47 protein-coding genes, 3 tRNA genes and 3 pseudogenes (2 of these 53 only partly in view) are annotated in these 56,597 nt (G+C 72.0%); 24 read left to right on the top strand and 29 right to left on the bottom strand.

What is annotated here, in order from left to right; genetic code table 11:
- Window positions 1-725: the 5' end (the start) of an MFS transporter gene (locus tag ACZ51I_RS03375; protein ID WP_468871196.1), read on the bottom strand. It extends 760 nt beyond the left edge of the window; the window shows 725 of its 1,485 coding nt (coding positions 1-725); its start codon is at window positions 723-725; its stop codon lies beyond the left edge, outside the window.
- 52 nt (window positions 726-777) lie between these two features.
- Between ACZ51I_RS03375 and dusB the strand changes: the two genes are divergently transcribed.
- The 3 genes from dusB (at window position 778) to ACZ51I_RS03360 (ending at window position 6,538) form a co-directional block, all read left to right on the top strand.
- Window positions 778-1,914 (top strand): tRNA dihydrouridine synthase DusB, encoded by a 1,137-nt coding sequence (dusB, locus tag ACZ51I_RS03370; RefSeq protein ID WP_468871195.1) that lies wholly within the window; start codon window positions 778-780, stop codon window positions 1,912-1,914.
- A 357-nt stretch (window positions 1,915-2,271) separates the two neighbouring features.
- Window positions 2,272-4,983 carry a pyruvate, phosphate dikinase gene (ppdK, locus tag ACZ51I_RS03365; RefSeq protein ID WP_468871194.1) on the top strand — a complete coding sequence of 904 codons (2,712 nt, stop codon included), beginning with the start codon at window positions 2,272-2,274 and terminating at the stop codon, window positions 4,981-4,983.
- Window positions 4,984-5,503: 520 nt separating this feature from the next.
- Window positions 5,504-6,538 (top strand): ArsR/SmtB family transcription factor, encoded by a 1,035-nt coding sequence (locus tag ACZ51I_RS03360; RefSeq protein ID WP_468871192.1) that lies wholly within the window; start codon window positions 5,504-5,506, stop codon window positions 6,536-6,538.
- A gap of 59 nt (window positions 6,539-6,597) precedes the next feature.
- On the opposite strand, the gene ACZ51I_RS03355 is transcribed toward ACZ51I_RS03360, so the two are convergent.
- Window positions 6,598-7,755, bottom strand: a complete 1,158-nt coding sequence (locus ACZ51I_RS03355) for an alkaline phosphatase PhoX (RefSeq protein ID WP_468871191.1) — start codon at window positions 7,753-7,755, stop codon at window positions 6,598-6,600.
- Window positions 7,756-7,937: 182 nt separating this feature from the next.
- Between ACZ51I_RS03355 and ACZ51I_RS03350 the strand changes: the two genes are divergently transcribed.
- Together ACZ51I_RS03350 and ACZ51I_RS03345 are read left to right on the top strand one after the other, a co-directional pair.
- Entirely contained in the window at window positions 7,938-8,387 is a 450-nt protein-coding gene (locus ACZ51I_RS03350; RefSeq protein WP_468871190.1) for a group III truncated hemoglobin, read from the top strand.
- Between the two features lie 90 nt (window positions 8,388-8,477).
- The gene (locus ACZ51I_RS03345) at window positions 8,478-8,891 is read left to right on the top strand and encodes a VOC family protein (RefSeq protein WP_468871189.1); all 414 of its coding nucleotides are present in this window, start codon (window positions 8,478-8,480) and stop codon (window positions 8,889-8,891) included.
- Window positions 8,892-8,958: 67 nt separating this feature from the next.
- Here the strand turns inward: ACZ51I_RS03345 and ACZ51I_RS03340 are convergent, their stop codons facing one another.
- The 6 genes from ACZ51I_RS03340 to ACZ51I_RS03315 all read right to left on the bottom strand — a co-directional run bounded on the left by ACZ51I_RS03340 (window position 8,959) and on the right by ACZ51I_RS03315 (window position 14,752).
- On the bottom strand, window positions 8,959-9,720 hold the full coding sequence (locus ACZ51I_RS03340) for an SDR family NAD(P)-dependent oxidoreductase (protein ID WP_468871188.1): 762 nt from the start codon (window positions 9,718-9,720) through the stop codon (window positions 8,959-8,961).
- Between the two features lie 5 nt (window positions 9,721-9,725).
- Window positions 9,726-9,869, bottom strand: coding sequence for a hypothetical protein (locus ACZ51I_RS03335; protein ID WP_468871187.1), 144 nt, complete (start codon window positions 9,867-9,869; stop codon window positions 9,726-9,728).
- A 123-nt stretch (window positions 9,870-9,992) separates the two neighbouring features.
- Complete coding sequence (locus ACZ51I_RS03330; protein ID WP_468871185.1) at window positions 9,993-10,577, bottom strand: TetR/AcrR family transcriptional regulator; 585 nt, start codon at window positions 10,575-10,577, stop codon at window positions 9,993-9,995.
- A 37-nt stretch (window positions 10,578-10,614) separates the two neighbouring features.
- A complete protein-coding gene (gene nirD / locus ACZ51I_RS03325; protein WP_468871184.1) occupies window positions 10,615-10,965 on the bottom strand; it encodes a nitrite reductase small subunit NirD in 351 nt (116 codons plus the stop codon).
- The gene (gene nirB, locus ACZ51I_RS03320) at window positions 10,962-13,481 is read right to left on the bottom strand and encodes a nitrite reductase large subunit NirB (protein WP_468871183.1); all 2,520 of its coding nucleotides are present in this window, start codon (window positions 13,479-13,481) and stop codon (window positions 10,962-10,964) included. The genes nirD and nirB overlap by 4 nt, the downstream gene beginning before the upstream one ends.
- Window positions 13,478-14,752 carry an NAD(P)/FAD-dependent oxidoreductase gene (locus ACZ51I_RS03315; protein WP_468871182.1) on the bottom strand — a complete coding sequence of 425 codons (1,275 nt, stop codon included), beginning with the start codon at window positions 14,750-14,752 and terminating at the stop codon, window positions 13,478-13,480. Before ACZ51I_RS03315 ends, nirB begins: the two co-directional genes overlap by 4 nt.
- Before the next feature lie 169 nt (window positions 14,753-14,921).
- Here ACZ51I_RS03315 and ACZ51I_RS03310 point away from each other — a divergent pair, with 169 nt between their 5' ends.
- Entirely contained in the window at window positions 14,922-15,707 is a 786-nt protein-coding gene (locus tag ACZ51I_RS03310; RefSeq protein ID WP_468871180.1) for a sulfite exporter TauE/SafE family protein, read from the top strand.
- A gap of 6 nt (window positions 15,708-15,713) precedes the next feature.
- On the opposite strand, the gene ACZ51I_RS03305 is transcribed toward ACZ51I_RS03310, so the two are convergent.
- The 3 genes from ACZ51I_RS03305 to ACZ51I_RS03295 all read right to left on the bottom strand — a co-directional run bounded on the left by ACZ51I_RS03305 (window position 15,714) and on the right by ACZ51I_RS03295 (window position 18,025).
- Window positions 15,714-16,331, bottom strand: coding sequence for a class F sortase (locus ACZ51I_RS03305; protein ID WP_468871179.1), 618 nt, complete (start codon window positions 16,329-16,331; stop codon window positions 15,714-15,716).
- 128 nt (window positions 16,332-16,459) lie between these two features.
- Window positions 16,460-17,008: a hypothetical protein gene (locus ACZ51I_RS03300; RefSeq protein ID WP_468871177.1), complete on the bottom strand. Its 549-nt coding sequence runs from the start codon at window positions 17,006-17,008 to the stop codon at window positions 16,460-16,462.
- Between the two features lie 255 nt (window positions 17,009-17,263).
- Window positions 17,264-18,025, bottom strand: coding sequence for an aminotransferase class IV (locus tag ACZ51I_RS03295; RefSeq protein ID WP_468871176.1), 762 nt, complete (start codon window positions 18,023-18,025; stop codon window positions 17,264-17,266).
- A gap of 53 nt (window positions 18,026-18,078) precedes the next feature.
- Between ACZ51I_RS03295 and ACZ51I_RS03290 the strand changes: the two are divergent.
- Together ACZ51I_RS03290 and cutA are read left to right on the top strand one after the other, a co-directional pair.
- Window positions 18,079-18,291: pseudogene (locus tag ACZ51I_RS03290) on the top strand (ABC transporter ATP-binding protein); the annotation flags it as partial.
- Window positions 18,288-19,040, top strand: coding sequence for a divalent cation tolerance protein CutA (cutA, locus tag ACZ51I_RS03285; protein WP_468871175.1), 753 nt, complete (start codon window positions 18,288-18,290; stop codon window positions 19,038-19,040). The pseudogene ACZ51I_RS03290 and the gene cutA, both read left to right, overlap by 4 nt.
- On the opposite strand, the gene ACZ51I_RS03280 is transcribed toward cutA, so the two are convergent.
- Genes ACZ51I_RS03280 through ACZ51I_RS03270 form a run of 3 tightly spaced genes read right to left on the bottom strand, consistent with a single transcriptional unit; the run spans window position 18,994 to window position 22,611 of the window.
- Window positions 18,994-21,087 carry a molybdopterin oxidoreductase family protein gene (locus tag ACZ51I_RS03280; RefSeq protein ID WP_468871173.1) on the bottom strand — a complete coding sequence of 698 codons (2,094 nt, stop codon included), beginning with the start codon at window positions 21,085-21,087 and terminating at the stop codon, window positions 18,994-18,996. The two genes, cutA and ACZ51I_RS03280, sit on opposite strands and share 47 nt — an antisense overlap.
- Window positions 21,088-21,132: 45 nt before the next feature.
- Window positions 21,133-21,849, bottom strand: coding sequence for a SanA/YdcF family protein (locus ACZ51I_RS03275; protein ID WP_468871172.1), 717 nt, complete (start codon window positions 21,847-21,849; stop codon window positions 21,133-21,135).
- A gap of 39 nt (window positions 21,850-21,888) precedes the next feature.
- The gene (locus ACZ51I_RS03270; RefSeq protein WP_468871170.1) at window positions 21,889-22,611 is read right to left on the bottom strand and encodes an aquaporin; all 723 of its coding nucleotides are present in this window, start codon (window positions 22,609-22,611) and stop codon (window positions 21,889-21,891) included.
- A gap of 75 nt (window positions 22,612-22,686) precedes the next feature.
- Between ACZ51I_RS03270 and ACZ51I_RS03265 the strand changes: the two genes are divergently transcribed.
- Entirely contained in the window at window positions 22,687-23,145 is a 459-nt protein-coding gene (locus ACZ51I_RS03265) for a GNAT family N-acetyltransferase (protein ID WP_468871168.1), read from the top strand.
- A 13-nt stretch (window positions 23,146-23,158) separates the two neighbouring features.
- Here ACZ51I_RS03265 and ACZ51I_RS03260 read toward each other — a convergent pair whose 3' ends face one another.
- Window positions 23,159-23,992 (bottom strand): class II glutamine amidotransferase, encoded by an 834-nt coding sequence (locus ACZ51I_RS03260; protein ID WP_468871167.1) that lies wholly within the window; start codon window positions 23,990-23,992, stop codon window positions 23,159-23,161.
- A 187-nt stretch (window positions 23,993-24,179) separates the two neighbouring features.
- Between ACZ51I_RS03260 and ACZ51I_RS03255 the strand changes: the two genes are divergently transcribed.
- The 5 genes from ACZ51I_RS03255 to ACZ51I_RS03235 all read left to right on the top strand — a co-directional run bounded on the left by ACZ51I_RS03255 (window position 24,180) and on the right by ACZ51I_RS03235 (window position 31,023).
- Window positions 24,180-25,187 (top strand): sirohydrochlorin chelatase, encoded by a 1,008-nt coding sequence (locus ACZ51I_RS03255; RefSeq protein ID WP_468871165.1) that lies wholly within the window; start codon window positions 24,180-24,182, stop codon window positions 25,185-25,187.
- Between the two features lie 35 nt (window positions 25,188-25,222).
- Complete coding sequence (locus ACZ51I_RS03250; protein WP_468871164.1) at window positions 25,223-26,581, top strand: deoxyguanosinetriphosphate triphosphohydrolase; 1,359 nt, start codon at window positions 25,223-25,225, stop codon at window positions 26,579-26,581.
- 118 nt (window positions 26,582-26,699) lie between these two features.
- Window positions 26,700-27,959: an NAD(P)/FAD-dependent oxidoreductase gene (locus ACZ51I_RS03245; protein ID WP_468871163.1), complete on the top strand. Its 1,260-nt coding sequence runs from the start codon at window positions 26,700-26,702 to the stop codon at window positions 27,957-27,959.
- Window positions 27,960-27,988: 29 nt separating this feature from the next.
- Window positions 27,989-29,878, top strand: a complete 1,890-nt coding sequence (gene dnaG, locus ACZ51I_RS03240; protein WP_468871162.1) for a DNA primase — start codon at window positions 27,989-27,991, stop codon at window positions 29,876-29,878.
- A 65-nt stretch (window positions 29,879-29,943) separates the two neighbouring features.
- On the top strand, window positions 29,944-31,023 hold the full coding sequence (locus tag ACZ51I_RS03235) for an RNA polymerase sigma factor (RefSeq protein ID WP_468871161.1): 1,080 nt from the start codon (window positions 29,944-29,946) through the stop codon (window positions 31,021-31,023).
- Window positions 31,024-31,081: 58 nt separating this feature from the next.
- On the opposite strand, the gene ACZ51I_RS03230 is transcribed toward ACZ51I_RS03235, so the two are convergent.
- The 4 genes from ACZ51I_RS03230 to ACZ51I_RS03215 form a co-directional block, all read right to left on the bottom strand.
- A complete protein-coding gene (locus ACZ51I_RS03230) occupies window positions 31,082-33,007 on the bottom strand; it encodes an ABC transporter ATP-binding protein (RefSeq protein WP_468871160.1) in 1,926 nt (641 codons plus the stop codon).
- Window positions 33,007-34,740 (bottom strand): ABC transporter ATP-binding protein, encoded by a 1,734-nt coding sequence (locus ACZ51I_RS03225; RefSeq protein WP_468871159.1) that lies wholly within the window; start codon window positions 34,738-34,740, stop codon window positions 33,007-33,009. Before ACZ51I_RS03225 ends, ACZ51I_RS03230 begins: the two co-directional genes overlap by 1 nt.
- Window positions 34,741-34,911: 171 nt before the next feature.
- Window positions 34,912-36,351: an FGGY family carbohydrate kinase gene (locus ACZ51I_RS03220; RefSeq protein ID WP_468871158.1), complete on the bottom strand. Its 1,440-nt coding sequence runs from the start codon at window positions 36,349-36,351 to the stop codon at window positions 34,912-34,914.
- A gap of 29 nt (window positions 36,352-36,380) precedes the next feature.
- Window positions 36,381-36,692: a YtxH domain-containing protein gene (locus ACZ51I_RS03215; protein WP_468871157.1), complete on the bottom strand. Its 312-nt coding sequence runs from the start codon at window positions 36,690-36,692 to the stop codon at window positions 36,381-36,383.
- Window positions 36,693-36,829: 137 nt separating this feature from the next.
- Here ACZ51I_RS03215 and ACZ51I_RS03210 point away from each other — a divergent pair.
- The 3 genes from ACZ51I_RS03210 (at window position 36,830) to ACZ51I_RS03200 (ending at window position 37,223) form a co-directional block, all read left to right on the top strand.
- Window positions 36,830-36,902: transfer RNA gene (locus tag ACZ51I_RS03210), tRNA-Asn, on the top strand.
- 5 nt (window positions 36,903-36,907) lie between these two features.
- A tRNA-Asn gene (locus tag ACZ51I_RS03205) sits at window positions 36,908-36,983 on the top strand.
- Window positions 36,984-37,146: 163 nt separating this feature from the next.
- Window positions 37,147-37,223, top strand: a tRNA-Ile gene (locus ACZ51I_RS03200).
- A 299-nt stretch (window positions 37,224-37,522) separates the two neighbouring features.
- Here the strand turns inward: ACZ51I_RS03200 and ACZ51I_RS03195 are convergent.
- The 5 genes and pseudogenes from ACZ51I_RS03195 to ACZ51I_RS03175 form a co-directional block, all read right to left on the bottom strand.
- On the bottom strand, window positions 37,523-38,356 hold the full coding sequence (locus tag ACZ51I_RS03195) for a class II glutamine amidotransferase (protein WP_468871155.1): 834 nt from the start codon (window positions 38,354-38,356) through the stop codon (window positions 37,523-37,525).
- 344 nt (window positions 38,357-38,700) lie between these two features.
- A complete protein-coding gene (locus tag ACZ51I_RS03190; RefSeq protein WP_468871154.1) occupies window positions 38,701-38,886 on the bottom strand; it encodes a CsbD family protein in 186 nt (61 codons plus the stop codon).
- A 271-nt stretch (window positions 38,887-39,157) separates the two neighbouring features.
- Window positions 39,158-39,952, bottom strand: a complete 795-nt coding sequence (locus ACZ51I_RS03185; RefSeq protein ID WP_468871153.1) for an MFS transporter — start codon at window positions 39,950-39,952, stop codon at window positions 39,158-39,160.
- A gap of 241 nt (window positions 39,953-40,193) precedes the next feature.
- Window positions 40,194-40,460: pseudogene (locus ACZ51I_RS03180) on the bottom strand (MFS transporter); the annotation flags it as partial.
- 150 nt (window positions 40,461-40,610) lie between these two features.
- Window positions 40,611-42,461: a glycoside hydrolase family 15 protein gene (locus ACZ51I_RS03175; RefSeq protein WP_468871152.1), complete on the bottom strand. Its 1,851-nt coding sequence runs from the start codon at window positions 42,459-42,461 to the stop codon at window positions 40,611-40,613.
- An 853-nt stretch (window positions 42,462-43,314) separates the two neighbouring features.
- Between ACZ51I_RS03175 and ACZ51I_RS03170 the strand changes: the two genes are divergently transcribed.
- A complete protein-coding gene (locus tag ACZ51I_RS03170) occupies window positions 43,315-43,974 on the top strand; it encodes an HdeD family acid-resistance protein (protein WP_468871151.1) in 660 nt (219 codons plus the stop codon).
- Window positions 43,975-44,011: 37 nt separating this feature from the next.
- A pseudogene (locus ACZ51I_RS03165) lies at window positions 44,012-44,250 on the top strand (SHOCT domain-containing protein); the annotation flags it as partial.
- Between the two features lie 324 nt (window positions 44,251-44,574).
- On the opposite strand, the gene ACZ51I_RS03160 reads toward ACZ51I_RS03165, so the two are convergent.
- Entirely contained in the window at window positions 44,575-46,629 is a 2,055-nt protein-coding gene (locus ACZ51I_RS03160) for a phosphocholine-specific phospholipase C (RefSeq protein WP_468871149.1), read from the bottom strand.
- A 260-nt stretch (window positions 46,630-46,889) separates the two neighbouring features.
- Entirely contained in the window at window positions 46,890-47,306 is a 417-nt protein-coding gene (locus ACZ51I_RS03155) for an organic hydroperoxide resistance protein (RefSeq protein ID WP_041129101.1), read from the bottom strand.
- A 110-nt stretch (window positions 47,307-47,416) separates the two neighbouring features.
- Here ACZ51I_RS03155 and ACZ51I_RS03150 point away from each other — a divergent pair, with 110 nt between their 5' ends.
- The 3 genes from ACZ51I_RS03150 to ACZ51I_RS03140 all read left to right on the top strand — a co-directional run bounded on the left by ACZ51I_RS03150 (window position 47,417) and on the right by ACZ51I_RS03140 (window position 49,830).
- Window positions 47,417-47,908 (top strand): MarR family winged helix-turn-helix transcriptional regulator, encoded by a 492-nt coding sequence (locus ACZ51I_RS03150; RefSeq protein ID WP_468871147.1) that lies wholly within the window; start codon window positions 47,417-47,419, stop codon window positions 47,906-47,908.
- 213 nt (window positions 47,909-48,121) lie between these two features.
- Complete coding sequence (locus ACZ51I_RS03145; protein WP_468871145.1) at window positions 48,122-48,568, top strand: GNAT family N-acetyltransferase; 447 nt, start codon at window positions 48,122-48,124, stop codon at window positions 48,566-48,568.
- Window positions 48,565-49,830: an MFS transporter gene (locus tag ACZ51I_RS03140; RefSeq protein WP_468871143.1), complete on the top strand. Its 1,266-nt coding sequence runs from the start codon at window positions 48,565-48,567 to the stop codon at window positions 49,828-49,830. Before ACZ51I_RS03145 ends, ACZ51I_RS03140 begins: the two co-directional genes overlap by 4 nt.
- A 22-nt stretch (window positions 49,831-49,852) precedes the next feature.
- On the opposite strand, the gene ACZ51I_RS03135 is transcribed toward ACZ51I_RS03140, so the two are convergent.
- Window positions 49,853-51,298: an acyl-CoA synthetase gene (locus ACZ51I_RS03135; protein WP_468871142.1), complete on the bottom strand. Its 1,446-nt coding sequence runs from the start codon at window positions 51,296-51,298 to the stop codon at window positions 49,853-49,855.
- Window positions 51,299-52,006: 708 nt separating this feature from the next.
- On the opposite strand from ACZ51I_RS03135, the gene ACZ51I_RS03130 reads away from it, so the two are divergent.
- Both ACZ51I_RS03130 and ACZ51I_RS03125 read left to right on the top strand, forming a co-directional pair.
- Window positions 52,007-53,221: a sensor histidine kinase gene (locus ACZ51I_RS03130; protein WP_468871140.1), complete on the top strand. Its 1,215-nt coding sequence runs from the start codon at window positions 52,007-52,009 to the stop codon at window positions 53,219-53,221.
- A gap of 50 nt (window positions 53,222-53,271) precedes the next feature.
- Entirely contained in the window at window positions 53,272-53,910 is a 639-nt protein-coding gene (locus ACZ51I_RS03125; protein WP_468871683.1) for a response regulator, read from the top strand.
- Window positions 53,911-54,004: 94 nt separating this feature from the next.
- Here the strand turns inward: ACZ51I_RS03125 and ACZ51I_RS03120 are convergent, their stop codons facing one another.
- Complete coding sequence (locus ACZ51I_RS03120; protein ID WP_468871682.1) at window positions 54,005-55,189, bottom strand: MFS transporter; 1,185 nt, start codon at window positions 55,187-55,189, stop codon at window positions 54,005-54,007.
- Between the two features lie 184 nt (window positions 55,190-55,373).
- A protein-coding gene (locus ACZ51I_RS03115; protein ID WP_468871138.1) for a GAF domain-containing protein crosses the window boundary here: on the bottom strand, window positions 55,374-56,597 show its 3' portion. Its footprint extends 300 nt past the window's final position; only the last 1,224 of its 1,524 coding nucleotides appear in the window; its start codon lies off the right edge, out of view — the gene reads right to left on this strand; its stop codon occupies window positions 55,374-55,376.

Raw genomic sequence — 56,597 nt, 5'->3', positions numbered from 1 at the left:
CGCCGGGGCTCGTAGACGAGCAACCCGGCGAGCGCGGCGGCCGCGATCCCGGCGAAGAGCGGGTCCGTCTCGATGATCGCGTACGTGAGCGAGCCGAGGAGCACCGTCACCAGGAGCTGCCCGACGGGGTCGGGGCGCCGGGGCCGGGGCGCGCGGGACTCGGGGACGTACCGCAGGGTCAGGAGCAGGGCGGCGAAGGCGACCGGCAGGTTCACCCAGAAGATCGCCCGCCAGCCGACCGACTGGACGAGCACCCCGCCCACCAGCGGCCCGGCGGCCATGGAGACGCCGACGACCCCGCCCCAGACGCCGATGGCACGCGCGCGTGCGGCCGGTTCCGTGAAGGTGTTGGTGATGATCGACATGGCGACCGGGTTCAGCATCGAGCCGCCCACGGCCTGGACCGCCCGGAAGGCGATCAGGGCCTCCAGGTTCGGCGCGAGGGAGCAGAGCAGCGAGCCGAGGGCGAAGACGGCGAGTCCGGTGACGAAGACCTTGCGGCGGCCGATCCGGTCGGCGGTGGAGCCCGCGAGCATCAGCAGGGAGGCGAGGACCAGGGTGTAGGCGTCGATCGTCCACTGCATGCCGGCGACGGTGGCGCCGAGATCGCGCCGCATGGCGGGCAGGGCGACGTTCAGCGCGGTGTTGTCCAGGCTGACGATCAGCAGGCTCATGCAGCAGATCGCGAGGACGACGAGACGGCGAGCGCGTGTGAGCTCGGGCATGTGCGGATCGTATGGCTGTCTAAGAAACTCCGCAGTGCGGGACAATGGCCCAATGACCGCGTTCTCCCCTCTCGCCATCGGGCCGCACATCGTGCAGCCGCCGGTGGTGCTCGCCCCCATGGCCGGCATCACCAACGCCCCCTTCCGTACCCTCTGCCGCGAGTACAGCGGCGGCAAGGGGCTGTTCGTGAGCGAGATGATCACGACGAGGGCCCTGGTCGAGCGCAACGAGAAGACGATGCAGCTCATCCGCTTCGACGAGACGGAGAAGCCGCGCTCCATCCAGTTGTACGGGGTGGACCCGGTGACGGTCGGCAAGGCCGTGCGGATGATCGTCGACGAGGACCTGGCCGACCACATCGACCTGAACTTCGGCTGCCCGGTGCCCAAGGTGACCAGGAAGGGCGGCGGCTCGGCCCTGCCGTACAAGCGGCCGCTGCTGCGGGCGATCCTGAACGAGGCCGTGACCAACGCGGGCGACCTGCCGGTCACGATGAAGATGCGCAAGGGCATCGACGACGACCACATCACGTACCTGGACGCGGGCCGGATCGCGGTCGAGGAGGGCGTCACGGCGATCGCCCTGCACGGGCGGACGGCGGCGCAGCACTACGGCGGTACGGCCGACTGGGACGCGATCGCGCGGCTCAAGGAGCACGTGCCGGAGATCCCGGTGCTGGGCAACGGCGACATCTGGTCGGCCGACGACGCCCTGCGGATGATGCGCGAGACGGGCTGCGACGGCGTCGTCGTGGGCCGCGGCTGCCTGGGCCGCCCGTGGCTCTTCGGGGACCTCGTGGCGGGCTTCGAGGGCACCGGCGCCTACGCGCAGCCGGGGCTGCGGGAGGTCGCGGACGCGATGGTGCGGCACGCGGCGCTGCTCGGGGAGTGGCTCGGCGACGAGGCACGCGGTGTCATCGACTTCCGCAAGCACGTGGCGTGGTATCTGAAGGGCTTCGCGGTCGGCTCCGAGATGCGCAAGAAGCTCGCGATCACCTCCTCCCTGGACGAGCTGCGCGCTCAGTTGAGCGAGCTCGACCTGGATCAGCCGTGGCCGGTGGGTGCGGACGGCCCTCGGGGGCGTACGTCCGGTAACAACCGGGTTGTCCTGCCGGACGGCTGGTTGAAGGACCCTTACGACTGCGCCGGGGTGAGTGAGGACGCCGAGCTGGACACGTCCGGCGGCTGAGATCCGGCCCTTCCGGGGGAAGTGATCCTCGCCACCCTTGAGGGTGGTCACGCTCAGATGAGCGAGTTGCGAGCGACTGTACAGCCTGAAGGGGTGGCACTGGGTGCCACCCCTTTTGTGTTCAAGACTTGAACGCAAGTGCTCGATTGTGCGCTCATGTGAGCGCGTAACTGCGAGATTGGCTCAACCGGGCTTCGGGGCGTGAAACCGGAAGCTTCGCATCGGTAACTTTCGAAGTGCTGGCGGACGGGTGGTTAAGACCGTGTGACCGCTAGGCGTACCTCCCTAGAAGCCTTCGATCTGGGTATGTTCCTCGCCGTCAGGGCAGCCAACCGAGTCATCGAGGAGTCGGGACCCGTGTCGGAAAACAATGATCAGAAGTTCGTCTACGACTTCACCGAGGGCAACAGGGACCTGAAGGACCTGCTCGGTGGCAAGGGCGCCAACCTCGCCGAGATGACCAACCTCGGTCTGCCGGTGCCTCCGGGCTTCACGATCACCACCGAGGCGTGCAAGGTCTACCTCGAGAGCGGCTCGGAGCCGGTGGAGCTCCGCGACGAGGTGAGCGCCCACCTCGACGCCCTCGAGCAGAAGATGGGCAAGAAGCTCGGCCAGGCCGACAACCCCCTTCTCGTCTCCGTCCGCTCGGGCGCGAAGTTCTCCATGCCGGGCATGATGGACACCGTCCTCAACATCGGCCTCTCGGACGAGTCGGTCGTCGGCCTCGCCGCCCAGGCCGACAACGAGCGCTTCGCCTGGGACTCGTACCGCCGCCTGATCCAGATGTTCGGCAAGACCGTCCTCGGCGTCGACGGCGAGCTCTTCGAGGAGGCCCTCGACGAGGCCAAGACCGCGAAGAAGGTCGCCAGCGACACCGACCTGGACGCGGCCGACCTCAAGAAGGTCGTCGACCGCTTCAAGAAGATCGTGAAGGCCGAGACCGGCCGCGACTTCCCGCAGGACCCGCGCGAGCAGATGGACCTCGCCATCGAGGCCGTCTTCAACTCCTGGAACACGGACCGCGCCAAGCTCTACCGCCGCCAGGAGCGCATCCCGGGCGACCTCGGCACCGCCGTCAACGTCTGCTCGATGGTCTTCGGCAACCTCGGCCCCGACTCCGGCACCGGCGTCGCCTTCACCCGCGACCCCGCCTCCGGCCACCAGGGCGTCTACGGCGACTACCTGCAGAACGCGCAGGGCGAGGACGTCGTCGCCGGCATCCGCAACACCGTGCCGCTGGCCGACCTCGAGTCGATCGACAAGACGTCGTACGACCAGCTCATGCACATCATGGAGACCCTTGAGACCCACTACAAGGATCTCTGCGACATCGAGTTCACCATCGAGCGCGGTCAGCTCTGGATGCTCCAGACCCGCGTCGGCAAGCGCACCGCCGGTGCCGCCTTCCGCATCGCGACGCAGCTCGTGGACCAGGGCCTGATCGACGAGGCCGAGGCGCTCCAGCGCGTCACCGGCGCCCAGCTCGCGCAGCTGATGTTCCCCAAGTTCGACGAGCACGCGAAGGTCGAGCAGATCGGGCGCGGCATCGCCGCCTCCCCGGGCGCGGCCGTCGGCAAGGCCGTCTTCGACTCGTACACGGCCGTCAAGTGGTCCCGCTCCGGCGAGAAGGTCATCCTGATCCGCCGCGAGACCAACCCGGACGACCTGGACGGCATGATCGCCGCCGAGGGCATCCTCACCTCCCGCGGCGGCAAGACCTCGCACGCCGCCGTCGTCGCGCGCGGCATGGGCAAGACCTGTGTCTGCGGCGCCGAGGAGCTCGAGGTCGACACCAAGCGCCGCCGGATGACCACGGCCGACGGCCAGGTCGTCGAGGAGGGCGACGTCGTCTCCATTGACGGCTCCACCGGCAAGGTCTACCTCGGTGAGGTACCCGTCGTACCGTCCCCGGTCGTCGAGTACTTCGAGGGCCGCATGCACGCCGGAGCCGACGACGCCGACGAGCTCGTCGCCGCCGTCCACCGGATCATGGCCTACGCCGACCGCGTCCGCCGCCTCCGCGTCCGCGCCAACGCCGACAACGCCGAGGACGCCTCGCGCGCCCGCCGCTTCGGCGCCCAGGGCATCGGCCTGTGCCGCACCGAGCACATGTTCCTCGGCGAGCGCCGCCAGTACGTCGAGCGGCTCATCCTGGCCGACACGGACGCCGAGCGCGAGGAGTCGCTGAAGGCGCTGCTCCCGCTCCAGAAGCAGGACTTCATCGAGCTCTTCGAGGCCATGGACGGGCTGCCCGTCACGGTCCGTCTGCTCGACCCGCCGCTGCACGAGTTCCTGCCCGACATCACCGAGCTGTCGGTGCGCGTCGCCCTCGCCGAGTCCCGCAAGGAGCCGCACGAGAACGACCTGCGCCTGCTCCAGGCCGTGCACCGGCTGCACGAGCAGAACCCGATGCTGGGTCTGCGCGGTGTCCGCCTCGGCCTGGTCATCCCCGGCCTGTTCACCATGCAGGTCCGGGCGATCGCCGAGGCCGCGGCCCACCGCATCGACGCCAAGGGCGACCCGCGCGCCGAGATCATGATCCCGCTCGTCGGCACCGTCCAGGAGCTGGAGATCGTCCGCGAGGAGGCCGAGCAGGTCATCGCCGAGGTCCGGGCGCAGACCGGCGTCGACCTCAAGCTCGCGCTCGGCACCATGATCGAGCTGCCGCGCGCCGCCGTGACCGCCGGACAGATCGCCGAGGCCGCGGAGTTCTTCTCCTTCGGCACGAACGACCTGACGCAGACGGTGTGGGGCTTCTCCCGCGACGACGTGGAGGCCTCGTTCTTCACCGCGTACCTGGAGAAGGGCATCTTCGGCGTCAGCCCCTTCGAGACCATCGACAAGGACGGTGTCGGCGCGCTCGTGCGCAGCGCCGTCCAGGCCGGCCGCGCCACCCGCCCCGACATCAAGCTCGGTGTCTGCGGCGAGCACGGCGGTGACCCGGAGTCGGTGCACTTCTTCCACGAGGTGGGTCTCGACTACGTCTCCTGCTCGCCCTTCCGGATCCCGGTGGCGCGTCTGGAGGCGGGCCGCGCGGCCGCCGAGTCGAAGGGCAGCGACAGCCGCTGAGCCACGGGGCGCCGTGCCCCACCGGACCACCGGGGCCGCCGTCGGTCTCCTCTTGACCCTCACCGACGGGCGGCGGCTCCGGATTCACAAAAAGAGACGGGACGGACACCTTTGTGCGGAGGTGTCCGTCCCGTTCTTTGTTCGTTTGTCTGCCGGGCTGATGTGAGCCAATGTTCAATTGCGGCCGATTGAATTATTGGAGATTGAACTTCTTCGATTCCTCAGCGCAAAGAACGGGGCGGGCGCGGCCCCCGGATCCCCACCCGGAGGCCACGCCCTTTACCGATGCCGGACAGGTGAGCCGCAACCTCGCCGACCGCCGCCGGACGGGCAAAGCCCCCCACGGTCTTCACCACGTCACCTCGGTCCTGAAGGTTTCCTGCCCGACCCGTACAGCTTTTCGGTTCCGCACGATTGCCGCGATGCCTTTCAACTGTGGCTGAAACACCCTGGTAACGTGCAGTGATGCTGTGCATACTCGTCGTCGGGGGTGGTTGCGAGTGCACAGGTGGGGACTTTCATGCTGCGGATTCATTTCACCGGAAACGATCTGGCGGGGGTTCGGACGGCCGCCCGGCCGGACGTTCTGTGGGAAACGATTCTGAGCTTTCACCGTTTAAGGGACCGGCGCGGCTCCGTCGTCTACGGGGAATGGCGCGCGGACGCCCGGATGCGGCTCGGCGGTGAGACCCGCCTCCTCGCCGCGCTCGTTCCCAGCCGCGGCTATTTCCCCGACTTCCTGACGCCCGCCGAAGGCGTCCACGGGCTCGACGAGGGCCTCCAGGCCATCCGGGCCACCGAGCCCGGCCGGCTGCGCGGCGAGCTCTCCCTGCTCGCCGCCGACCGTTCCGGCGGCCGGACCGTGCCCCACTCGCTGCGCGCCCTCGCCGACGGCGGGGCGGAGCCCTTCGACCGGCTCGTGGGGGCCCTGCGGAGCTACCACCGGGCCGCCGTGGAGCCGTACTGGCCGCACATCCGGGCGCGCGTCGAGGCCGACCGGGCCCGCCGCGGCCGGGCGCTCCTGGACGGCGGGGCCGAGGAGCTGCTCGCCTCGCTGCCGCCGATGCTGCGCTGGCGCGCGCCCGTCCTGGAGGCGGACTACCCGGTCGACCGGGACGTCCACCTCGACGGGCGGGGGCTGCTGCTCCAGCCCTCGTTCTTCTGCCGGGGGACCCCGGTGGTGCTGCGCGATCCCGCGCTGCCGCCGGTCCTCGTCTACCCCGTCACGCACGGCGAGGCGCCGACGGTCAGCGCGCCGGGCGGCTCCTCGCTCGCCAAGCTGGTCGGGCAGACCCGCTCGGCCGTCCTGCACGCCATCGGGGACGGCGGGACGACGAGCGAGCTGGCCCGCAGGGCCGGGGTGTCCCTGGCCTCCGCCAGCCAGCACGCGGGCGTGCTCCGCGAGGCCGGGCTCATCGCGACCCTCCGCCACGGCAACGCGGTCCTGCACACGCTGACGCCGCTGGGCGCCGCCCTCCTCGGCGGCGCCCAGCGGACGGTGGGCCTGCGGTGCTATCCGGGCGGGTACGCGCGGAACGGGCAGGTCACGTCGTAGCTACGCGCGGAGCACGCCGGCCTTCCCCCGGTCACGCCCGGGAGAGCCGGTCACCCGGGTCACGCGCGGAACGGGCCGGTCACCTCGTACGTGATGCCGCCCGAGGAGCTGCCGCTCGTGCCGCGCTGGCTGGAGAAGTACAGCCGGGTGCCGTCGGGGGAGAAGGCCGGTCCGGTGATCTCGGAGGAGGACTGGCCGGTGATCCGCAGGAACGGCGCGACGACGTCGTCCGGCGTGATGACGCAGATCTCCATGTTGCCGCCGTCCTCGGCGACGAACAGATCGCCGGAGGAGGTGCCGGTGATGTTGTCGACGCCGGTCAGCGGGGCGCCGCCGCCGGAGACGAGCGAGTCGTCGTAGGCCAGCTCGTAGGTGCCGGCGGCGAGGTTGACCTGCCAGACCCGGTTGTCGCCCTTGGTGGTGAACCAGACGGTGTCGTTCGCGTAGTAGCAGCCCTCGCCGCCGTTGAAGTGCTTGGCGCCGGAGACCTGGGTGCGGGTGGTGGTCGGGGAGCCGTCCGGGTCCGGCACGTTCTGCCAGGTGAAGGTGCCCGAGGCGGCGGTGCCCGCCTTGAAGACCTGGAGGGTGCCGGAGGAGAGGTCGCCCCAGGTGGTGGGGATGAAGCGGTAGAAGCAGCCGTCCGTCTCGTCCTCGGTCAGGTAGACCACCCGGCGCACCGGGTCGGCCGCCGCCGCCTCGTGCTTGAACCTGCCCATCGCGTCCCGGCGGGTGGCGGTGCCGCCCCACGGGTTCGTCTCGTAGACGTAGCCCAGGGAGACCTCCTCGCAGGACAGCCAGGTGTTCCACGGGGTCTTGCCGCCGGCGCAGTTCTGGCGGGTGCCGGAGAGGATGCGGTACGCGCCGGTGATCGTGCCCGCGGAGTCGAACCTCACCGCGCTCGCGCCGCCGCTGGGGTTGATCTCCGAGTTCGACACGTAGATCCAGCCGGTGCCGTCGGCGAAGCAGGCGCCGCCGTCGGGGGCGCTGTGCCAGGCGTACGAGGTGCCGGGCACCGTCTGGCCGGACCGGGCGATCACCCGGCTGGTGAACCCGGCCGGCAGCTGGATGCCGTTCGCGTCCGCCGCGCCGAGCGCCCCGTAGGGGCCGGCGCCGGGCTGGGCGGGGGCGGCGAAGGCCGCGCTCTGCCACAGGCTGCCGCCGAAGGCGGCTGCCGAGGTGCCGAGGACCGCTCCACGCAGGAAACTGCGTCGCTCCACGTCTCACTCCTGAGTAAGGGTGGTGAACCAGCCCCGCCACACCGGTCGGAGGCGGGGGTCGCGCGCTTCCGGAACCTAGGAGTACGGAGTTGACTGTGCATCAACAAGCGGTGAAGGGGAAGCGGCGGGCGCCAGGACCTTCGGCACTGGGGCACCGCCCGGTGGCGGGGCACACTGGGGACATGCGTGCCACCCGGGACATCAGCGACCGCCACGACCTCGACGTGCTGCTGCGCCGCTTCTACGGCGCCGCCCTCGCCGATCCGCTGATCGGCCCCTTCTTCACCGAGATCGCCGGCACCGACCTGGAGGTCCACCTGCCGCGCATCGGCGACTTCTGGGAGCGCGCCCTCTTCCGTACCGCCGACTACGGCCGTGACGCCTTCGCCCCGCACGCAGCCGTCCACAGCGCCCGGCCGCTCACCGCCGCCCACTTCGGCCGGTGGGTGCAGCTCTGGCAGGCGAGCATCGACGGACTCCACCGGGGGCCGCGGGCCGAGCGGGCCAAGGAGCAGGGCGAGCGGATCGCCCTCGCCCTGCTGCGCCGGCTCGCCGGGCCCGGGACGGCCACCGGGGGAACGGGCGGCGGGTTCGTCCCGCTGGCGGCCCTGGAACTGCGCTCCGTGGCCTGAGCGGAAAGGATCCCCGGGAGAGCGATGAGTTCCGAGGGGCAGGCCCGTCCTATCTCTCGACAGCACCGCACGAGGGAAAGAGAGAGCACCATGGCCCCGCAGATGATCTTCGTGAACCTTCCCGTCAAGAGCGTCGACGCGAGCAAGGCCTTCTTCGAGAAGCTCGGCTACGCGTCCAACCCGCAGTTCAGCGACGAGACCTCCGCCTGTGTGGTCATCAGCGACACGATCTTCGTGATGCTCCTCGAAGAGCCCAAGTTCGCGTCGTTCATGGCGCCCGGCAAGGAGATCTCGGACGCGACCAGGTCGACCGAGGTCCTGGTCACGCTGAGCGCCGAGAGCCGCGAGAAGTGCGACGAGCTGGCCGACGCCGCCCTCGCCGCCGGTGGCAGCCCGGCGAAGGAGCCGCTGGAGATGGGCTTCATGTACGGCCGTTCCTTCACCGACCTGGACGGCCACCACTGGGAGGTCTTCTGGATGGACCCGGCGGCCGTCCAGGGCTGAGCGCCTCTTCCGGTACGGGGCGGGTCCGGGGCCCCGCCCCCGGAGACGGCCTCACGGCCTCACGGCCTCAGGCCGAGACGCCGCCGTCGATCACCAGGTCCGTGCCGACGGCCGAGCCCGCGTCGTCCGACGCGAGGTACAGCACCGCCGCCGCGACCTCGGCCGCGGACGAGATACGGCCGAGGGGCGACCGCTCCTTCATCCGGACCTCCCGCTCCGCCTCCGTCTCGCCGGGCAGCAGCGACATCGTGGACTCCGCGGCGCCGGGACTGACCGCGTTGATCCGGACGCCGTCGCCGATGTGGTCCAGGGCCGCGGCCCGGGTGATCGCCGAGACCGCCGCCTTGGAGACCTGGTAGCCGAAGACGCCCGGGAACCGGACGTGCGGGCCCAGGTTGGACGCGATGTTCACGATGGCCCCGCCGCCGTTCGCCCGCATGTGGGCGACCTCGGCCTGGAGGGCGTGCAACACCCCCGTGACGTTGATGTCGAGCAGCGTCCGCCAGTCCTCCAGCGGGAAGTCGGCGGCGCTGTGGCCGCCCCGGAAGACCCCCGCGTTGTTCACGGCGACGTCCAGACCGCCGAAGAGCTCGACCGTGCGCCGGACCAGCTCCCTGGTGGACTCGGCGCTCGACACGTCGGCGGTGACCGCGGCGGCGGTGCCCCCGGCGGCCTCGATCAGTGCGACCGTCCCGTCGAGGGACTCCGCCGTACGGCCGGCGACGACGACCTTCGCGCCCTCGGCGGCGAAGGCGAGCGCGATGGCCCGGCCGAGCCCGGACCCGGCTCCGGTGACGAGGACGGTGCGGTCGGTGAAACGTGCGGACATGCAGGTCAGCCCTTCTGGTGGAGGAATGCGGCGGTGGCGGGTGCGGCGATGAGGACGGCCGCGGCACGGCGGGCGAGCGGTGAGGGGAGCGTGAAGACGAGCGTCATCCGGACGGCACCGAGCAGGAGGGGCCCCCGCCGGGCGTCCACGGACCCGGACCTGTGCCCGGACCGTCGTAACCGTGTCGTCGCCGCCATCCGTACCCCCTGAACTTGACCGTACGTTCCAAAATGAGCGCCGAAGAAAGGGCGCCCTCCGCGGGCGCCCGCTCCTCAGTCCAGCAGACCCAGCGCCTGCTCCGCCGCGTCCGTGACCCGGCCCGGCTCGCTCGACACCTTGCCGACCACCCGGATCCCCTGGAGCAGGACCAGGAGCATCCGGGCCAGTGCGCGCGGGTCCCGGTCGGCCGGGATCTCGCCCCCGGCCCGCGCCCGGGTGAGAGCGCCGTACAGCAGCGTCTCGATCAGCTCCCAGCTCAGCTCGACCCGCCGGGCGACCCTCGTGTCGTGCGGCCCCAGCTCCGCTGCCGAGTTGGTGACGAAGCAGCCGTTCAGCCGCTCCCCGTCCGCCGTCGCCTGGGCCGCGAAGCGGCGGACGAGAGCCCGCACGGCCGGCAGGGCCGGGCCCGGCGTGGACAGCTCTTCGACGATCCGCGGGTCGCGGGTCTCCAGGTAACGGTCCATCGCCTTCAGGTACAGCTCGTGCTTGTTGCCGAAGGTCGCGTAGATGCTGGCGCGGCCGATCCCCAGGCGCTCCACGAGGTCGGACATCGTCGTCGCCTCGTAGCCGCGCGCCCAGAACAGTTCGAGGGCTGCCTGGAGCGCGGCCTCCGGATCGAATTCCTTGGTCCTGGCCACGAGTTGACCGTACGGCTATCTGGAACGATCGGTCAAGTCACCTCGTACGGACCGGATACACGGCCACCGTGACCTCGTCGTCGTCCAGGCACCGGCCCGTCTCCAGGTCGAAGCGCTGCTTCAGGAGCGGCGAGGCCACGAACGGCCGGCCGTCCGCCGAGCCGATCAGTCCCCGGGACAGTACCTGCGCCCCGGTGAACGGATCGCGGTTGTCGATCGCGTACGTCCGGCCCGAGCGGTCCCGGAAGACCGCCGCCTGCCGGCCGTCCGGCAGCAGCGCCGCCACGCCCCGGCCCGGGGTCAGCCGGGCCTCCTCGCAGACCGCCATCCAGGAGTCGGGGGAGAGGGAGAGTTCGAGCGTCCCCGTCGTTTCCAGTGTCGTCGTCATCGGGAGGTGGCCCCTTCCAGCGTTCCGATCGTGAGAATCGTGAGGTCCGGCTTGATCTGGTCGCGCTCCGGTACGAACCGGACCGACGGGTCCGGCGCCCCCGGCGCGTTCACGAAGGAGACGAAGCGCCGCAGCCGCTCCGGGTCGTCCAGCGTCTCGGCCCACTCGTCCCGGTAGTCCTCGACGTGGGCGGCCATCAGTTCCTCCAGCTCGTCGCAGAGCCCGAGCGAGTCGTGCACCACCACGTCCTTGAGGTGGTCGAGCCCGCCCTCCAGGCGCTCCAGCCAGGTCGACGTCCGCTCCAGGCGATCCGCCGTCCGGATGTAGAACATCAGGAACCGGTCGATGAGGCGGACCAGTTCGGCGTCCGAGAGGTCCTGCGCGAGCAGGTCCGCGTGGCGCGGGGTCGCGCCGCCGTTCCCGCCGACGTACAGGTTCCAGCCGTTCGCCGTCGCGATGATCCCGAAGTCCTTCGACTGCGCCTCCGCGCACTCGCGGGCGCAGCCCGAGACCGCCGACTTCAGCTTGTGCGGGGCGCGCAGGCCCCGATAGCGCAGCTCGAGCTGGATCGCCATCTTCACCGAGTCCTGGACGCCGTAGCGGCACCAGGTCTGCCCGACGCAGGACTTCACGGTGCGCAGCGCCTTGCCGTACGCGTGCCCCGACTCGAAGCCCGCGTCGACGAGCCGCGTCCAGATCGAGGGGAGCTGGTCCACCCGGGCGCCGAAGAGGTCGATCCGCTGACCGCCGGTGATCTTCGTGTAGAGCCCGAAGTCCCGGGCCACCTCGCCGATCACGATCAGCTTGTCGGGCGTGATCTCGCCGCCGGGGATGCGCGGCACCACCGAGTAGGAGCCGTTGCGCTGCATGTTGGCGAGGAAGTGGTCGTTGGTGTCCTGGAGGGAGGCCTGCTCGCCGTCGAGGATGTAGCCGTTGTTGAGCGACGCGAGGATCGAGCCGACGGTCGGCTTGCAGACCTCGCAGCCCTCGCCGCCGCGCGCCTCCTCCCGCCCGTGCGAGTCGAGCAGCGCGGCGAAGGAGTTGAGCCGCAGGGCGCGGGCGATCTCGTAGAGCTCGCTCCGGGTGTACGAGAAGCAGCCGCAGAGCCCCTTGTCCGTGGGGGCCGGCAGCAGCTTCTCGATCACCTTCACGCAACTGCCGCAGCCCGTACCGGCCTTGGTGCACTTCTTCACCTCGGCCAGCGACTCGCACTGGCCGATGGCGTGCTTGGTCACGTTGTGGCAGGAGCAGATCACCGCGTCGTCCGGCAGTGCCGACGGGCCCAGCGCGACCGGGGCGCCCGCGCCCGCCGGGAGCACCAGCTGCTCGGGGGAGACCGGCGGCACGGAACCGGTGAGCGGGCGGAGCAGTCCGTACTGCTCGGCGTCGCCGACCAGGACACCGCCGAGCAGCACCCCGTCACCGGAGACCACCAGCTTCTTGTAGACCCCCGAGCGGGAGTCGGAGTACACGACGTCGAGGCAGCCCTCGGCCGTCCCGTGCGCGTCGCCGAAGGAGGCCACGTCCACGCCGAGCAGCTTCAGCTTGGTCGACATGTCGGCGCCCGTGAAGCCGCCCCCGGCCTCCTCCTCGGCGATGGCCGCCGCGGCGGTCTGCGCCATCTCGTAGCCCGGCGCCACCAGGCCGTACACCCGGCCGTCCGAGGCGAGCGCGCACTCGCCGATCGCGAAGACCGCCGGGTCCGACGTACGGCACAGCTCGTCGACCGCGATGCCGCCGCGCTCGCCGACCGTGAGGCCGCAGTCGCGGGCCAGCTGGTCCCGGGGGCGGACACCCGCCGAGAACACGACCATGTCCGTGGCCAGTTCGGAGCCGTCCGAGAGCTTCATGCCGGTGACGACGCCGTCCGCCGTCACGACCTCCTGCGTGCCGGTCCCGGTGTGGACGGTCAGGCCCATCCGCTCGATCGTCCGGAGCAGGGCCGCGCCGCCGCCCTCGTCGACCTGCACCGGCATCAGGCGCGGCGCGAACTCCACGACGTGCGTGTCCAGGCCGAGGCCCTTCAGCGCGCCGGCCGCCTCCAGCCCGAGCAGACCGCCGCCGACGACCGCGCCGGACGTCGCCGTCCTGGCGTACTCCTCGATGGCGAGCAGGTCCTCGATCGTGCGGTAGACGAAACAGCCGCGGGCGTCCTTGCCGGGGACGGGGGGCACGAAGGGGTACGAGCCGGTGGCGAGCACGAGGTGGTCGTACGCGAAGACCTGTCCGGAGCGGGCCGTGACCGTCCGGGCCTCCCGGTCCAAGGACTCGGCCGGGTCGCCCACGTACAGCTCGATGCCGTGCTTCTCCATGAAACCGGCCTCGACCATCGACAGGTCGTCCGGGGTCCTGCCCGAGAAGTACGAGGTCAGCTGGACGCGGTCGTAGGCCGGGCGCGGCTCCTCGCAGAGGACCACGATCCTGGCCCGCTCGGTGACGCCACGGTCGGCGAGCGCCTCGAGGAACCGCTGGCCGACCATTCCGTGGCCGACCAGGACGATGGTGGGGGTGGTCATGAGGGGCCTCCGTCGTGGGTGAGCAGGTGGAGCAGGGGGGCGTCGTCGGGCAGGGCTTCGTCGCCCTCCCAGGCGCGGGCGAGCGTGCCGACCGCGGCCAGATCGCCGAGGAGGACGCCCCCGACGAGCCGGTCACCGCGGACGACGACCTTGCGGTAGGCGCTGCGCGTGGCATCGGTGAGCTGGACGACGTCGTCGCCGGGCCGAGCGGTGACCTCGCCGAAGGCGGCGAGATCGAGGGGCTGGGGGCCGCCGAGGGTCAGGCGGGTGAGGGCGCGGGTGCCGGTGTATCCCGTCGCGGGCGCCCGCTCCGTGGGGGCGGTGCCCACCACCGTCGCGGGCATCCGTCCCATCGGACTGCCCACACGGGCGGACGCGGCCGGCTCCGCGAGCAGCAGGTCCGCCAGGGCGTCCGCCTGCTCCAGGGCCGGGCCCGCCAGGCCGTACACGCGGCCCGCGTGCTCCGCGCAGTCGCCGACCGCGTGGACGTACGGGTCCGACGTCCGCAGCTCGTCGTCGACCACGATCCCCCGCGCGACCTCCAGACCCGCCTCGCGGGCCAGGGCCACCCGGGGACGGACCCCGCACGCCAGGACCACGACCTGCGCGTCGAGGACGAAGCCGTCGGCGAGTTCGACCGCCGTCACCGCCCCGTCCCGCTGCCGCAGGCCGCTCACCCGGCACTCGGTGTGCACCTCGACCCCGAGGGCCTCGACGTGCTCACGGAGCAGCGCGGAGGCCTGGGCGTCGAGCTGCCGCTCCATCAGGCGCTCGCCCTGCTGGGTGAGGACCACGTCCGCGCCCCGCTCGGCGAGGGCCCGCGCGGCCGAGACCCCGAGGAGCCCGCCGCCGATGACCACGGCCCGCACCCCGGGCCGTACCAGGGCACGCAGCTCCAGACAGTCGTCGAGGGTGCGGAAGGGGTGGACGCCGGCCGGGAGCGCCGCCCCGCGCAGACCGCGCAGCGGCGGAAGCACCGGGTTGGAGCCCGTGGCGAGGACGAGCCGGTCGTAGCCGACGAGCGAGCCGTCCGCGCACTCGACCGTCCGCGCGGCCCGGTCGATCCGCACCGCCCGCGTCCCGAGCCGTACCGGCTCTCGGGTCCCGGGCAGGGCGATCACCTCGGGGGCGTACCGCCCGGCCAGGACGTCGGCCAGCAGCACCCTGTTGTAGGGGGCGTGCGGTTCCTCGCCGAGGAGGGTGACGGGCAGGCGCTGGGCGAGCCGGGCGCCCGCCGTCCCGCCCCCGACCACCACGATCCGTGTACTCATACCGGAAGGGTGCGGGGCCGGTGTTACCCGTCGGCATCCCGACTGTTTCCCGTACGGAACGCTGATCTCCGTCCGGGCCGGAGGCCGCTGTGAGGCCCCAGGCTCTGAACCAGCTCGACGATCACGCGAGCCCGGCCTGATCGCCAAGAGACCCCCTAGGCTCACGGCCATGCCCGAGATCTCGCTGACGACCCTTGTCCTGCTCTGCCTCGCCGCGCTCGTGGCGGGGTGGATCGATGCCGTGGTGGGCGGGGGCGGGCTGCTCCTGCTGCCCGCCCTGCTGCTCGGACTGCCGCACGCCCCGGCCGCGCAGATCCTCGGCACCAACAAGGCCGTCGCCATCGTGGGCACCACCGGGGCCGCCGTCACCTACGCCCGCAAAGCGCCGGTCAGCGTGTGGACGGCGGTACGGATCGGACTCGCCGCCCTCGCGGGCTCCATGGCCGGCGCCTTCTTCGCCGCCGGGATCAGCAGCGACGTCCTGCGCCCGGTGATCATGGTGGTACTGCTGGCGGTCGCGGCCTTCGTGATGCTGCGGCCCGCCTTCGGCGTGAAGGCCGAGGGGGAGGAGCGGGCGCCGCTGACACGGGCGCGGATCGTGACCGCGATCGTGGTCGTCGGCGGCGGGATCGGCTTCTACGACGGTCTGTTCGGGCCGGGCACGGGAACCTTCCTGGTCCTCGCGCTCACCGCCGTGCTCCACCTGGACCTGGTGACCGCCTCCGCGACCGCCAAGATCGTCAACGTCTGCACCAACGCGGGCGCGCTCGCGATGTTCGCGTACCAGGGCAGCGTCTACTGGCAGCTCGCGGCCGTCATGGCGGTCTTCAACCTGGTCGGCGGGACGGTCGGCGCCCGGATGGCGCTGAGCAAGGGCGCCGAGTTCGTCCGCGGGGTGCTGCTCGTCGTGGTCCTCTCGCTGGTCGCGAAGCTCGCCTTCGACCAGTGGAGCTGACCGGGGCTACTTCACGCCGATGAGGTGGCCGAAGGCGACCACGTTCCCCTGGTAGCCGTTCTTCTTCGAGAAGCCGCCGCCGCAGGTGATCACCCGGATCTCGGCCCGGTCGGCCTCGTCGTACACCTTCCGGTCCGGGAAGTCCTTGTTGGCGTACACCTCGATCGCGTCGACCGTGAAGACGGCGGTCCGCCCGTCCTCCCGGTCCACCTCGATCCGGTGGCCCTTCTTGAGGGCGCCCAGCGTGTAGAAGACGGCGGGCCCCTCGGCGTTGTCGACGTGGCCCGCGACGATCGCGGTGCCCTTGGCGCCGGGCGTGGTGCCGTCCCCGTACCAGCCGGCCAGGTTCCGGTCGGCGGCCGGCGGCACGTCGAGCGCGCCGTTCGCCGCGAGGCCGAGCCGGGTCATCGGGGCGTCCACGTCGGTCTCGGGGATCCGCAGCCGGACCGGCGGCGAGGGCGGCAGCGGGTCGGCGGCGGCGTCGGTGTGCACGCTCGGGCCGGCGGCGAAGGCCTGCGCGGCCGACGGTACGGGCGGGGTGACGTTCTCCGAGCCGTTCTGGACGAGCCAGAGTCCGGCGCAGGCGGCCACGGCTATGCCCCAGCCCTTGAACCTGTTGCTCACCTGGATTCCCTCGGTCGCTTCGTGGAGGCGGCCCGCGGCCCGTGGAGGGACCGGAAGGCCCGTGGGTGTGGCCCTGCCCCCGCCGGGCCGTATACGGGCGCGCGGCGGGGGCAGGACGGGCGGTGGTCTCAGAGGCCCCGCGCGCCGCTCGCCCGGCGCCGCAGGAGCCAGACCCCGCCGACGGCAGCCGCGGCCAGCACCGCCGCGCCCGCCGTGACCTGGGCGGTGTCGGGGCCGACGCTGCCCCCGACACCGGTCTGGACGTGGCCGCTCGGGCTCCTGTGCGTGACGATCAGGTCGCCCCGGGCCGTCTTGCCGTTGTCGCAGGCCACGCTGATCCAGTAGGAACCGGCCTTGACGTGCTCCGGCACCGTGAACTGCCCGACCACGACCTCCTTGTGCGTGCTCGGGCTCAGCTGGAACTCGCCCGCGCCGAGCGAGTTCGCGTCGCCGACGCCGTGCCCGTGCTTGCCGCAGGCGAGCGTGTTCACGGTGACGGTCGTGCCCGGATGCGCGGTCGACGGGTAGATCTCCAGCGACTGGTGGCTCCCGCTCGACTCGTGGCTCTCGTTGCTCCACTCCTGGTTGTCGCTCGCGTACGCGGCGGGGGCGGCGAACGCCCCGATCGCGGCGACCGCCAACGCGGTACCGGTGAACAGACGGGCAGTGGTGCGCATGGGGGTCCTCCGGGGCGCGCGAGCGGTCATACCGGCTGGTCCTCCCGGGAGGGACATCCCGGAGCCGGACCTTCTATGACCGAGATAAGAGCCACGCCCCGCGCCCCGCCTCCTGATGAGGCATCAGGATTGGTCCGTCCGATACGGTGTGTCGCCTGGAGCGCAGACGTTTCCGCAGGTCAGACGCATTTGCGAGCCGTCGGGTGGCGGCCCGCCCCGAACGGGTGACCGCCCAGCGACGGAAGTGCCCGGCGCCTACAGCGCGTCCCGCTCCACCGCCCCGTACGCCGCGTGCACCCGCCCCATCAGCTCCTCGTCCACCGGGAACGTCACCTCGTCGATCGCCGTCACCGGTGCGATCGTCCGGGAGTTGGTCACGAACGCGGCCCGGTAGCCCGGCAGGTCGGCCAGGGTGACCGGGCGCCGGACCGACTCCAGGCGCGGCTCCAGGAGGGCCATCGTGATCCCGGTGAGGCAGGGCGCCGACGGCCAGACGACCGACGTCCCGTCCCAGAAGGCGATGTTCGTGACGGCGCCCTCGGCGATCTCGCCGTACGGGGAGGTCAGCAGGGCCTCGTCGTAACCGGCCCGCCGGGCCGCCTCGCCGTGGTACCTCTGGCCGAAGCCGCCCAGGTGCTTGATGTGCGGCGCGGGCCGCCAGTAGTCGACGCTCGTCAGGCGCTGCGGGGCGCCGGGGCCGTCGGGGGCCGGATCGGCGACGGTCACCACGGTGCGGGCGTCCCCGTACACGTACACCCGGAGCGAGGCGTCGCGCCGCCCGGCGTTCGCCAGGGCCCCGGCGGCGAGCTCGCGCACCCTCTCGCCGTCCGGCTCCCGGCCGAAGAGCTCGCGGGTCGAGCGGTCGAGACGGTCGAGGTGCAGGCCGAGGCCCTTCACGCGCCCGTCCCGCACCTGCATCGCCGTGAAGTGGCCGTAGCCGCTCATGAGGGTGGCGAGGAGCCCGGGATCGGCCGCAGGGGTTCCGTCGATCTCGATGTGCGCGGCGGGTGTCGTCATGCCCTCACCGTACGACCCGGGGCGAGGCGCATGGCCTCCGGCCGTTCCGGTCCCTCCTCGTCCAGCAGGCCATGGCCTCCCCGCGGGCCGGCCGCACCGGCTTCGTCGTCGCCCACCGGCTCTCCACGATCCGGGACGCCGACACGATCCTGGTCATGGAGAGCGGCGCGACCGCCGGGCAGGACACCCCCGAGGAACTCCTCGCCGCCGGAGGGGCGTACGCCCGGCTGCACGCCGCCCGGTTCGCCCGTACGGTGGAGACGTGATCGTCACCGTCCACACCACCACCGACGCGCGCGCCAAGGCCGAGGCCCTGGCGCGCGGCGCCGTCGAGGCCCGCCTCGCCGCCTGCGCGCAGGTCACGGGGCCCGCCACCTCCGTCTACCACTGGGGAGGCGCGATCGAGACCGCCGAGGAGTGGCAGGTGGCGTTCAAGACCACCGAGGCCCGCTACCCGGCCCTGGAGGCGCACCTCCTCGCCGCCCACGACTACGAGACGCCCGAGATCCTCGCCACCCGGGTGCACCGGGCCGGCGCGGCCTACGCCCGCTGGGTGGAGGAGGAGACCGCGGCGGCCGCGGCGATCACGCGCCCGGCGGACGACGAGCGGCCGTTCTTCGTGTACGGGACGCTGCGCCCGGGGGCGTACAACCACGACCGGTTCCTCCGCGGCCGGATCGGCACCGAGGCGGACGCCGTGCTGCACGGGGCGGTCCTGCACGACGGGCCCGGTTATCCGTACGTCGTCCCGGCGGACGGCGGCCAGGTGGTCGGCACGCTGCTCACGCCCGCGCGCGGCGCCTACGGCGAACTGTTCGGCCTGCTCGACCGCCTGGAGCTGCCCGTCGGGTACGAGCGGGCGGCGATGGACGTCGTACGGGTACGGGACGGGGCGCGGGTGTCCGCCTGGGTGTTCCTGGCGGCGCCGGACGCGCCCCTCGGCCCGGTCATCGAGAGCGGCGACTGGTTCAAGCGGAGTCCGGGACCGGCTCCAGGCGCACCGCGCACACCTTGAACTCGGGCATCCGGGAGACCGGGTCGAGCGCCGGGTTCACCAGGGTGTTGGCCCGCCCCTCCCCGTACCAGTGGAACGGCATGAAGACGGTGTCCGGCCGGATCGCCGTGGTGATCCGGGCCGGGGCGACGGCCCGCCCGCGCCGCGAGACCACCGCGAGCGCCTCGCCGTCGGCGATCCCGATCCGCTCGGCGAGCCGGGGGTGGAGCTCCACGAAGGGGCCGGGCGCCGCCGCGTTCAGCTCGTCGACCCGGCGGGTCTGCGCCCCCGACTGGTACTGGGACACGACGCGGCCGGTGGTGAGGACCACCGGGTAGTCGGCGTCCGTCTCCTCGGCCGCCGCCCGGTGCACCACCGGCACGAACCGGGCCCGCCCGTCGGCCGTGGCGAACCGGTCGAGGAAGAGGCGCGGGGTGCCCGGGTGGTCCTCGTCCGGGCAGGGCCAGAAGACGCCCTGCTCCTCCTGGACGCGCCGGTAGCTGATGCCCGCGTAGTCGGCGGGGCCGCCCGCCGAGGCGCGGCGCAGCTCCTCGAAGACCTCCTCCGGGTCGGTCGGGAAGCCCTTCTCCCAGCCGAGCAGCCCGGCGAGGCCGTGCAGCACCTCCAGGTCGCTGCGGACGCCCGGGGGCGGGGTGAGGGCGCGGCGGCGCAGCAGCACCCTGCCCTCCAGGTTCGTCATGGTCCCCGTCTCCTCGGCCCACTGGGTGACGGGCAGGACGACGTCGGCGAGCGCGGCGGTCTCGGAGAGCACGACGTCGGCGACGGCGAGGAAGTCGAGCGACCGCAGCCGCCCCTCGACGTGCGCGGCGCGGGGCGCGGAGACCACCGGGTTGGAGCCCATGAGGAGAAGCGCCTTCACCTCGCCGCCGAGCGCGTCGAGGAGTTCGTACGCGCTCCGCCCGGGCCCCGGCAGCGACTCCGGGGCGACGCCCCACACGCCGGCGACGTGCGCGCGGGCGGCCGGGTCGTCGAGCTTGCGGTAGCCGGGCAGCTGGTCGGCCTTCTGGCCGTGCTCGCGGCCGCCCTGGCCGTTGCCCTGGCCGGTGAGGCAGCCGTAGCCGCTGAGCGGCCGGCCGGCCCGGCCGGTGGCGAGGCAGAGGTTGATCCAGGCGCCGACGGTGTCGGTGCCCTTGGACTGCTGCTCGGGGCCGCGCGCGGTCAGCACCATGCCCGTGGGCGCGTCGCAGAACATCGCGACGGCCTCCCGCAGCTGCGGCACGGACACGCCGGTGATCCGCTCGACCTGCTCGGGCCAGTGGGACATCGCCCCGGCGCGGGCGCCCTCCCAGCCGTCGGTGCGCTCCTCGACGAAGGCCTCGTCCACCCGTCCTTCGGCCACCACGAGGTGCAGCATCCCGAGGGCGAGCGCGAGGTCGGTGCCGGGGCGCGGCGCGAGGTGGAGGTCGGCCTGCTCGGCGGTGCGGGTGCGGCGCGGGTCGACGACGATCAGCTTGCCGCCGTTCTCCTTCAGCTCGGTGAGGTAGCGCAGGGCGGGCGGCATGGTCTCGGCCAGGTTGGAGCCGACGAGGATCACGCAGCCGGTCTTGGGGATGTCCTCCAGGGGGAAGGGGAGTCCCCGGTCGAGGCCGAAGGCCCGCTGGTGCGCGGCGGCGGCCGAGGACATGCAGAAGCGGCCGTTGTAGTCGATCTGCGAGGTGGCGAGGACGAGCCGGGCGAACTTGCCCAGCGTGTACGCCTTCTCGTTGGTGAGGCCGCCGCCGCCGAAGACCCCCACGGCATCGGGACCGTGGTCGGCGCGGGTCCGGCGCAGCCCGTCGGCGACGGCGGCGAGTGCCTCCTCCCAGGACGCGGGCTCCAGGGCCCCCGTGTCAGGGCTTCGGACCAGGGGCTCGGTGAGCCGGACCCGGGAGGAGAGTACGGAGGGGGCGGTGCGGCCCTTGCCGCACAGGGCGCCCCGGTTGACGGGGAAGTCGGTCCGCTCGACCACCTCGGCGGGCAGCTCCGGGGTGCCGGTGGGGCGGAGCGACATGCCGCACTGCAGGGCGCAGTAGGGGCAGTGGGTGGGGACGGTGGCGGCGTCGGACATGCGGCCAGCATGCGTCCGGCGTGTTACGCGGGGCGGCGCGGCGTATTACGGGCGCGGTGCCATGCGCTCCGCCGGGTGCGCCGCGGCGGGTGAGGCCAGCGCCTCGGTGACGCCCTTCTCCTTCGGCCCGAGGAAGTGCGGGTCGGGGCGCAGCCCGGCGTCCAGGGCCGCCTTGCCGGCGGCGAAGAGCTCGCGGGTGGTGCCGTAGTACCAGGTGCCGTCGTGGGGTTCGGGGACCCCGACCCCGTACGCGTCGACCCCGGCGCGGCCGCACAGCGCGACGGCCCGCTTGATGTGGAAGTCCTGGGTGACGAGGACGGCCCGGTCGACGCCGAAGACCTTCCGGGCGCGGACGCAGGAGTCCCAGGTGTCGAAGCCCGCGTAGTCGCTGACGATCCGGCCGTCCGGCACGCCGCGCGCCGTGAGGTACGCGCGCATGGCGCTCGGTTCGTCGTACGCGGTCCTGCTGTTGTCGCCGGTGACGAGGAGGACCCGGACCTTGCCCGCGCGGTACAGCTCGGCGGCGGTGTCGAGGCGGTGCGCGAGGTACGGGGTGGGGCGGCCCTTCCAGAGGCCGGCGCCGAAGACGACGGCGACGTCCCGGGCGGGCACGTCGGCGGTGGTACGCAGCTTCCCGGCGGCGGCGGTGTGCATCCAGGTCGCCGGGGCGAGGGCGAGGACGGCGCCCAGCATCACGGCCTGGACGGTACGGCGGCGGGCCCGGGTGGTGCGGGGGATCAGCCGGGTGAGCCGTGCCGGCATGCGGGAACCTCCGGGGTCGGGTGGATCGGTGTCGGTCTGTCACCCCGTCCGACGCGCGTCGGCGGCGTTCGGTTCGCCGGACGCCCCGCGTGTTCCGTACAACACACCGGCGAGGCCCATGCCGAGCAGCATGCCGAGCAGCTGCGCGGCGGCGAAGGCGGGCACGGACGCGGGCGCGATGCCGGTGAAGGAGTCGGAGAACGCGCGGCCGAGGGTGGCGGCGGGGTTGGCGAAGGAGCCGGAGGAGGTGAACCAGATCGCCGCCGCGATGTAGCCGGCGACCGCGACGGGGGCGAGGGCGGGGCGGCCGATGTGGCGCAGGCCCTGGACGACGAGGACGAGTCCGGCGGTGGCGACGGCCTCGCCGAGGAGGAGGTGGAGGGCCGCACGCGGTTCGGTGGCCCAGGAGCCGGGCGCCCGCCCGAACATGGCCTCGGCGAGCAGGGCGCCCGTGACGGCCCCGGCGAGCTGGGCGGCGATGTAGGCGAGGACGTCACGGCCCTTGCTCTCGTGGCGGCGGGACCACCACTCGGAGAGCGTCACGACGGGGTTGAAGTGGGCGCCGGAGAGCGGCCCGATGAGGGCGATGAGCAGCCCGAGGCCGAGGGCGGAGGCCGCGGCGTTGGCGAGCAGCCGGACACCGACGTCCTGGCTCAGGGAGTCGGCGCGGATGCCGGAGCCGACGACGACGGCGACGAGGGCGGCGGTGCCGATGAACTCGGCTGCGGCGCGCCGGGGGAGCGCGGGAGGGGACATTCTCATACCGGAAAAGATATTCCGTGATTCGGAAGGAAAAAAGGGGGGAGGGGAGGGGTGCGGGTCCCGTACGCTCCGACCATGAAGATCGACGACTGTCTCCTCCGCCGCGCGGTCGACTCCGACGCCCCCGCGGTGGCCGAGGTGTGGCTGCGCTCGTACACGGCGGCGCTCCCGGACGTGCGCCGGGCCCACACGGACGACGAGGTCCGCCATTGGATCCGGGAGGTGGTCGTACCCGGTCTCGAGACCTGGGTGGCGACGGTCGACGACACGGTCGTCGCCATGATGGTCCTGGACGGCGAAGACCTCGACCAGCTCTACGTCGATCCCCCCTGGCGCGGCCGAGGCATCGGCGACCGCCTCGTCGACCTGGCCAAGGAGCGTCGCACCGCCGGCCTGTCGCTGTGGACGTTCCAGGTCAACGACCCGGCGCGGCGCTTCTACGAACGGCACGGGTTCGTCGCCGCCGAGCACACGGACGGCGAGGGCAACGAGGAGCGCGAGCCGGACGTCCGCTACGTCTGGACCCCGGCGTAACCCGTCCGCTCCGTCACGCCGCCGCGGGTTCGAAGCGGTGCATTTCGTCGGTGCCGGGCTGGACGACGCCGTAGCTGTTCTCCGGCACCTCGTGCCACGCGCCGGGCATGTCGCCGAGGGGTTCGGAGACGATGAGGCGGGTCTCCTCGGAGACGTCGCGCAGGAAGGCGAGGTCGGGGTGGAGCCGGCGCAGGGCCTCCACCCGACTGCTGTAGTACAGCGAGCGGGAGGCCTGCGCGCTGGAGTAGCGGAAGGCCCAGACCCGCTCGCCGTCGGTGAGGGCGAGCGTCATCTGGAGCGGGAACTCGACCCCGTGCTCACGGCCCACCCGTTCCACCACGCCCGCCATCATGGCGACGGCGGAGGGCGGATCCCGGTCGAGGCCGTAGGTGAGGGCCAGGTAGAACATCACCTCGGAGTCCGTCGTGCCCTCGATGTCGGCGTAGAGCCCGGGGTCGACGAGCAGGGTGAGGTCCCGGCGCACGAGGTGGAACCCGGCGATGGCGCCGTTGTGCATGAACATCCAGCGGCCGTGCCGGAACGGGTGGCAGTTCGACTGCTGCACGGCCGAGCCGGTCGACGCCCGGATGTGGGCGAAGAACAGCGGTGAGCGGACATGATCCGCCAGCTCCCGCAGATTGCGGTTGTTCCAGGCGGGCCCCACGTCCCTCAGCAGCGCCGGGGTGTCGCTGTGCGCCGAGTACCAGCCGACGCCGAACCCGTCACCGTTGGTGGTCTCCACCCCGAGCCGGGAGTGCAGGCTCTGGTCGATCAGGGAGTGGGCCGGTCTGTACAGGATGGAGTCGAGGAGCACCGGCGTTCCCCGGTACGCGAGCCATCGGCACATACGCGCTCACCTGGATCCCTGCCGGATCCGTGTCCGGCCCTCCCATTCTCGGCGCCCTCCCCGCGTGATGCCACAGCAGCGCGGGCCCGCCGGGCCGACAGGCTGAGCGCGGCGCACGTGAGGCACTGGCAAAGACCCGTCACCCGCCCGAAACGGCCCGGCAACGCGCCCCCGTCAGGATCGGTCCATGACGGAGCCGGACAGCACGTGCGACAGCGCCGCCGGGCTGCTCGGCAGGATCAGCGAGCAGCTGGGAACCCAGCTCGGCCACGTGCGTCCGTACGGCCGTCGACCGCGGAAGTACGACGAGGAGGCACGCCCACCGATGAACGTCCCCACTCTCGTCCGACCGGCCACGTCCGGAACCGCCCCCACGCCCGGCGTCCCGCCCCGCACGGCTCCCGCCGGGCCCGCCCCCACGCCCGGCGTCCCGCCCCGCACGGCTCCCGCCGGGCCCGCCCCCACCCTCGTCGCCGTCGGCCACGGCAGCCGCGACCCCCGGGCCCGCGCCACCCTCGGCCGCCTCCTCGACCGCGTCCGCGAACTCCGCCCCGGGCTCGACGTCCGCCTCGCCCACATCGAACTGAACGCCCCGCTCCTCGACGACACCCTCGCGGACCTCGCCGCCGAGGACCGCGACGCCGTACTCGTCCCGCTGCTCTTCGCCCCCGGCCACCACGTCACCCATGACCTGCCGGCCGCCGTCGCCGCCGCGCCCGGCCTCCGCGCCCGCGTCGCCGAGCCGCTCGGCGCCCACCCCCTCCTCGTCGAGGCCCTCGCCGACCGTCTCGCCGAGGCCGGCTGGACCCCCGGCCACGGCGACTCCACCGGCGTCGTCCTCGCCTCCGCCGGGTCCCGCGACCCCCGATCCGGCGCCGAGATCCGCCGGATCGCCGCCCTCCTCGGCGAGCGCCTCGGTGGCGTCCCCGTCGTCCCCGCGTACGCCTCCGCCGCCGCGCCCACCGTCCCCGAAGCCGTCCGCGCGCTCGCCGCCCGGGGCCGCCACCGCGTCGCCGTCGCCTCCTGCTTCACCGCCCCCGGTCTCTTCGCGACCCGCGCCGCCGCCCACGCCCCCCGGCTCGCCGCCGCACCGCTCGGCGACCACCCGGCACTCGCCCGCCTGGTCCTGCACCGCTACGACCGCGCCCGCACAGCCCGTACCACCACCCCCGTACGCGAACTCGCCGCCATCTGAGCGCTTCTGTCGGTCCCTCCGGTTACCTTCGAGGCATGGCAGGCATCGAGGACACCAAGGACAGCGCAGACATCACAGACACCCCCGGATACGACTCCGACGCGACCGCACGCTGGGCCACAGAGCCCGACAAACGCCCCGGCCGCACCGCCTTCCAGCGCGACCGCGCCCGCGTGCTGCACTCCGCCGCGCTCCGCAGACTCGCCGGCAAGACCCAGGTCGTCACCCCCGGCACCCTCCCCCAGGCTTTCGGCTTCGCTCACGCAGGGGGAACCCCGAGCCACGCCTGGGACGCCAGCCCCCGCACCCGGCTCACCCACTCCCTGGAGTGCGCCCAGGTCGGCCGGGAGCTCGGCGCCGCCCTCGGCTGCGACCCCGACCTCGTCGAGGCCGCCTGCCTCTCCCACGACATGGGCCACCCGCCCTTCGGACACAACGGCGAGCAGGCGCTCAACGACGTCGCCAAGGACTGCGGCGGCTTCGAGGGGAACGCCCAGTCGCTCCGGCTCCTCACCCGCATCGAGCCCAAGCGCTTCGTCAAGGACGCCGACGGGGAGCTCGTCAGCGTCGGCCTCAACCTCACCCGCGCCACCCTCGACGCCGCCACCAAGTACCCCTGGGCGCGCGGCGCCCACCCCGAGGACCCCGGCTCGCCCAAGTTCGGCGTGTACGAGGACGACCTGCCCGTCTTCGACTGGATCCGGCAGGGCGCCCCCGCCCACCGCAAGTGCTTCGAGGCCCAGGTCATGGACTGGTCCGACGACGTGGCCTACTCCGTCCACGACTTCGAGGACGGACTGCACGCCGGGCACATCGACCCCGACATGCTCTTCGCCGGGCCCGAGCGCGCCGACGTCTTCGCCGTCGCCGTCGGCCGCTACGTACCGGAGGACACCGACCCGCAGGAGCTCGCCGAAGCCCTCGACCGGCTCGTCGCCCAGGAGTGGTGGCCGCACGGCTACGACGGCTCGGCCGTCGCCCAGGCCCGCCTCAAGGACGCCACCAGCCAGCTTATCGGCCGCTTCTGCCTCGCCGCCGAGGGCGCCACCCGCCAGGCCTGGGGCTCCGGCCGCCTCACCCGCTACGCCGCCGAACTCGTCGTCCCCCGCGCCACCCGCAACGAGTGCGCGGTCCTCAAGGCCGTCGCCGACCGGTACGTGATGCAGCGACCCCAGCAGGAGGCCCTCCGCGCCGACCAGCGCATCGTCGTCGCCGAACTCGCCGAGGCCCTCGTCGCCCGCGCCCCCGACGGACTCGAACCGCAGTTCCGGGCCGCGTTCGACGCGGCCCCCGACGACCGGGCCCGCAAGCGCGTCATCATCGACCAGATCGCCAACCTCACCGACGCCTCCGCCCGCGCCCTCCACGCCCGTCTCCGCACCCGCCAGGGGTAGGTCCTCTTCCGTCACCTCCGTCCGTACGGGACCCTCGCAGGCACGGCCCGGACGGGTACGACGGGACGAACGCCCGGGGGCGTAGGTTGGAACCGGTCGCAACGAGGAGGAAAACGACGTGGTCGACGCAGATCAGACCTTTGTCATCGTCGGCGGGGGCCTGGCAGGGGCCAAAGCGGCGGAGACCCTGCGCGCCGAGGGGTTCAACGGCCGGGTGATCCTCATCGGCGACGAACGCGACCACCCGTACGAGCGCCCACCCCTCTCCAAGGGCTACCTCACCGGCGCCAAGGAGCGCGACAGCGCCTTCGTCCACGAGGCAGCCTGGTACGCGGCGAACGACATCGAGCTCCACCTCGGCCAGCCCGTCACCGCCGTCGACCGCGAGGCCCACACCGTCCGCCTCGGCGACGGCACCGTCATCCGCTACGACAAGCTGCTCCTCGCCACCGGTTCCGAACCGCGCCGGCTCGACGTCCCCGGCACCGAGCTCGCCGGGGTCCACCACCTGCGCCGCCTCGCCCACGCCGACCGGCTCCGCCAGGTCCTCGCCGGCCTCGGCCGGGACAACGGCCACCTCGTGATCGCCGGCGGCGGCTGGATCGGCCTGGAGGTCGCCGCCGCCGCCCGCGGCTACGGCGCCGAGGTCACCGTCGTCGAGGCCGATCCCACCCCGCTGCACCGGGTCCTCGGCCCCGAACTCGGCCAGCTCTTCGCCGACCTGCACAGCGACCACGGCGTCCGCTTCCACTTCGGCGTCCGGCTGACCGAGATCATCGGCCAGGACGGCATGGTCCTCGCCGTCCGCACCGACGACGGCGAGGAGCACCCGGCGCACGCCGTGCTCGCCGCGATCGGCGCCGCCCCCCGTACCGCCCTCGCCGAGAACTCCGGGCTCGCCCTCGTCGACCGGGCCGACGGCGGCGGCGTCGCCGTCGACGAGTCCCTGCGCACCTCCGACCCCGACATCTTCGCCGCCGGTGACGTGGCCGCCGCCCACCACCCGCTCCTGCACACCCGCCTCCGCGTCGAGCACTGGGCCAACGCCCTCAACGGCGGCCCGGCCGCCGCCCGCGCCATGCTCGGGCAGCACGTCTCCTACGACCGCGTCCCCTACTTCTTCTCCGACCAGTACGACCTGGGCATGGAGTACTCCGGCTGGGCGCCCCCCGGCACGTACGACCAGGTCGTGGTCCGCGGCGACACCGGAAAGCGCGAGTTCATCGCCTTCTGGCTCAAGGACCGCCGGGTCCTCGCCGGGATGAACGTGAATGTGTGGGACGTCACAGGCCCGATCCAGGACCTCATCCGGTCCCGTACGGCCGTGGACCCGGAGGCCCTCGCCGACCCCTCCGTACCCCTGGAGAGCCTGATCTGATCCGCCCCGGGCACCCGTAGACTTCATGCGTGGCAGGCAGGATCAACGATGACGACGTGAAGGCGGTACGGGACGCGGTCCCGATCGACGCCGTCGTGTCCGAGTACCTCCAGCTGCGCAACGCGGGCGGCGGCAACCTCAAGGGCCTCTGCCCCTTCCACGACGAGAAGTCGCCCTCCTTCCAGGTCAGCCCCAGCAAGGGACTCTTCCACTGCTTCGGCTGCCAGGAGGGCGGCGACACCATCGCCTTCGTGATGAAGATCGACCACCTCTCCTTCTCGGAGACCGTCGAGCGCCTCGCCGCGAAGGCGGGCATCACCCTGCGGTACGAGGAAGGCGGCTACAACCCCGGCCACCAGCGCGGAGAACGCATCCGCCTGGTCGAGGCCCACAAGATCGCCGCCCAGTACTACGCCGACCAACTCGGCTCCGCCGAGGCCGAGATCGGCCGGAAGTTCCTCGCCGAGCGCGGCTTCGACCAGGCCGCCGCCGAGCACTTCGGCGTCGGCTACTCCCCGGCCGGCTGGGACCACCTCACCCGCTTCCTGCGCGGCAAGGGCTTCTCCGACAAGGAACTGATCCTCTCCGGCCTCTCCCAGGACGGCCGCCGCGGCCCCATCGACCGCTTCCGCGGCCGCCTCATGTGGCCGATCAAGGACGTCGGCGGCGAGATCGTCGGCTTCGGCGCCCGCAAGCTCCGCGACGACGACAACGGCCCCAAGTACCTCAACACGCCCGAGACGCCGATCTACAAGAAGTCCCAGGTGCTCTACGGCATCGACCTGGCCAAGAAGGACATCGCCAAGGTCAGCAGGGCCGTCGTCGTCGAGGGCTACACCGACGTCATGGCCTGCCACCTCGCCGGCGTCACCACGGCCATCGCCACCTGCGGCACCGCCTTCGGCGGCGACCACATCAAGATCCTCCGCCGGCTCCTCATGGACAACGGCTCGGCCCGCGTCATCTTCACCTTCGACGGCGACGCCGCCGGCCAGAAGGCCGCCCTGCGGGCCTTCGAGGACGACCAGAAGTTCGCCGCCGAGACGTACATCGCCATCGCCCCCGACGGCATGGACCCCTGCGAACTCCGCCTCGCCAAGGGCGACGAGGCCGTCGCCGAACTCGTCCAGCCCCGCACCCCGCTCTTCGAGTTCGCCCTCCGCCAGATCGTGCGGCGGTACGACCTGGAGACCCCGGCGGGCCGCGCCGCCGCCCTCGACGAGGCCGCGCCGATCGTCGCGAAGATCAAGAACATCGCCTCCCAGCACGAGGTCGCCGTCCAGCTCGCCGGCATGCTCGGCATCCTCGACACCCAGTTCGTGGTCCGGCGGGTCGCCCAGATCGCCCGCTGGCAGCGGCAGGGCGGCGAGCAGGGCCCGAGCCGCCGGCCCTCCCCGCGGACGTACGACACCCCGCCCCCGGCCGCCGCCTCCCCGGGCCCCGCGCTCAACCTGCGCAGCCCCGCCCACCGCACCGAGCGCGAGCTCCTCAAGCTCGCCCTCCAGCGGCCCGAACTCGTCTCCCCGGCCTTCGACGCGTACGGCGCCGACGAGTTCACCGCCCCGCCCTACGCCGCCGTCCGCCAGTGCATCCAGGACGCGGGCGGCGCCACCGGCGCCCCCTCCGACTACCTCGACGCCGTCCGCGAGGCCGCCCCCAACGACTCGGTCCGGGCCCTCGTCACCGAGCTCGCCGTCGAGACGATCTTCGCCAAGACCGTCGACGAGGCCTACGCCGGCGACCAGCTCGTCACCGTCCGCCTCCGCGCCGTCGACCGCCGCATCCGCGACGTCCAGGGCACCCTGGCCCGGCTCGGCCCGAACGGCGACCCCGAGCGGGTCGCCGCCGTGCAGAACGAGCTCTGGGTCCTCACCCAGTACGGGCAGTCCCTCCGGAACAACGGCGCCGCGGCCCTCTGACGCCCGCTCGTACGTTCCGTCACGCCCCGGTCTCAAAAAGTCACCGCACGCCCCTCGTGGCGGCGATGTGTCGTACCCCACACTGGATGACGGTGCCGTTCCGCTCCTCCTGGAGGTCGCCCGCCGTGCAGACCGAGACCCGGACCGTGTCGCAGGAGCCGTCCCCCGACGAACCGGAAGGACTGCCCGAGGTCCCGCCCCAGCGCCGCCGCACCGGCGACCTCGGCGGCAACGGCCCCTCGTCCGACCTCTTCCGCCAGTACCTGCGCGAGATCGGCCGCATCCCGCTGCTCAGCGCCGAGGAGGAGGTCGAACTCGCCCGCCGCGTCGAGGCCGGGCTCTTCGCCGAGGAGAAGCTCGCCAACACCCCCGACCTGGACAGCCGGTTGGCGAGCGACCTGGACCGGCTCGTCGTCCTCGGCCGGATCGCCAAGCGCAAGCTGATCGAGGCCAACCTCCGCCTCGTCGTCTCCGTCGCCAAACGGTACGTGGGCCGCGGCCTCACCATGCTCGACCTCGTCCAGGAGGGAAACCTGGGCCTGATCAGGGCCGTCGAGAAGTTCGACTACGCGCGCGGCTACAAGTTCTCCACGTACGCCACCTGGTGGATCCGCCAGGCCATGTCCCGGGCCCTCGCCGACCAGGCCCGGACCATCCGCGTCCCCGTCCACGTCGTCGAACTCATCAACCGGGTCATCCGCGTCCAGCGCCGCATGCTCCAGGAGCGCGGCTACGAGCCCACCGCCGAAGAGGTCGCCGCCCAGCTCGACGTGGCCCCCGAGCGGGTCGGCGAGGTCCTCCGGCTCGCCCAGGAACCCGTCTCCCTGCACGCCCCCGTCGGCGAGGAGGAGGACGTCGCCTTCGGCGACCTCATCGAGGACGGCGACGCCGCCTCACCCGTCGAGTCCGCCGCCTTCCTGCTGCTCCGCCGGCACCTGGAGGACGTCCTCTCCACCCTCGGCGAACGCGAACGGAAGGTGGTCCAGCTCCGCTACGGCCTCGACGACGGCCGGCCCCGCACCCTGGAGGAGATAGGGCGCATCTTCGGCGTGACGCGCGAACGCATCCGCCAGATCGAGTCCAAGACCCTCAACAAACTCCGCGACCACGCCTACGCCGACCAGCTGCGCGGTTATCTGGACTAGAAGCAGGGGCCCGCACCGCACACGGTGCGGCACGGGCCACTGCGAGCCGTCAACCGGTTCAGTCGACCTCGGCGACCGCCTGCGCGAACTGCGCCGCGTACAGCCGGGCATAGGCGCCACCCGAGGCCAACAGCTCCTCGTGCGTGCCCTGTTCGACGATCGAGCCGTTCTCCATCACCAGGATCACGTCCGCGTCCCGGATCGTGGAGAGCCGGTGCGCGATGACGAAGCTCGTCCGGCCGTGGGCCAGGCGCGCCATCGCCTTCTGGATGAGGACCTCGGTGCGGGTGTCGACCGAGCTGGTCGCCTCGTCCAGGACGAGGATCACCGGATCGGAGAGGAACGCCCGCGCGATGGTGATCAGCTGCTTCTCACCCGCGCTGACCCCCGCCCCGTCGTCCTCGATCACCGTGTCGTACCCCTCGGGCAGGGTCCGGATGAACCGGTCGGCGTGCGCGGCGCGCGCCGCCGCCTCGACCTCGGCCCGGGTCACCGGGCGCGTGGCGCCGTACGCGATGTTGTCCGCGATGGTGCCGCCGAAGAGCCAGGTGTCCTGGAGGACCATGCCGATGCCCTTGCGCAGCTCCTCGCGGGACATCTGCGCTATGTCCACGCCGTCCAGGGTGATCCGGCCGCCCGTCACCTCGTAGAACCGCATCAGCAGGTTCACCAGGGTCGTCTTGCCGGCGCCGGTCGGGCCGACGATCGCGACCGTCTGACCCGGGTCCACCGTGACCGACAGGTCCTCGATGAGCGGCTTGTCCTCCTCGTAACGGAAGGAGACGCCCTCCAGGGCGACCTTGCCCTTGAGGTCCAGCGGCTTCTCGCTCGTCGGCGCGTCCGGCTCCTGCTCCTCGGCGTCGAGCAGCTCGAAGATCCGCTCCGCCGAGGCGACACCCGACTGCACCAGGTTCGCCATCGACGCGACCTGCGTCAGCGGCATCGAGAACTGGCGCGAGTACTGGATGAAGGCCTGCACGTCACCGATGGACAGGCTGCCGGTCGCCACCCGCAGACCGCCGACCACGGCCACCAGGACGTAGTTGATGTTCGAGACGAAGAACATCACCGGCTGCATCACACCGCTGTTGAACTGCGCCCTGAACCCGGCCTCGTACAGGGCCTCGTTCTGCTCGCGGAAGTCGTTCGCGGACTCCTCCTGCCGGCCGAAGACCTTCACCAGGCTGTGCCCGGTGTACATCTCCTCCACGTGCGCGTTGAGCGCGCCCGTCGACTTCCACTGCTGCACGAAGTGCGGCTGCGAGCGCTTGCCGATCTTCGCCGCGACGAACACCGAGACCGGCACCGTCACCAGCGCCACCAGCGCCAGCAGCGGCGAGATCCAGAACATCATCCCGAGCACGCCGACGATCGTGAGCAGCGAGTTGATCAGCTGGCCCATCGACTGCTGGAGCGTCTGCGAGATGTTGTCGATGTCGTTGGTCGCCCGGGACAGCACCTCACCGCGCTTCGCCTTGTCGAAGTACGAGAGGGGGAGCCGCGCCAGCTTCGTCTGGACGTCCTCCCGCATCCGGTAGACCGTCCGGTTGATCACCTTGATCGACAGGCGGGTCGAGACCAGCATGAGCAGGCCCGCCGCCACGTAGACCGCGAGGACCCACAGCAGGACCCCGCCGACCGCGCCGAAGTCGATCCCCTGCCCGGGGGTGAAGTCGACCCCGGACAGCATGTCGGCCATGCCGCCGTCGCCGTCGGCGCGGAGCTTCTCCAGGGCCTGTGCCTTCGTGACGCCCTCGGGCATGCCGCGCCCGACGACGCCCGCGAAGATCAGGTCCGTCGCCCCGCCGAGGATCTTCGGTCCGACCACGGAGGCCGCCACCGACAGCACGCCGGCTGCCAGCATCAGCCAGAGCGTGCCGCGCTCGGGCGCCAGCTGCTTGAGCAGCCGCTTGCCCGAGCCCTTGAAGTCCATGGACCGCTCACCGGACTGGCCCATCATCATGCGTCCGCCAGGACCGGCCATCAGGCTGCCTCCGCCTCGGTCAGCTGGGAGAGCACGATCTCCCGGTACGTCTCGTTCTCCGCCATCAGCTCACTGTGCCGTCCGGTGCCCACGACCCGGCCCTCGTCGAGGACCACGATCCGGTCGGCGTCGCGGATGGTCGACACCCGCTGGGCGACGATCACCACGGTCGAGTCCGCCGTCTCCCGGGCCAGCGCGGCCCGGAGCAGGGCGTCCGTCTCGTAGTCGAGCGCGGAGAAGGAGTCGTCGAAGAGGTAGATCTCCGGCCGCTGCACGAGCGTCCGCGCGATCGCGAGCCGCTGCCGCTGCCCGCCGGAGACATTGGTGCCGCCCTGCGCGATCGGCGCGTTCAGACCGTTCTCCAGCTTGCGCACGAAGTCGGCCGCCTGGGCGACCTCCAGGGCGTGCCAGAGCTCCTCGTCGGTCGCGTCGGGCTTCCCGTACCGCAGGTTCGTCGCCACCGTCCCCGAGAACAGGTACGGCTTCTGCGGGACGAGCCCCACGGTCCTCGCCATCAGCTTCGGGTCGAGCTTCCGCACGTCCACGCCGTCGACGAGTACCTCGCCGCCGGTGGCGTCGAAGAGCCGGGGCACCAGGCCGAGCAGCGTCGACTTGCCGCTGCCCGTCGACCCGATGATCGCGGTCGTCTCACCGGGGCGGGCGACGAGCGCCACGTCCTTGAGGACCGACTCCTCCGCGCCCGGGTACCGGAAGTCCGCGCTCCTGACCTCCAGGTGACCGCGCCGCAGCAGCTTCGTCACCGGCTCTGCCGGCGGCACGACGCTCGTCTCCGTCCCGAGGACCTCCTCGATGCGCTCCGCGCAGACCTCGGCGCGCGGCACCATCATGAACATGAAGGTCGCCATCATCACGGCCATCACGATCTGCATCAGATAGGCGAGGAAGGCGGTCAGCGCGCCGATCTCCATCCCGCCGCTGTCGATGCGGTGCGCGCCGAACCAGACCACGGCCACGCTGGAGACGTTCACGACGGTCATCACCGTCGGGAACATCAGCGCCATCAGCCGCCCGGTCGCCAGCGACACGTCGGTCAGCTCGCCGTTGGCGCCGCGGAAGCGCTCCTCCTCGTACCCGTCCTTCACGAAGGCGCGGATGACCCGGTTGCCGGTGATCTGCTCGCGCAGCACCCGGTTCACCGTGTCGAGCCGCTCCTGCATGGTCCGGAACAGCGGGCGCATCCGCCGCACGATCAGCGAAACGGCGACGCCGAGGACCGGCACCACGGCGAGCAGCACGCCCGACAGGGGAACGTCCTGGCCGAGCGCCATCACGATGCCGCCGACACACATGATGGGCGCGGAGACCATCAGGGTGAACGCCATCAGGACCAGCATCTGGACCTGCTGGACGTCGTTGGTCGTACGGGTGATCAGCGAGGGCGCGCCGAAGTGGCCGAGCTCCCGGGCGGAGAAGGACTGCACCCGGTCGAAGACCGCGCCGCGCACGTCCCGGCCGAGCGCCGAGGCGGTCCGCGCGCCGTGGTACACGGCCCCGATGTTGCACACGACCTGGACGACGGAGACGCCGACCATCAGGGCGCCGAAGCGCAGGATGTAGCCGGTGTCCCCGTTGACGACACCGTTGTCGATGATGTCGGCGTTCAGGGTCGGCAGGTAGAGGCTCGCGCACGTCTGCAGGAACTGCAGCAGGACGAGCAGCGCGATGGGTTTTCGATAGGGCCGGAGGTGGGTTCGGAGAAGTCTTATGAGCACGGCTCCTACTATCGCCCGCACCGCCGAGACGTTACGACTCGGTTTATGGGGCGCGCCCGGAGCCCTGGGCAAGACTTTACGAACCGGAGCCCCGCGGGACCGGCGGCTCTACGAACCACGGCTCCACGGAACGGAGTTCCCAGGAACGGGGGGCTCTCCGCGTCGGCGGCCTCACGACCCGAACGCGCCCGGGTGGATCTGCTCCCGCGTCGCCACGTACTGCTGCCGCACGGCCTGCCCGGCCGACAGTTCCTCGCCGGGCTCCAGGATCTGCGCGACCGCGCCCTGCCAGGCCGGAGGAGCGGACGGCGAGAGCGTGCCGCGCGCCACGCCGAGCGCCCACGCGGCCTGCCGGGCAGCGCCGAGCGCCGCGTAGTCGGCCGGCTGGGGGACGACGACCTGGGCGCCGAAGAGCGCCGGCGCGAGCGCCTGCACCGCCGGCAGCGCGGCCGCCGCACCGAGCAGGAAGACCCGCCGTACCTCGACGCCCCGCCCGCGCAGCACGTCCATGGCGTCGGTCAGCGCGCAGAGCATCCCCTCGAACGCCGCGCGCGCCAGGTGCTCGGGCTTCATCGCCTCCCGGCGCAGCCCGCTGAGCGTGCCCGCCGTGTGCGGCAGGTCCGGGGTCCGCTCGCCCTCCAGGTAGGGCAGCAGGACGAGCCCGGACGCGCCGGGCGTCGACTTCAGCGCGAGCGCCGACAGCTCGTCGAGGGACTCCAGCCCGAGCATCTCGGCGGTGCCGCGCAGCGCCCGTACCGCGTTCGAGGTGGAGACGACGGGCAGGTGCATGCCGGTGGCGTCGGCGAAGGAGGTGATCATGCCCTTGGGGTCGGCGAGGGCCTCGTGGTGCACGGCCATCACGGAGCCGGAGGCCCCGAGCGAGACCACCGCGTCACCGGGACCGAGGCCGAGCCCGAGCGCGGCGGCCATCGTCTCGCCGGTGCCGGCGGAGACGAGGAGCCCCTCGGGGGTGATCCCGGCGGCTTCGGAGGGCCCGAGGACCTCGGGCAGCACGGCCTGGTGCCCGAGCGCCAGGTCGACGAGGTCGGGCCGGTAGGCCCCGGTCCGCGCCGACCAGTAGCCGGTGCCGGAGGCGGCGCCGCGGTCGGTGGTGCGGCGGACGGGGCGGCCGAGAAGCTGCCAGACGAGCCAGTCGTGGGGCTGGAGGACCATGGCGACGCGCCGGGCGTGCTCCGGCTCCGTACGGGCCAGCCAGCGCAGCTTGGCGACCGGCTGTCCGGCGCCGGGCACGCAGCCGACGGCCTCGGCCCAGGCCTGCCGGCCGCCGAGCGACTCGACGAGGTCGGCGGCGGCGACCTGGGCCCGCTTGTCGTTGCGGACGAGCGCGGGCCGGACCAGGCCGCCCTGCGCGTCGAGCGGCACGAGCCCGTGCTGCTGCGCGGAGACACCGATCGCCTCCACGCCCTCGAGGAGGCCGCCGCCGGCGGCCTCCCCGAGCGAGAGCAGCCAGTTCTGCGGATCGACGTCGACGGCCTTCGGCTCGCCGGGATGCGCGGCGTACCCCTGCCGCAGTACGGCACCCGTGTCCGTGTCACAGACGACGATGCGCGTGAACTCCGTTGAGCTGTCCAGTCCGGCGACTATCCCCATGACACATGATTCTGCCGCACGCGACGGGTTCAGGTGTTGGTTGTGCCCCAGTCCTCCTCTTCGACCTTTCCGTTGACCCGGCCGCGGTCCCGGAGCGCGTGGACCCGGTCCGTCACGGAGGACGGCAGCCGGTCACCCACCTTGTCGCCCACGAGGTGCGCCGCCTTGCCCGCGGCCTGGCGCCCGGTCTGGGCGGCGGACTCGGCGGCGTTCCGCACGGCCGGGTTCTGCGCGATCCGTGTCGCGGACTTCTTCATCTGTTCGTAGCGCTCGCGTCCGGCCCGCGTGCCGACCACGAAACCGAGGGCGAGTCCCACGACGAACGTCAGCTTGTACCGCACGGCTGCGATCCTTCCCTGGAGGCCCTGGGGATACCGATTGGCGGAGCACCCCCCTGCTTGCGCTAATGTATGTCTCGCAGCGAGCGAGCGCCGCCCGGCAAGGTCCGAGGCGGATCCGATCGGTGCAAACGCAGCAATCCCCTGTAGCTCAATTGGCAGAGCAGCCGGCTGTTAACCGGCAGGTTACTGGTTCGAGTCCAGTCGGGGGAGCGCGATCCCCTGTAGCTCAATTGGCAGAGCATTCGGCTGTTAACCGGAGGGTTGCTGGTTCGAGTCCAGCCGGGGGAGCCAGACGGAAGAGGACCCTTCGGGGTCCTTTTTCGCGTCCCCGGGAACCGTGCGGCGCCCGGCGCGGTCTTCATGGTCGAGCAGAGCCGATCATCCGAAGCAGGAGATCGTATGAGCGGCTATGCTGCGGCAGACGGCGCGCACACTTGTACGCGCCTCACCGTACGGGGCGGTAGCTCAGCCGGTTAGAGCAGCGGACTCATAATCCGTCGGCCGTGGGTTCGAGTCCCACCCGCCCCACCAGAGAAACACGTTCTGACCCGCGCAAACGCCCCTGAAGGCGTGTTCTCGCGTGCGGCGCTTGCCTCTCACCGGTGAGGCGAGGCGGGCGCCCCTGGTCTGCCCCACCAGGTCCCGGCCGTCTTGATTTGGTCAAGGCGGGGCGTGAGGGTGGAGACGCGACGATGATCCCACGACGATCCCACCGATCCCGGGTGTGACACGCCGCACACCATGCCGAAACTCTGTGCCCTCGGCGATGACGGCGGCCGCAGCGCCGACCATCCCGCAGGTGGTGCGTCCGTGAGGCGCCGTGAGCCGCGTTACGCCGCTGCCGGGGCGAAGGGATGCAGTTCGTCGGAGCCGGGCTGGACCACCCCGTAGGTGCTTTCCGGTACTTCGTTCCACGCGCCCGGCAGGTCGCCGAGGGGCTCGGACACGATGAGGCGGGTCTCCTCGGAGACGTCCTGCAGGAACGTGACATCAGGATGCAGTCTGCGCAGCGCCTCCACCCGGCTGCTGTAGAACAGGGACCGGGAGGTGTGTCCGCTGGAGTAGCGGAAGGCCCAGGTGCGTTCCCCGTCGGTGATGGCGAGCGTCATCTGGAGGGGAGACTCCACGCCGTGTTCGCGACCGACGCGCTCCACCACTCCCGCCATCCGGGCGACGGCGGCGGGCGGGTCCTGGTCGAGGCCGAAGGTGAGAGTCAGATTGAACATGACCTCGGAGTCCGTCGTCCCCTCGATGTCGGCGTACAACCCGGGGTCGATGAGCATGGTGAGGTCGCGGCGCATGAGGTGGAACCCCGTGATGGCGCCGTTGTGCATGAACATCCAGCGGCCGTGCCGGAACGGGTGGCAGTTCGACTGTTGCACCGCGGTTCCGGTCGACGCCCGGATGTGGGCGAAGAACAGAGGGGAGTGGACGTGGTCCGCCAGTTCCCGCAGGTTCCTGTTGTTCCAGGCGGGGCCGATGTCCCTGAAAAGGGCCGGGGATTCGTTGCTCCCCGTGTACCAGCCGACGCCGAACCCATCACCGTTGGTGGTCTCCACGCCGAGTTTCGAGTGCAGGCTCTGGTCGATCAGCGAGTGAGCGGGTCTGTACAGAATGGTGTCGAGCAAAAGGGGAGTTCCCGAATAAGCGAGCCATCGGCACATAGGTCACCACCTTGATCCCTGCCGTGTTCCGGGTCGGGGAATCCGCCGTTTCCGGCGGAGCCCGGCGCCTTTCCGTGGCTCCGCGAGACGACTTCGAAGGGTATCGTCTCCGGCCTTCTCATTTTCAGCTCCTTCGTCGGGTGGCGCCACGCGCGCCTCCCCGGCGCCGGCACGATCACGCCCGTGGCCGGCCGGCCCCGCAGGAGGGTTCTGACGGTCCCGCCCGGCTCAGGCGTCCGTCCGGACGAGCGGGTACGCCTCGCCGCCGGTCCGCTCGACCCACCGGAGCCGGTCGTGCACCCGGCCCGGTGGCCGGGCCCGCGGCGGTTCTACGGTGGAGCCTGTCAGGAGCGATCCCTCCTGAGCGAGTCCCTGATGCCACGAGCGCGTTCGCGGACGTCCCTCACGGCTTCACGGGCCTTCGCCCTCGCCTGGTCGGTCCTGCCTTCCGACTCGAGCCTCTGGTCGCCGGTGATCTTTCCGGTGATCTCCTTGATCCTGCCTTTGAACTTGTCCGTGACGCCGCTCATGTCCGTACTTCCTTCGGATCGTTTCATCCGGCCATCTGTCGACGCCGCACGCACGGTGGTGTCCACTCGCCGTCGTATTCCCCTTTCTTGTGTGCCGCTTCGGCGGGTTCCGGGTTCCGCGCGCACCGGGTCGATCTCACTCCGGATCTCGTCCGGAATGCGCAGGCTCAACTGCCGTGACCGATGTTCCACTCGATTTCCCCACCGTCTTTCTGGGCCGTCGTGAGTACCATGATCTGTTCTGTGACTTTGTGTTTCTCTTTCCTTTCGCTCACCGAGGACGAGTGGTGCCGGATGAAGTGGCAAGAGGGGTGGTCGGGGGGAGGCGGGAGGCGGTGAAGAGTCCGACGACGGCCGTCAGGGCGAGGGTGGCCATGGCCGCGGCGTAGGCGTTCTCGGTCAGGTCGGCCACGAGGATGGTGCCGGCGATGGCGGCACCGAAGGTGGAGCCGAGATTGGAGACGCTCCGCGAGAGGCCGGAGATCTCACCCTGCTGTTCTTCCGGAAAGGCGGACTGGACCACGTTGACGGACGGAGTGAGCATGACGCCGAGTCCCAGGCCGATCAGCAGGAGGCCGGGCGCGAAGGCCCACGGGCTCGGCGTGCCCGCCACCAGGGCGATCAGGACACCCGTTCCGGCGATCGTGAGGACGAAGCCGGCCATGATCAGTGTCCGCTGAGGAAGACGTCTGGCGAGGCGTTCCGCCGCGAGCGAGGAGAAGAGCAGTCCGAGGGTGGCCGCGCTGAAGATGACGCCGGTCTCGACGGCGTCGTAGCCGCGGACGACCTGGAGGTAGGTGGCCACCGTGAAGGACGTGCCCATGAGCAGCAGCCACTGGGCGTTCTGTGTGATCAAACCGAGATTGGACGCGCGTTCACGAAAGAGGCTGGTGGACAGCAGGGGTTCTCTTCCGGCACGCTCCTGGCCGCGGATCCAGTGGAGGAACCAGGCCAGCAGGAGGACGCCGACAGCGAGGAGGACGATCATCAGGATCAGGTCGTCGTCGGCGGCGAGGATGCCCAGGACGATCAGTACCAACCCGCCCGCGGACAGGACCGCGCCCATGACGTCGAAGCGGCGGTGGGGGTCGGGCGGCAGGGGGTCGTCGACGGCTCGGCTCAGGACGATGATCAGCGCGATGACGAGGGCCTGGAAGGCGAAGGCCCGCCCGCCAGCTGATCGCGGAGGTGATGAGCCCGCCGATCAGCGGCCCCGCGGCGGCCCCGATCCCTCCGGCGGCCATGATCACGCCGAAGGCGCGGGCCCGGGAGGTGAGGTCGGTGAAGAGCAGTGTGGTGAGGATGTACACGGGTGGGATGAGCAGGGCGGTGCCGATGCCTTCGAGGATCGAGTTGCCGAGGATCAATACGCCGATCCCGGGCGCCACGGCGCTGAGGACGGCGCCGACGCCGTAGACCGCCAGGCCGACGAGGAAGACGCGTTTGCGGCCGAAGCGGTCCGTCGCCTTGCCTCCGGGGATCATGAGCGCGGCCATGACCAGGAGGAACAGGGTGATCACGATCTGAACGCCCTGGACGGTGGTGTCCAGGTCGTTGCTGATGTCGTTGATCATCACGTTCATGTTGGAGCCGGCGAAGCTGCAGATGAACTGCGCCAGCGCGAGCGGTGCGAGCATCCGCGGTCCGACGCGGCGGGTGCGAGGGCGCCGGTCGGAGGCAGCATCGTCGGTCACGGGACCTGACCTCTCTTCGCAGCCGGCGGTTCAGGCGCCCGGCCGGTCGGCGTGGTCGAGTTCCTCGTCGAGTGCGAGTGCGGCGGCGACCAGGGCGAGGTGGGTGAACGCCTGCGGGAAGTTGCCGAGTTGCTCTCCGGAGGGGCCGATCTCCTCGGCGAACACGCCGACGTGGTTCGCGTAGGTGAGCATCTTGTCGAAGGCGTAGCGGGCCTGGCGGACCCGGCCGGACCGGGCGAGAGCCTCGACGTACAGGAAGCTGCACAGGCTGAAGGTTCCCTCGGATCCCCGCAGTCCGTCGGGTGAGGCCGCCGGGTCGTAGCGGTAGACGAGGCTGTCGCTGACGAGTTCCTCTCCCATCGCGTCCAGGGTGCTGAGCCAGTCCGGATCCGTGGGCGACACGAACCCGACGCGCGGCATCAGCAGCAGCGAGGCGTCGAGGACGTCGGTGTCGTAGTGCTGGACGAAGGCGGAGCGCTTCTCGCTCCATCCCCGTTCGGTGATCTGCTGGAGCACCGTGTCCCGGGCTTCGCGCCAGCGGACGAGGTCGGCCGGGCGGGAATGGGCGGTGGCGAGCCGGATCGCGCGGTCGAAGGCGACCCAGGTCATCAGACGGCTGTAGGTGAAGTTCTTACGGCCGCCGCGGGTCTCCCAGATGCCCTCGTCCGGACGGTCCCAGTTGCCGCACAGCCAGTCGATGAGTTTCGCGAACACGTACCAGCCGCGGAGACCGCCGATGTCGCTCGACTGGGCGATGGCGTAGACGGCTTCCCCATAGATGTCGAGCTGGATCTGGTCGGCCGCCGCGTTGCCGGCCCGGACCGGAGCGGAGCGCCGGTAGCCCTCGAGGTGGTCCAGGGTCTCCTCGGTCAGGTGGGGCTCGCCGTCGACCCGGTACATGATCTGCAACGGCTCTCCGGAAGCGGTGCCACCGGCTTCCAGCCGCTCCCGCATCCACTGGCGGAACGCGTCCGCCTCAGCGGTGAAGCCGAGGTCGATCAGGGCACGCACGGACAGGGACGCGTCCCGTACCCAGGTGTAGCGGTAGTCCCAGTTGCGTTCGCCGCCGATCTCCTCGGGGAGGCCCATGGTGGCTGCCGCGATCGGAGCGCCGGTCGGTGCGTAGGTGAGGAGTTTGAGGGTGATCGCGGAGCGGATGACCATCTCGTGCCAGCGGCCCTTGTAGCGACAGGACTTGAGCCAGGTGAGCCAGAAGTCACGGCAGGTGTCGAACAGCGCCGTGATCTCTTCGATGGTCGGGATCGTCCCGCCGGGGCATCCGCTGCGATCGCCCGTCACGTCGGTCTCACTGGTGAGGACCACCGCGGCGCTCTCACCGGCGTTCAAGGTGAAGCGGCCTGTGGCGTCGGCCCCGTCCGTGTGCAGCTGGATCGGACCGGATACCTGGAGATGAAGGTCGGTGTCGGGGCCGCGGAAGACCACGCTGCCGTCGTCGAGACGGCTGAGCGTGTGCCCGGCACGCCCGTAGTCGAAGCGGGGACGGCACAGAAGCTCGAACGGAAGGCTGCCGCGCACCACCCGGGCCACCCGGACGAGCCGGTGCGTACCGGCGGGAACACGCGAGGCGATGGGCTCCATGAAGTCGATGACTTCCCCGACGCCCTGCGGGGCCATGAACCGGGTGATGAGAATGGGTGTATCGGGCATGTAGAGCTGGCGCACCGTGCCCTGCTCACCGACGAAATCCGCGCCAAGACGGCAGTGACCACCTCGGTCGTTGTCGAGCAGCGACGCGAAGAGGCTGGGCGAGTCGAACCGCGGCGCGCACCACCAGTCCACCGTCCCGTCGGAAGCGATCAGCGCCGCCGTCTGCAGATCGCCCACCAGCCCGTGAGCCGCGATCGGAGGGTAGCCGTCCATGACCTCTCCCACCTGGAGACCTCGGTCGTCGCCCGGAGGGCCCGGCGTGGCCGAGCGGGGCGCGACCGGCCGGATGCCCCGAGCAAACGGCCACCCTCCATGGTCACCGCCGCCGTCTGCTCCTCGCATCTCGACAAGGAAGACGGAATCGAGGGGACCCGGACGTGCGCCCGTCGGCGAGCCCGGTTCACTTCAGCTGCGAAAGGGCGGGTCCGCGGTCGGCCGTGCGGAGGGGACGGCGCGTCGCGGTGCCGGCAGGCCGAGACGTCCGGTGATTTTCTCGTACGGCCTGGATCCGATGTCCACGAGGGCAGTCAGGTGCTGTCCCCGGCGGCCTGTTCGTCACGCTTGCCGTTCGACGAAGGTGCTCGGATCGGCTCCGGCGAGGGAAGGGACGCCTCCGTCGAGGCTGCCGGGCGGGGAAGAGAGCACGAGGGCGTGGCCGGCGGTCCGGTCCAGGCCGTAGCGGAGTACGGCGTCGACGGAGACGTACGGACGGTCGACCGGGATCTGCCCGCTCCCTCGTCAGCGGCGTGCTGCCGGTGCCCGGCACCGCCCTGCCCGCTCCTGATGAGGTGAGGCGGCGGACGGGTGAAGGGTGCACACTGGTCCTGGAGTTCCGCACATTCCTGTTTCCGGCCTCTTGCGGGAGACATCCCAAGGCCTGGTTCCGGCCGAGGCGCGTGGCAACGGCCGGACCGGCACTCCTGTCCGGCCCCGTCATCGGCGAAGCCCATCCGTGCGAACCGCCGGTCTCCTCCGTCGCTCGACCTGAACGTCGTGGAGACGTGGCGACCGCCGGAGCTCTGAGGAGGTCCGGGAGGATCGACTCGGGTGAGCGGGAGGAGAACACATGGCAACGTCACAAGGCTCCGCGCCCCGTGCCGGACCGGAGGACGGCGTCGGTGGGGCGTCGCCCCCCGCTCCCGCGATCGACCCGGCGGACCAGCTGGCGCGTCTCGGCCGCTCGTGGGTCTGGCTCCTCGGCGCCGCGGTGGCGACGCTCGTCCCGGGCATCCTGGCACTCGTCTGGCCGGACGTCACCCTGCACGTCCTGGCCGTGCTCATCGGGGTGTACCTGTTGCTGATCGGCGCCTTCCGGTTCGTGGCCGTGTTCGGGCGCGCCGACGATCGCGTGTCCGGCCTGATCGTGGCCGTCCTGTGTGTCCTGGGCGGGGTGCTGTGCCTGAGGAACCCGCTCCAGACGATCTCCGCGCTCTCGCTGATCACCGGCGCCGTCTGGCTGGTGTCCGGCATCGTCACCCTCTACACGGCCATCGCCGCCAAGGACATGCCGCACCGCGGCATCGTCATGGCCGTCGCGGCCCTCGGCATCGTCGCGGGGATCGTGGTCCTGGCTCTGCCGGCGGAGTCGGCGCGGGCCCTGACCAGGCTGCTGGGCCTGTGGCTCGTCCTCCTCGGCCTGGCGGAGACGGCGGTCGCGCTGGCGTGGCGGTCGGCCCTGCGCAGGGCGGGCATCACGGGCCACGAGATGTCCGGTCCGGCCCTCTGACGACAGCGGCCTCGCCCGCCGACCCCGATCCGTGGGAGGCCGTCGCGAGATCGACCAGGCCCGGGCCCGGCAGAGGGACTTCGACGCCTACGTCCGAGAGGCCGCTTCCGGTGGCACGTGGCCCAGCAGCGTCGACGAACTGGCCAGGCTCTCCGAACTCCGCTCCCGTGGAGACATCACCGCCAGGAGTTCGACAGGGCGAAGGCACTGGTCCTGACCGACGACCGGCCCGCCCCGAGTCCCGAACCCCCCGTGCCTCCCACCTCCGGACGCTGACCGCGCCCCCGTACCAGAACTACGGTCCGGGATCCGCCGCGACCGACCAGAAGAGGCAGACCGGGCAAGGTCGCGATGAGGGGCGCCTTCCGCCACGTCGGGTGGGTGTCCGGTGAGAGCCTGAGGTGGTCCGTGTCCCTGACGGCCACCCCATCACCGTCGCGCACGCCGGACATCCGAGGTCCTCTCCAGCCCGCCCCGGCATCGCCACTCACCCGGCCCCCACACGAGACCGCCGCCCGCGCATCGTCGGGGGATCTCCGCACCCCGGGCTGTCGGCCCGCCCCGGCGTCGCGTGTGCGGTGCCGGGGCGGGGAGGCAGGGTCAGTACGTGAGGATGCCCGGGTCCGAGCGGTCCGGGGTGCCCGTTTCGATGTGGCCTGCAAGGCGGCGGAGGAAGTCCGGGGTCGTGGGGGAGGTGATCGTCACGTCGTACCAGTGGTGGCCCGAGGTCAGGGTGACCGTGTGGGGGGTCGTGGCGCCCCTCGGGACCGTGATCGTCTGGGTGGTTCCGTAGGCGTTGGCGATCGTCAGGGTCGCGGCCGACGTCGTCGGGTTGGTGAGGGTGAGGTCCAGGTTGCCCGTGGAGGCGTTGTGGCGGGCGGTCACCTCCGGGACCGCGGTCTTGCCCGGGGAGCGGAAACGGCGCAGGAAGCCGTTCGGGCCGTGGACCGTGAGGTCGGTGAGGCCCTTGCTGTACCTGGTGTTCCAGGTGTCCGTGATCGACTTGTTCGCTTCCGCCGTGTACGTCCACGGCGCGTCCGTTCGGTTCGGCGAGGTCACGTAGAACTGGGCGCCGGCCGCGGGCCCGCCGCTGAAGGTGAGCCGGTAGGTGCCCGCCGTCACGTCCGCCGAACCGTCCACGTACGGGGCGTACTTCAGCGGGCGGGTGGGCTTGGCGCCCGGCTCCTGGCGGGGCATCGTGCCGACGGCCGGCGCGGTGGCCAGGAAGTCGGGGTGGCGGTTGCGGTCCGGCGGGTAGTAGCCCGCCGTCGACGGGAGCGGGGCGGCCTGGGTGTCGGTGCGCGTGAAGTCGAAGGCCGAGGTCAGGTCGCCGCAGATCGCCCGGCGCCAGGGCGAGATGTTGGGCTCGCGCACCCCGAAGCGGCTCTCCATGAAGCGGATGACCGAGGTGTGGTCGAAGGTCTCGGAGCAGGTGTAGCCGCCCTTCGACCAGGGGGAGACCACGATCATCGGAACGCGCGGACCGAGACCGTACGGGCCCGCGACGTACCCGGTCTTTCCCGGGAAGTGGTCGAGCGCCGTCGGCACGGTGGAGAGCCCCTGCGCCGCCGAGCCCGGCACGTACGGTGGGACGACGTGGTCGAAGAAGCCGTCGTTCTCGTCGTACGTGATGAGCAGGGCGGTACGGGCCCACACGTCCGGGTTCGACGTCAGCGCGTCCAGCACCTGCGCGATGTACCAGGCGCCGTAGTTCGACGGCCAGTTCGCGTGCTCGGAGAAGGCCTCCGGGGCGGCGATCCAGGAGACCTGGGGCAGCCGGCCGGCCTGGACGTCGGCGCGCAGGACGTCGAAGTAGCCCTCGCCCGCCTTCGCGTTCGTCCCCGTCCGCGCCTTGTCGTACAGCGGGTTGCCCGGCTGGGCGTTGCGGTAGGCGTTGAAGTACAGGAGGGAGTTGTCGCCGTAGTTGCCGCGGAAGGCGTCGTTGATCCAGCCCCAGGAGCCCGCCGCGTTCAGGCCGTCGCCGATGTCCTGGTAGATCTTCCACGAGACCCCCGCCGCCTGGAGGCGCTCGGGGTACGTGGTCCAGCCGTAACCCGCCTCGGCGTTGTTGAGGACGGGGCCGCCGCCGGTGCCGTCGTTCCCCGTGTGCCCGCTCCACAGGTAGTAGCGGTTCGGGTCGGTCGAGCCGATGAACGAGCAGTGGTACGCGTCGCAGAGGGTGAAGGCGTCGGCGAGCGCGTAGTGGAACGGGATGTCCTCGCGGGTGAGATGGGCCATCGTGGCCTTGGTCTTGGCCGGCACCCAGTTGTCGTACCTGCCCTTGTTGAAGGCGCTCTGCCCGCCGGCCCAGTCGTGGTTGAGGCCCTGGAGGTACTCCATGCCCAGCTTGTCGCTGGTCGGACGGAACGGGAGCGTCTCCTTGGAGCCGTCCGACTGGTGGAAGACGGACTTGCCGCTGGGGAGCGTCACCGGGCGCGGGTCACCGAAGCCCCGTACGCCCTTCATCGCCCCGAAGTAGTGGTCGAAGGAACGGTTCTCCTGCATCAGGACCACGATGTGCTCGATGTCCTGGAGTGTGCCGGTGGAGCCCTGCGCCGGTATGGAGGCGGCGCGGGCGATGCTCTCCGAGAGCATCGTGAAGGCGGCGGCGCCGCCGGCGAGCTGAAGGAACCGGCGGCGATCGATGTCGGCCATGGGGGAGTCGTCCTCCGGGGTGCGTGCGAACGGTGGGGGTGCGGGTGCGCGCGCGGCCGGCGGGCCCGGCCGACGGGCGCCCCAAGGAGAGCGCCCGTGAACCACGGCCCGGCGGCCGTTCCATGACTGCCCGTCGTACGGCAGACGAATCCCCCGTGCCCGAACGTGAGAGCTCACAACCGAACGCCCCCGGAGGTCGATGACCCCCGGGGGCGTTCGCGAACCGACAGAAAACGACTCGGCTCATCCTGCTCGGCGCACTACTCGACGACGAGCTCCACCTCGATGTTGCCGCGGGTCGCCTTCGAGTACGGGCAGAACGCGTGCGTCTTCTTGAGGAGGGCGAGGCCCGCCTCGCCCTGGAGGTGGTCGGGGAACTCGGCGCGCATCACGACCGCGAGGCCGAAGCCGCCGTCCGCCGGGTCCTTGCCGATGGAGACCTCGGCCGTCACGGAGGCCTCGGAGATGTCGATCTTCTCCTGGCGGGCGACCACGCCCATGGCGCTCGCGAAGCAGGCCGCGTACCCGGCGGCGAAGAGCTGCTCGGGGTTCGTGCCCTGACCGTTGCCGCCGAGGGCCTGGGGGTGGGCGAGGGGCAGGTCGATGTGGCCGTCGGAGCTGACGGCGCGGCCCTCGCGGCCGTTGGCGGTGGCGACGGCGGTGTAGATCGCGTCCATGTTCTTCCGTTCTCCTGTCCGGGTTCCGTGGTGTGCTCTCTCATTAGTAGCGCACTATTCAGTTGTGCACAACTTAATCGCGTGTGAGGGACCTCGCGTATCCTGGAAGCATGGAGACGCTCGACACGGTCCCGGACGAGGACTTCCTCCGGCTCGACCACCAGATCTGCTTCTCGCTGCACGCGGCGACGCGCGCCTTCAACGGCGTCTACCGGGAGGCCCTCAAGGAGCTGGGGCTCACCTATCCCCAGTACCTCGTCATGCTCGTCCTCTGGGAGCACGGCGAGCTGCCCGTGAAGGGGATCGGCGAGCGGCTGCGGCTCGACTCCGGCACCCTGTCGCCGCTGCTCAAGCGCCTGGAGGCGGCCGGACACGTCGAGCGGCGCCGCAGCCCCGAGGACGAGCGGTCCGTCACCGTCCGCCTCACCGCCGACGGGACCGCCCTGCGGGAGAAGGCCCTCGCCGTGCCGCGCCGGATCGCCGCCGCCACCGGCCTGGAGGTCGGCGAGATCCGCGAGCTGCGGGACCGGCTCGAAGCGCTGGCCGCCCGGCTCGACTCCGTCGACCCCGACGACCTCGCCTCCTGCGCGACCGGCGCCTGACGGACGAGGCCCCGGCATGTGGCCAGGGCCGGATCCGGGAACACGCCCTGGCCGCCCCGGTCTCGCCGTGCCCGCCCCGTCCGGGCCCGCGCATCGTCCTCCCCGGGGCCGCGGCCGATGCGGCTTGCCGAACGGTGAGCGCGGAATGGGCCCCGGCCCCCCGTTCACCGAATTGTAAGGAGCATCGTGCGGGATCGCTCCTATACTCACTTCATGTCCGACATCATGATCCGGCGTGCCACCGCCGACGACTCCCATCGGCTCACCCGCCTCGTCCGGACCTCCGGGGCCTACCGGGGTGACTACGCCGCCATGGTCGAGGGGTACCAGGTCGGCGGTCCGTACATCGAGCACCACCCCGTCTTCGTCGCCGTCGACGCGAGCGACCGGGTGCTCGGGTTCTACGCGCTCCTCGTCGACGACGCCGAGCTCGACCTCGCGTTCGTCGCCGACAGCGCGCAGGGGCTCGGCATAGGACGGCTCCTCATGGAGCACATGACCGGGCAGGCCCGGATCGCCGGGCTCGGCTCCGTGCGGGTCGTCGCGCATCCGCCCGCCGAGGAGTTCTACCTGCGGACCGGCGCCGTCCGCACCGGCACCGTGGCGCCCACGGGACACATCCACTGGGAGCGCCCCGAGCTGCGGTACGACATCGCGTGACCGCCACCCAGGACACCCGGGACCAGGAACGGGACCGCCGCAAGGTCTTCGCCGACCTCACCCCGCTGCGTACCTCCGCGCACTACCGCCGCCTCTGGTTCGGGAACACCGTCTCCTGGGTCGGGCAGGGCATGACGGCGCTCGCCGTCTCCCTCCAGGTGTACGACATCACCCGCTCGCCCTTCTCCGTCGGGCTCGTCGGGCTCTTCGCCCTCGTCCCGCTCGTCGTCTTCGGCCTGTACGGCGGCGCCATCGCCGACACCGTCGACCGCCGCAAGCTCGGGCTGGCGAGCGCGAGCGGCTCCGCGGTGCTCTCCATCGCCCTCGCCGCCGCCGCGTTCGCCGGCTTCCACCGCGTCTGGTTCCTGTACGGGATCGTCGCCCTCCAGGCCGTGTGCGCCGCGCTCAACGCGCCCGCCCGCTCCTCGATGATCCCCCGGCTCCTGCCGCCCGAGCAGCTGCGCGCCGCCAACGCGCTCAACTCGATGGTGACCACCTTCGGCACGCTCGTCGGCCCCAGCCTCGGCGGCCTGATCGTCGGCTTCGCCGGCTACCAGACCGCGTACCTCGTGGACGCCGTCGCCTTCACCGCGAGCCTGTACGCGATGTGGCGGCTGCCGTCCATGCTCCCGGAACGGTCGGGAGGCAAGAGGGCCTCCGTCCTCGACGGCCTGCGGTTCCTCGCCACCCGCCCCAACCTGCGCATGACGTTCTTCTCGGACTTCTGCGCGATGATCCTCGCCCACCCCCGCGCCCTTTTTCCCGCCGTCGCCGTCCTCTGGTACGGCGGCGACGCGAAGACCACCGGACTCCTCGTCGCCGCGCCCGCGTTCGGGGCGCTCCTCGGCGGCGTGCTGTCCGGCTGGCAGGGCCGGATCCGCCACCACGGCCAGGCGATCCTGCTCGCCGTCGCCGCCTGGGGCACCGCCGTCGCCGTCTTCGGGCTGACCCGGAACCTCTGGCTCGGGCTGCTCATGCTCGCCCTCGCCGGCTACTCCGACACCGTCTCGATGATCTTCCGGAACACGATGATGCAGGTCGCGGCCCCGGACGAGATGCGCGGCCGGCTCCAGGGCGTCTTCATCGTGGTCGTCGCGGGCGGGCCCCGGCTCGGCGACTTCCTCGCGGGCTCCGTCGCCGACCTCACCTCGCCGGCCGTCGCCGTCACGGGCGGCGGGATCGCGTGTGTCCTGGCGGTCGGACTCCTCGCCGTGTACGGGCGCGGATTCCGCCGCTACGACGCCCTCGACCCGACGCCGTGACCCTTCTCCCCGAACGGGCCGCTCAGCCGGACGCGGGCAGCGCCTTCTTCAGGACCTTGCCCATGTCGTTGCGGGGGAGCGCGTCGAGATAGCGCACGACCCTGGGGCGCTTGTGCGGGGCGAGCAGCCGCGCCACGTGGTCGGCGAGCTCCGCCTCCGCCGGCGGCTTCTCGCCGTCCTGCGGCACCACCCAGGCCACGATCCGCTCGCCCAGGTCCGGGTCGGGCTCGCCCGTGACGGCCGCCTCCCGGACGCCGGGGTGGTCGAGGAGCGCGTTCTCGATCTCGCCCGCCCCGATCTTGTAGCCGCCGCTCTTGATCAGGTCGGTCGCCTTCCGGCCCACCAGACGCACCCCGCCGTCCGCCTCGCGGACCGCCATGTCGCCGGTGCGGAACCAGCCGCCGTCGAAGGCCGCGGCCGTCGCCTCCGGCCGGTTCAGATACCCGGAGAAGAGGTTCGGGCCGCGCACCTGCACCTCGCCGACCGTCTCCCCGTCGAGCGCCTCCAGGACGGAGCCGTCCTCGTCCACGAGCCGCAGTTCCACGCCCGCGAGCGGGGTCCCGACCGTCCCCGGCCGGGGCTCGCCGCCCGGGCGCACGCTGGTGTTCATGAGCGTCTCGGTCATCCCGTACCGCTCCACGACCGTCCGGCCCGTCGCCGCCGCGATCCGCTCGTGGTCGTGGACGGGCAGCGCCGCCGAACCGGAGACGAGGAGCCGGGCGCCGGCCAGCGCCTCGGTGAGCGCCGCGTCGTCATCGAGCGCGTCCGCGAGCCGGTGGTACATCGTCGGTACGCCGAACAGCATGGTGCCGCCGCTGCTCAGCTCGCGTGCCACCCCGTCCACCGAGAACCCGCCCAGGTGCCGGATTTCGCCGCCGCGCCGCAGCGGACCCAGGACGCCGAGGACGAGCCCGTGGACGTGGAACAGCGGCAGCGCGTGCACGAGGACGTCGTCCGCCGTCCAGGACCAGGCCCCGGCCAGCGCGTCGAGGGAGGCGGCGACCGCCCGGTGCGAGAGGAGCACGCCCTTCGGGGGACCGGTGGTGCCGGAGGTGTAGACGACGAGCGCGGTCGCCTCGGGGTCGACCGCCGTCGTGGGCGGGGAATCCCCGGGCCCGGTGAGCTCCACGTCGATCCGGGGGAGCGCCGCGAGCCCTGCCGGGAGCTCGTCGCCCGGCCCCGCGAGCACGAGGTCGGGCGCGCTGTCCCCGAGGATGTGCGCCAACTCCCGCTCACCGGTACGGGGGTTCAGCGGTACGGCCGGTACGCCGGCGAGCAGGGCGGCGACCACGGCGACGGCGGTACGGGCGGTGGGCACGGCCCAGACGGCGACGCGCCGCGCGCCGCCGAGGCGGACGGCCAGGGCGCCGGCGGCGCGGGCCAGTTCGGCGTACGTCAGCGCGTCGGCGCCGAAGCGCAGGGCGGTGCGGTCGGACGGGTCCTTCAGGGCGGGGAAGAGCGCACTCACCGGTCGTACTCCTCGGGTCGTCCAGAGCGGGGGCTACCAGGAGGAATTCTGCCCGTCCCGCGGGAGTGGCGTGGCCGGTGGCCCGGGTCGGGGGGCCACTCCGGGGCGGGCGCACGGCGATGACCGCGCACAGGGCCGCGAGGGGGAGTTCCGCGGCCACGGCCATGGCGACGGCGACGGCCAGTTCCGGGCCGGTGGCGGCGGTGACGAGGTCGACGCAGGCGTCGGCGAGGAGGAGCACCGCCGCGGCGGCCGCGGGCGCGCGGTGACGGGCGTCACCGCGCGCCAGACGGCTGCCGGCGGTGAGCAGCGCGGCGGCCTCCAGGACGTCGAGGGTGACCCAGGCGGCGGCCTCGGCGGGCGGCAGGGTGCCGGCGAGGTAACCGAGCCAGGGCAGCAGGGCGAGCCCCGCGCCCATGAGCACGCGGCCCTGCCGGCGGCGGGCCCGGCCGAGGTCGAAGGAGCCGTGGGCAGTGCCGGTCGCGGGGCGACTGCTTCCGGCGACAGGGGAGGTGAAGGCGGTGAGGGCCACGTCGGAGGTCTCTTCCGGTGTCACGAACCCGGCCGTCGGGCTCGTGATCAACCCTCCGGTCTCCGGTCTCCGCAGTCAGTAGCACGGTTGTCCGTCCTGGGGTGGTACTGGCTGCACCCCCGTTGCGGGCGACAGGTTCATGGCAGGCCGCGGGGACCGGCACCTACGGTGGGATCATGAAGATCCGGCCCCGGCTGCGGCGGGCGCTCACCCGACTGACGCGCGACACCTCCTTCCTCGCTCTGGGGGTGCCGCTCCACCTCCTCATGGGGTTCCTGCTGTTCGTGGTCATCGGCCTCGTGTGGGAGATCGTCGCGGGGAACGACGGCAGCGCGCCGTACGTCCTGGGGCTCGCACTGGTCGTGACGTCGCTCTCCGTGCCGGCGCTGACCGTCGCCCAGTGCCGGCGTTTCCGGCGGCTGCTCGGGATCGACATCCCCCGCCCGGGGTGGCGGGGTCCGTGGCGTCAGTTCGGCTACCACAGCCTGGCCGGGGCGCTGTTCGGCGGACTCGAAGCGCTGGTGGTGGCGCTGCTGGTGGCCGGAGTGGCCGCGGCGACGGCCTCGGTGTGGGTCTACGCGCTGCCCTGGCAGTGGCGGACGGAGCACCTCGGCTACACCACGCAGGCGGCGTACGTCTCCGTCGCGGGACTGGCCGCGCTGGCCGCCGTCCCGCCCCTGGCCGCGGCCCTCGTACGCCTGGAGAGTCAGGTGGTTCCCGCCCTGCTCGGCCGCAGCAGGGAAGGGGACCTGGCGCGGCGGGTCGAGGACCTCACCGAGAGCCGGGCCGGCGCGGTGGACGCGGCGGACGCGGAGCGGCGGCGCATCGAACGGGATCTGCACGACGGCGCGCAGCAGCGGCTGGTGTCGCTGGCCCTGAACCTGGGCCTGGCCAGGGCCACGCTGGTGGATCTGCCACCGGAGGCGCGCGAGGTGATCGACGCGGCGCACCGGGAGGCGAAGGAGGCGATCGAGGAGCTGAGCAGTCTGGTGCGGGGGCTGCATCCCGCCGTCCTGGACGAACTCGGCCTCGACGCCGCTCTGTCGGGGCTCGCGGCCCGCGCCCCGTTGCCCGTACGGCTGAGGGCGGACCTGCCGCGGCGATGCGCGCCGGCGGTGGAGGCGGTCGCCTACTTCGTGGTCTCCGAGGCGCTGACGAATGTCGCCAAGCACGCGCGGGAGGCGAGCCGGGCGGAGGTGACGGTCACCCTGCTGGGCGGGATACTGCGGGTGGTGATCGCGGACGACGGCCTGGGCGGGGCCGATCCCGTCAGGGGAAGCGGCCTGACCGGGCTCGCCCAGCGCGTGCGGTCGGTCGACGGAACATTCCGGATGAGCAGTCCCGTGGGGGGACCGACCATGATGAGCGTGGAGCTGCCGTGCAAGAGCTGAAGGGTGCCGCCCCCGGCACGAGGGACGAGGAGCGCGGTGTGCGGCGTGCGGTGATCGCCGAGGACTCCGTGCTGCTGCGGATGGGGCTGGTCAAGGTGGTGGAGATGGCCGGCTTCGAAGTGGCCGCCGAGGTGGGCGACGCGGAGGGTCTCCTCGCCGCCGTCGAGGAGCACCGGCCCGACCTCGCGGTGGTGGACGTCCGGATGCCGCCGGGCTTCACCGACGAGGGCGTGCGTGCCGCGCTGGCGATCCGCAGCAGCCGGCCCTCGACGGCCCTGCTGCTGCTCTCCCAGTACGTCGAGGAGCGCTACGCGGCCGACCTGCTCGCCGCCAACACCAGCGGCGTGGGATATCTGCTCAAGCAACGGGTCGCGGACGTCGAGGAGTTCATCGAGGCACTGCGGCGGGTGGCGGACGGTGGTACCGCGCTCGATCCGCAGGTCGTCGCCCAGCTGCTGGTACGCCGCTCGAACGATCCGCTGGACCGGCTGACGGCCCGCGAAGGGGAGGTGCTCGCCCTCATGGCCGAGGGCCGCTCCAACGCGGGCATCGCCGCACAGCTCGTGGTCAGCGAGAGCGCGGTCGCCAAGCACATCAACAGCATCCTCGCCAAGCTCGACCTCCCCAGGGCGGACGCCGACCACCGCCGGGTACTGGCCGTGCTGCGCTTCCTGGGGGTGGGCACGTAGGGCCTGTCCGGCGCTGGTCCGCCGGGTGACCCTGGATCCTTACGGGCGGGATCCGGCGTGGCGGTCCCGCCTGGTCCGCCGGACAGGCCCTCGTTTACGGGCGGGCCGCCGTGACCTTGACCCGCTCCGGGTCCGGTTCCTCGCCGCCCGGCCCGATCCCCCGCATCCGCCCGTACGCGTACACGCACCCCGCAAGGGCCAGGTCCGACAGCAGCATGAAGCCGATCGAGTACGAGCCCTTCGCGCTGTAGATCGCGCCCATCACCAGCGGCGGCAGGAAGCCGCCGAGGCCGCCCGTCGCGCCCACGATGCCGGTCACGCTGCCGACCTTGGCCTGCGGGGTGACCTGGGAGACCAGGGCGAAGACGGAGCCGCTCGCCGTGCCGAGCCCGGCGGCCATGACGAGCAGCGCGATCGTGCCGCCCGGGTTCAGCGGCGGGTCGAAGGCCTGGACGATCGCGAGCAGTGCGACCACGCCGAGCGCGACGGCCGTGACGAGTGCCGGGTGGACCCGGTCGGACAGCCAGCCGCCGATCGGGCGGAAGACGACCGTGACCAGCGCGAAGCCGGCCGCCTTGGTGCCCGCGTCCGTCGGGTCGAGTTCGTACCAGGTCTTCAGGTACGTCGGCAGGTAGACGCCGAACGCGACGATGCCGCCGAACCCGATCGCGTACAACGCCGACAGCTCCCACGTCACCCGCAGCCGCCCCGCCGAGCGGAGCCGCGACGCGAGGGGGGCGGTGGGCACCGGCCGGTCCGGGCGGTCGGAGATCAGGAACGTGGCCAGCACCGCGTACGCCGCCAGCGCGACCGCCACGACGAGGAACGGCAGGTTCTCGCCGTGCCTGGCGATCCGGGGCGTGAAGTAGCCGGAGAGCGCCACGCCGCCCATGCCCATGCCGAACACCCCGAGCGCAAGTCCGCGCTTGGCGGGCGGGAACCAGGAGTTGACGAGCGGGATGCCGATCGCGAACGTCGTGCCGCCGAGGCCGAGCAGGAAGGCGACGACCAGCAGCAGGCCGTAACTGTCCTTGACGACGATCAGGAGCAGCACCGGAACGATCGTCAGCGCCGAGACCAGCGGGAACATCACCTTCGCGCCGTACCTGTCGGTCAGCGCCCCGGCCGGGATGCGCCCGACCGAGCCCACCAGGACCGGCACCGCCACGAGAAGCGACTGCTCGAAGGAGCTGAGGCCGAGCCGGTCGCCGTACCAACTGGCGAGCGGCGCGACCAGGTCCCATGCCCAGAAGGTGAGCGTGAAGCCGATGGTGGCCATCACCAGGTTGCGGTAGGCCGCCGCTGTGGGGGACTTGGTCTCGGTGGTCACCTCTCCAGTCAAGAACGGGCGACGGCACTCGGCGCGCCGGGCTGGTCCGTACGGGTGCGTCAGAGCGGGTCGGAGGCCTGGGGGGTGTCTTGTCGATCACGCCGCGAGCCCGGCGTGGTCGACGGGACACCCCCTAGGGCCACGTCACCGTGGCCGACGGTGTGCCGTCGTCCTCGACGCGCAGCCGGGCGCCGCCGTCGCCGGCCGAGACCTCGACCGTGATCGCGCCGACGCCGGGCCGCCGGTGCGCCGCCGCGAGCGCCCCGCGCAGGGCGGCGAGGAGCCCGGCGGCCGTCTCCTCGTCGACGAGCGTGTCGACCGCCCCGGAGAAGTGCACGGACGGCTGGAAGCCGAGCAGCACGGCGGCCCCGCCGGTCTCGCGCAGCACCCGCCCCCGGAACGTGGTGGGCGCGTCCGCGGGAGGCTGCTGGAGCGCGAAGATGGTGGTCCGGACCTCCTGGATGGTGGAGTCCAGTTCGTCCACGGCCCGGCCGAGCAGCGCGCTCTCCTCGGAGGTGCCGGCCGCGCGCCGCCGGGTCGACTCCAGCATCATCTCGGTGGCGAAAAGCCGCTGCACCACCAGGTCGTGCAGGTCACGGGCGATCCGGTCGCGGTCCTCGAAGACCGCGAGCCGCTCCCGGTCCTGGCGCGCGTCCGCCAGGACCAGCGCGAGCGCCGCCTGAGAGGCGAACTGCGAGGCGAGCAGCCGCTCCACCGCCGAGTACGGCGCGTCACCGCGCCGCCGGGGCAGGGCGAGGGTGCCGATGAGTTTCCCGCCGCTCTGCAGCGGCAGCATCATCGACGGACCGAAACGGGACCGGACGTGCGTGGTCATCCGGGGATCGGTCGCCGAGTCCTCGACGAAGACGGGCTCCCCACCGAGGAGTTGGACCAGCACGGGGGAGCCGGGAGCGATCGTCGTGCCGACCAGGTCGCCCGGGTCGTCGGTGGTGGAGGCGGCGACGATCTCCATCCCGCCCTCGTCGGTGGGCTGGAGGACCACGCCGGCCGAGGCGCCGGCGAGGAGCCGGGCCCGCTCGGCGACGGTCGTCAGGGCGTTCTCGGCGGAGGCTCCGGTGAGCAGGGCCGTGGTCACCGCGGCCGCGCCCTCGATCCAGCGCTCCCGCTGCCGGGCCGTCTCGTACAGCCGGGCGTTGCCGATGGCGATCCCGGCCTGGGAGGCGAGGACCCGCAGCAGGGCGAGGTCCTCCTCGGTGAAGCCGCCCGCGGGCTTCTGGGTGAGGTACAGATTGCCGAAGACCTCCGTGTGGACCCGGATGGGGACGCCGAGGAAGGAGTGCATCTCCGGGTGGCCCCCGGGGACGCCGGAGGAGCGCGGGTCGGCCGTCAGGTCGTC

This window comes from Streptomyces sp. NPDC034084 (assembly GCF_055575535.1).
Note: the sequence above shows the minus strand (reverse complement) of the source record. Positions and strands in the feature narration are given on the sequence as shown.

Bases quoted from the DNA above. Each gene is read 5' to 3' on its own strand.
- dusB (WP_468871195.1), top strand. From the start codon at position 778: ATGACCGCGTTCTCCCCTCTCGCCATCGGGCCGCACATCGTGCAGCCG.
- ACZ51I_RS03360 (WP_468871192.1), top strand. From the start codon at position 5,504: ATGCTGCGGATTCATTTCACCGGAAACGATCTGGCGGGGGTTCGGACG.
- ACZ51I_RS03350 (WP_468871190.1), top strand. From the start codon at position 7,938: ATGCGTGCCACCCGGGACATCAGCGACCGCCACGACCTCGACGTGCTG.
- ACZ51I_RS03345 (WP_468871189.1), top strand. From the start codon at position 8,478: ATGGCCCCGCAGATGATCTTCGTGAACCTTCCCGTCAAGAGCGTCGAC.
- ACZ51I_RS03340 (WP_468871188.1), bottom strand. From the start codon at position 9,720: ATGTCCGCACGTTTCACCGACCGCACCGTCCTCGTCACCGGAGCCGGG.
- nirD (WP_468871184.1), bottom strand. From the start codon at position 10,965: ATGACGACGACACTGGAAACGACGGGGACGCTCGAACTCTCCCTCTCC.
- nirB (WP_468871183.1), bottom strand. From the start codon at position 13,481: ATGACCACCCCCACCATCGTCCTGGTCGGCCACGGAATGGTCGGCCAG.
- ACZ51I_RS03315 (WP_468871182.1), bottom strand. From the start codon at position 14,752: ATGAGTACACGGATCGTGGTGGTCGGGGGCGGGACGGCGGGCGCCCGG.
- ACZ51I_RS03310 (WP_468871180.1), top strand. From the start codon at position 14,922: ATGCCCGAGATCTCGCTGACGACCCTTGTCCTGCTCTGCCTCGCCGCG.
- ACZ51I_RS03300 (WP_468871177.1), bottom strand. From the start codon at position 17,008: ATGCGCACCACTGCCCGTCTGTTCACCGGTACCGCGTTGGCGGTCGCC.
- ACZ51I_RS03295 (WP_468871176.1), bottom strand. From the start codon at position 18,025: ATGACGACACCCGCCGCGCACATCGAGATCGACGGAACCCCTGCGGCC.
- ACZ51I_RS03280 (WP_468871173.1), bottom strand. From the start codon at position 21,087: ATGTCCGACGCCGCCACCGTCCCCACCCACTGCCCCTACTGCGCCCTG.
- ACZ51I_RS03275 (WP_468871172.1), bottom strand. From the start codon at position 21,849: ATGCCGGCACGGCTCACCCGGCTGATCCCCCGCACCACCCGGGCCCGC.
- ACZ51I_RS03270 (WP_468871170.1), bottom strand. From the start codon at position 22,611: ATGAGAATGTCCCCTCCCGCGCTCCCCCGGCGCGCCGCAGCCGAGTTC.
- ACZ51I_RS03265 (WP_468871168.1), top strand. From the start codon at position 22,687: ATGAAGATCGACGACTGTCTCCTCCGCCGCGCGGTCGACTCCGACGCC.
- ACZ51I_RS03260 (WP_468871167.1), bottom strand. From the start codon at position 23,992: ATGTGCCGATGGCTCGCGTACCGGGGAACGCCGGTGCTCCTCGACTCC.
- ACZ51I_RS03255 (WP_468871165.1), top strand. From the start codon at position 24,180: ATGACGGAGCCGGACAGCACGTGCGACAGCGCCGCCGGGCTGCTCGGC.
- ACZ51I_RS03250 (WP_468871164.1), top strand. From the start codon at position 25,223: ATGGCAGGCATCGAGGACACCAAGGACAGCGCAGACATCACAGACACC.
- ACZ51I_RS03235 (WP_468871161.1), top strand. From the start codon at position 29,944: ATGTGTCGTACCCCACACTGGATGACGGTGCCGTTCCGCTCCTCCTGG.
- ACZ51I_RS03230 (WP_468871160.1), bottom strand. From the start codon at position 33,007: ATGGCCGGTCCTGGCGGACGCATGATGATGGGCCAGTCCGGTGAGCGG.
- ACZ51I_RS03220 (WP_468871158.1), bottom strand. From the start codon at position 36,351: ATGGGGATAGTCGCCGGACTGGACAGCTCAACGGAGTTCACGCGCATC.
- ACZ51I_RS03195 (WP_468871155.1), bottom strand. From the start codon at position 38,356: ATGTGCCGATGGCTCGCTTATTCGGGAACTCCCCTTTTGCTCGACACC.
- ACZ51I_RS03190 (WP_468871154.1), bottom strand. From the start codon at position 38,886: ATGAGCGGCGTCACGGACAAGTTCAAAGGCAGGATCAAGGAGATCACC.
- ACZ51I_RS03185 (WP_468871153.1), bottom strand. From the start codon at position 39,952: ATGGGCGCGGTCCTGTCCGCGGGCGGGTTGGTACTGATCGTCCTGGGC.
- ACZ51I_RS03175 (WP_468871152.1), bottom strand. From the start codon at position 42,461: ATGGACGGCTACCCTCCGATCGCGGCTCACGGGCTGGTGGGCGATCTG.
- ACZ51I_RS03170 (WP_468871151.1), top strand. From the start codon at position 43,315: ATGGCAACGTCACAAGGCTCCGCGCCCCGTGCCGGACCGGAGGACGGC.
- ACZ51I_RS03160 (WP_468871149.1), bottom strand. From the start codon at position 46,629: ATGGCCGACATCGATCGCCGCCGGTTCCTTCAGCTCGCCGGCGGCGCC.
- ACZ51I_RS03155 (WP_041129101.1), bottom strand. From the start codon at position 47,306: ATGGACGCGATCTACACCGCCGTCGCCACCGCCAACGGCCGCGAGGGC.
- ACZ51I_RS03150 (WP_468871147.1), top strand. From the start codon at position 47,417: ATGGAGACGCTCGACACGGTCCCGGACGAGGACTTCCTCCGGCTCGAC.
- ACZ51I_RS03145 (WP_468871145.1), top strand. From the start codon at position 48,122: ATGTCCGACATCATGATCCGGCGTGCCACCGCCGACGACTCCCATCGG.
- ACZ51I_RS03130 (WP_468871140.1), top strand. From the start codon at position 52,007: ATGAAGATCCGGCCCCGGCTGCGGCGGGCGCTCACCCGACTGACGCGC.
- ACZ51I_RS03120 (WP_468871682.1), bottom strand. From the start codon at position 55,189: ATGGCCACCATCGGCTTCACGCTCACCTTCTGGGCATGGGACCTGGTC.